General features: G+C 47.5%; 51 protein-coding genes, 3 tRNA genes, 1 other RNA gene and 4 pseudogenes (1 of these 59 only partly in view). 43 read left to right on the top strand and 16 right to left on the bottom strand.

What is annotated here, in order from left to right:
- Positions 1-1,326 carry the 5' portion of an Asp-tRNA(Asn)/Glu-tRNA(Gln) amidotransferase subunit GatA gene (gatA, locus tag QUE23_RS09075; protein WP_286348678.1) on the bottom strand. It extends 48 nt beyond the left edge of the window, so only the first 1,326 of its 1,374 coding nucleotides appear in the window; its start codon is at positions 1,324-1,326; its stop codon lies off the left edge, out of view.
- A gap of 94 nt (positions 1,327-1,420) precedes the next feature.
- Between gatA and QUE23_RS09070 the strand changes: the two genes are divergently transcribed.
- Complete coding sequence (locus QUE23_RS09070) at positions 1,421-2,179, top strand: TSUP family transporter (protein WP_286348677.1); 759 nt, start codon at positions 1,421-1,423, stop codon at positions 2,177-2,179.
- A gap of 7 nt (positions 2,180-2,186) precedes the next feature.
- On the opposite strand, the gene QUE23_RS09065 is transcribed toward QUE23_RS09070, so the two are convergent.
- Positions 2,187-2,262 (bottom strand) — tRNA-Phe (locus QUE23_RS09065).
- Positions 2,263-2,347: 85 nt separating this feature from the next.
- Here QUE23_RS09065 and QUE23_RS09060 point away from each other — a divergent pair.
- From QUE23_RS09060 to QUE23_RS09050, 3 genes are read left to right on the top strand one after another with little or no spacing between them, the layout of a single operon-like run.
- Positions 2,348-3,103 carry an exodeoxyribonuclease III gene (locus QUE23_RS09060; protein WP_286348676.1) on the top strand — a complete coding sequence of 252 codons (756 nt, stop codon included), beginning with the start codon at positions 2,348-2,350 and terminating at the stop codon, positions 3,101-3,103.
- Positions 3,096-3,569 (top strand): 4Fe-4S dicluster domain-containing protein, encoded by a 474-nt coding sequence (locus tag QUE23_RS09055; protein WP_286348675.1) that lies wholly within the window; start codon positions 3,096-3,098, stop codon positions 3,567-3,569. The genes QUE23_RS09060 and QUE23_RS09055 overlap by 8 nt, the downstream gene beginning before the upstream one ends.
- Entirely contained in the window at positions 3,566-3,904 is a 339-nt protein-coding gene (locus QUE23_RS09050) for a chaperone NapD (RefSeq protein WP_286348674.1), read from the top strand. The genes QUE23_RS09055 and QUE23_RS09050 overlap by 4 nt, the downstream gene beginning before the upstream one ends.
- On the opposite strand, the gene QUE23_RS09045 is transcribed toward QUE23_RS09050, so the two are convergent.
- Both QUE23_RS09045 and ssrA read right to left on the bottom strand, forming a co-directional pair.
- Entirely contained in the window at positions 3,905-4,459 is a 555-nt protein-coding gene (locus QUE23_RS09045; RefSeq protein WP_286348673.1) for a hypothetical protein, read from the bottom strand.
- Positions 4,426-4,785, bottom strand: a transfer-messenger RNA (tmRNA) gene (gene ssrA, locus QUE23_RS09040). Before ssrA ends, QUE23_RS09045 begins: the two co-directional genes overlap by 34 nt.
- Before the next feature lie 619 nt (positions 4,786-5,404).
- Here ssrA and QUE23_RS09035 point away from each other — a divergent pair.
- From QUE23_RS09035 to asd, 5 genes are all read left to right on the top strand, one after another.
- A complete protein-coding gene (locus tag QUE23_RS09035; protein WP_286348672.1) occupies positions 5,405-5,578 on the top strand; it encodes a hypothetical protein in 174 nt (57 codons plus the stop codon).
- 333 nt (positions 5,579-5,911) lie between these two features.
- A complete protein-coding gene (locus tag QUE23_RS09030; RefSeq protein WP_286348671.1) occupies positions 5,912-7,852 on the top strand; it encodes a type I restriction-modification system subunit M in 1,941 nt (646 codons plus the stop codon).
- Positions 7,849-8,397 (top strand): restriction endonuclease subunit S domain-containing protein, encoded by a 549-nt coding sequence (locus QUE23_RS09025; RefSeq protein WP_286348670.1) that lies wholly within the window; start codon positions 7,849-7,851, stop codon positions 8,395-8,397. Before QUE23_RS09030 ends, QUE23_RS09025 begins: the two co-directional genes overlap by 4 nt.
- A 1,419-nt stretch (positions 8,398-9,816) precedes the next feature.
- The gene (gene hisS / locus QUE23_RS09020; RefSeq protein WP_286348669.1) at positions 9,817-11,124 is read left to right on the top strand and encodes a histidine--tRNA ligase; all 1,308 of its coding nucleotides are present in this window, start codon (positions 9,817-9,819) and stop codon (positions 11,122-11,124) included.
- Positions 11,121-12,113, top strand: a complete 993-nt coding sequence (gene asd / locus QUE23_RS09015; RefSeq protein WP_286348668.1) for an aspartate-semialdehyde dehydrogenase — start codon at positions 11,121-11,123, stop codon at positions 12,111-12,113. The genes hisS and asd overlap by 4 nt, the downstream gene beginning before the upstream one ends.
- On the opposite strand, the gene QUE23_RS09010 is transcribed toward asd, so the two are convergent.
- The 5 genes from QUE23_RS09010 to rpsT form a co-directional block, all read right to left on the bottom strand.
- The gene (locus QUE23_RS09010; RefSeq protein ID WP_286348667.1) at positions 12,100-12,603 is read right to left on the bottom strand and encodes a DUF2147 domain-containing protein; all 504 of its coding nucleotides are present in this window, start codon (positions 12,601-12,603) and stop codon (positions 12,100-12,102) included. The two genes, asd and QUE23_RS09010, sit on opposite strands and share 14 nt — an antisense overlap.
- A 7-nt stretch (positions 12,604-12,610) precedes the next feature.
- Positions 12,611-13,105 carry a YhcH/YjgK/YiaL family protein gene (locus tag QUE23_RS09005; RefSeq protein WP_286348666.1) on the bottom strand — a complete coding sequence of 165 codons (495 nt, stop codon included), beginning with the start codon at positions 13,103-13,105 and terminating at the stop codon, positions 12,611-12,613.
- 62 nt (positions 13,106-13,167) lie between these two features.
- A complete protein-coding gene (locus QUE23_RS09000) occupies positions 13,168-14,076 on the bottom strand; it encodes an ACP S-malonyltransferase (protein WP_286348665.1) in 909 nt (302 codons plus the stop codon).
- Between the two features lies 1 nt (position 14,077).
- Positions 14,078-15,145: a peptide chain release factor 1 gene (prfA, locus tag QUE23_RS08995; RefSeq protein WP_286348664.1), complete on the bottom strand. Its 1,068-nt coding sequence runs from the start codon at positions 15,143-15,145 to the stop codon at positions 14,078-14,080.
- 3 nt (positions 15,146-15,148) lie between these two features.
- On the bottom strand, positions 15,149-15,424 hold the full coding sequence (rpsT, locus tag QUE23_RS08990; RefSeq protein WP_053828087.1) for a 30S ribosomal protein S20: 276 nt from the start codon (positions 15,422-15,424) through the stop codon (positions 15,149-15,151).
- A gap of 79 nt (positions 15,425-15,503) precedes the next feature.
- Here rpsT and glmM point away from each other — a divergent pair, with 79 nt between their 5' ends.
- From glmM to QUE23_RS08975, 3 genes are all read left to right on the top strand, one after another.
- Positions 15,504-16,838 (top strand): phosphoglucosamine mutase, encoded by a 1,335-nt coding sequence (gene glmM / locus QUE23_RS08985; RefSeq protein ID WP_286348663.1) that lies wholly within the window; start codon positions 15,504-15,506, stop codon positions 16,836-16,838.
- Positions 16,835-17,287: a signal peptidase II gene (gene lspA / locus QUE23_RS08980; RefSeq protein WP_286348662.1), complete on the top strand. Its 453-nt coding sequence runs from the start codon at positions 16,835-16,837 to the stop codon at positions 17,285-17,287. The genes glmM and lspA overlap by 4 nt, the downstream gene beginning before the upstream one ends.
- Before the next feature lie 48 nt (positions 17,288-17,335).
- Positions 17,336-17,411 (top strand) — tRNA-Val (locus QUE23_RS08975).
- A gap of 9 nt (positions 17,412-17,420) precedes the next feature.
- Here QUE23_RS08975 and QUE23_RS08970 read toward each other — a convergent pair.
- Complete coding sequence (locus QUE23_RS08970) at positions 17,421-17,885, bottom strand: hypothetical protein (RefSeq protein WP_286348661.1); 465 nt, start codon at positions 17,883-17,885, stop codon at positions 17,421-17,423.
- Between the two features lie 42 nt (positions 17,886-17,927).
- On the opposite strand from QUE23_RS08970, the gene QUE23_RS08965 reads away from it, so the two are divergent.
- The 8 genes from QUE23_RS08965 to radA all read left to right on the top strand — a co-directional run bounded on the left by QUE23_RS08965 (position 17,928) and on the right by radA (position 27,730).
- A complete protein-coding gene (locus tag QUE23_RS08965; protein ID WP_286348660.1) occupies positions 17,928-19,592 on the top strand; it encodes a mechanosensitive ion channel domain-containing protein in 1,665 nt (554 codons plus the stop codon).
- Positions 19,589-20,836 (top strand): tRNA (N(6)-L-threonylcarbamoyladenosine(37)-C(2))-methylthiotransferase MtaB, encoded by a 1,248-nt coding sequence (mtaB, locus tag QUE23_RS08960; RefSeq protein ID WP_286348659.1) that lies wholly within the window; start codon positions 19,589-19,591, stop codon positions 20,834-20,836. Before QUE23_RS08965 ends, mtaB begins: the two co-directional genes overlap by 4 nt.
- Entirely contained in the window at positions 20,814-22,475 is a 1,662-nt protein-coding gene (locus tag QUE23_RS08955; protein WP_286348658.1) for an AAA family ATPase, read from the top strand. Before mtaB ends, QUE23_RS08955 begins: the two co-directional genes overlap by 23 nt.
- A gap of 38 nt (positions 22,476-22,513) precedes the next feature.
- Entirely contained in the window at positions 22,514-23,008 is a 495-nt protein-coding gene (gene bioV / locus QUE23_RS08950; protein ID WP_286348657.1) for a pimelyl-ACP methyl ester esterase BioV, read from the top strand.
- Between the two features lie 83 nt (positions 23,009-23,091).
- Positions 23,092-24,984 carry a methyl-accepting chemotaxis protein gene (locus QUE23_RS08945; RefSeq protein WP_286348656.1) on the top strand — a complete coding sequence of 631 codons (1,893 nt, stop codon included), beginning with the start codon at positions 23,092-23,094 and terminating at the stop codon, positions 24,982-24,984.
- A 1-nt stretch (position 24,985) separates the two neighbouring features.
- On the top strand, positions 24,986-25,519 hold the full coding sequence (locus tag QUE23_RS08940; protein ID WP_286348655.1) for a hypothetical protein: 534 nt from the start codon (positions 24,986-24,988) through the stop codon (positions 25,517-25,519).
- Positions 25,519-26,397 carry a signal recognition particle-docking protein FtsY gene (gene ftsY, locus QUE23_RS08935; RefSeq protein ID WP_286348654.1) on the top strand — a complete coding sequence of 293 codons (879 nt, stop codon included), beginning with the start codon at positions 25,519-25,521 and terminating at the stop codon, positions 26,395-26,397. The genes QUE23_RS08940 and ftsY overlap by 1 nt, the downstream gene beginning before the upstream one ends.
- Positions 26,390-27,730 carry a DNA repair protein RadA gene (gene radA, locus QUE23_RS08930; protein ID WP_286348653.1) on the top strand — a complete coding sequence of 447 codons (1,341 nt, stop codon included), beginning with the start codon at positions 26,390-26,392 and terminating at the stop codon, positions 27,728-27,730. Before ftsY ends, radA begins: the two co-directional genes overlap by 8 nt.
- On the opposite strand, the gene QUE23_RS08925 is transcribed toward radA, so the two are convergent.
- The 4 genes and pseudogenes from QUE23_RS08925 to dcuC form a co-directional block, all read right to left on the bottom strand.
- A complete protein-coding gene (locus tag QUE23_RS08925) occupies positions 27,714-28,130 on the bottom strand; it encodes a hypothetical protein (RefSeq protein WP_286348652.1) in 417 nt (138 codons plus the stop codon). The genes radA and QUE23_RS08925 overlap by 17 nt on opposite strands.
- Positions 28,063-28,365, bottom strand: coding sequence for a hypothetical protein (locus QUE23_RS08920; protein ID WP_286348651.1), 303 nt, complete (start codon positions 28,363-28,365; stop codon positions 28,063-28,065). The genes QUE23_RS08925 and QUE23_RS08920 overlap by 68 nt, the downstream gene beginning before the upstream one ends.
- 24 nt (positions 28,366-28,389) lie before the next feature.
- Positions 28,390-28,986, bottom strand: coding sequence for a tetratricopeptide repeat protein (locus QUE23_RS08915; protein WP_286348650.1), 597 nt, complete (start codon positions 28,984-28,986; stop codon positions 28,390-28,392).
- Positions 28,987-29,262: 276 nt separating this feature from the next.
- Positions 29,263-30,637 (bottom strand): annotated as a pseudogene (gene dcuC / locus QUE23_RS08910) (C4-dicarboxylate transporter DcuC).
- Between the two features lie 154 nt (positions 30,638-30,791).
- Here dcuC and QUE23_RS08905 point away from each other — a divergent pair.
- The 12 genes and pseudogenes from QUE23_RS08905 to QUE23_RS08850 all read left to right on the top strand — a co-directional run bounded on the left by QUE23_RS08905 (position 30,792) and on the right by QUE23_RS08850 (position 45,959).
- On the top strand, positions 30,792-32,450 hold the full coding sequence (locus QUE23_RS08905; protein ID WP_286348649.1) for an McrB family protein: 1,659 nt from the start codon (positions 30,792-30,794) through the stop codon (positions 32,448-32,450).
- Positions 32,447-33,832 carry an McrC family protein gene (locus QUE23_RS08900; RefSeq protein WP_286348648.1) on the top strand — a complete coding sequence of 462 codons (1,386 nt, stop codon included), beginning with the start codon at positions 32,447-32,449 and terminating at the stop codon, positions 33,830-33,832. The genes QUE23_RS08905 and QUE23_RS08900 overlap by 4 nt, the downstream gene beginning before the upstream one ends.
- 93 nt (positions 33,833-33,925) lie before the next feature.
- Entirely contained in the window at positions 33,926-34,300 is a 375-nt protein-coding gene (locus QUE23_RS08895; protein ID WP_221280779.1) for a chemotaxis response regulator CheY, read from the top strand.
- A gap of 12 nt (positions 34,301-34,312) precedes the next feature.
- On the top strand, positions 34,313-35,191 hold the full coding sequence (prmA, locus tag QUE23_RS08890; protein ID WP_286348647.1) for a 50S ribosomal protein L11 methyltransferase: 879 nt from the start codon (positions 34,313-34,315) through the stop codon (positions 35,189-35,191).
- Positions 35,192-35,208: 17 nt separating this feature from the next.
- Complete coding sequence (gene ftsH, locus QUE23_RS08885; protein WP_286348646.1) at positions 35,209-37,122, top strand: ATP-dependent zinc metalloprotease FtsH; 1,914 nt, start codon at positions 35,209-35,211, stop codon at positions 37,120-37,122.
- A 59-nt stretch (positions 37,123-37,181) separates the two neighbouring features.
- Positions 37,182-37,821: pseudogene (gene pssA, locus QUE23_RS08880) on the top strand (CDP-diacylglycerol--serine O-phosphatidyltransferase).
- A 12-nt stretch (positions 37,822-37,833) separates the two neighbouring features.
- Positions 37,834-39,992, top strand: a pseudogene (locus QUE23_RS08875) (heavy metal translocating P-type ATPase).
- 2 nt (positions 39,993-39,994) lie between these two features.
- The gene (gene copP, locus QUE23_RS08870) at positions 39,995-40,195 is read left to right on the top strand and encodes a copper-binding metallochaperone CopP (RefSeq protein ID WP_286348645.1); all 201 of its coding nucleotides are present in this window, start codon (positions 39,995-39,997) and stop codon (positions 40,193-40,195) included.
- Positions 40,192-41,834 (top strand): annotated as a pseudogene (locus tag QUE23_RS08865) (ABC transporter ATP-binding protein). Before copP ends, QUE23_RS08865 begins: the two are co-directional and overlap by 4 nt.
- A gap of 396 nt (positions 41,835-42,230) precedes the next feature.
- Positions 42,231-44,057 (top strand): FapA family protein, encoded by a 1,827-nt coding sequence (locus QUE23_RS08860; RefSeq protein WP_286348644.1) that lies wholly within the window; start codon positions 42,231-42,233, stop codon positions 44,055-44,057.
- Positions 44,057-44,614: a Holliday junction branch migration protein RuvA gene (gene ruvA, locus QUE23_RS08855; protein WP_353622230.1), complete on the top strand. Its 558-nt coding sequence runs from the start codon at positions 44,057-44,059 to the stop codon at positions 44,612-44,614. Before QUE23_RS08860 ends, ruvA begins: the two co-directional genes overlap by 1 nt.
- A 10-nt stretch (positions 44,615-44,624) precedes the next feature.
- On the top strand, positions 44,625-45,959 hold the full coding sequence (locus QUE23_RS08850; RefSeq protein WP_286348642.1) for a class II 3-deoxy-7-phosphoheptulonate synthase: 1,335 nt from the start codon (positions 44,625-44,627) through the stop codon (positions 45,957-45,959).
- Here the strand turns inward: QUE23_RS08850 and QUE23_RS08845 are convergent.
- Positions 45,956-46,468: an acyl-CoA thioesterase gene (locus QUE23_RS08845; protein WP_053825661.1), complete on the bottom strand. Its 513-nt coding sequence runs from the start codon at positions 46,466-46,468 to the stop codon at positions 45,956-45,958. The two genes, QUE23_RS08850 and QUE23_RS08845, sit on opposite strands and share 4 nt — an antisense overlap.
- A 187-nt stretch (positions 46,469-46,655) precedes the next feature.
- Here QUE23_RS08845 and gabT point away from each other — a divergent pair, with 187 nt between their 5' ends.
- From gabT to QUE23_RS08810, 7 genes are all read left to right on the top strand, one after another.
- Entirely contained in the window at positions 46,656-47,924 is a 1,269-nt protein-coding gene (gene gabT / locus QUE23_RS08840; RefSeq protein ID WP_286348641.1) for a 4-aminobutyrate--2-oxoglutarate transaminase, read from the top strand.
- Positions 47,921-49,348 (top strand): NAD-dependent succinate-semialdehyde dehydrogenase, encoded by a 1,428-nt coding sequence (locus QUE23_RS08835; RefSeq protein ID WP_286348640.1) that lies wholly within the window; start codon positions 47,921-47,923, stop codon positions 49,346-49,348. Before gabT ends, QUE23_RS08835 begins: the two co-directional genes overlap by 4 nt.
- Before the next feature lie 101 nt (positions 49,349-49,449).
- A complete protein-coding gene (locus tag QUE23_RS08830; RefSeq protein WP_286348639.1) occupies positions 49,450-49,599 on the top strand; it encodes a hypothetical protein in 150 nt (49 codons plus the stop codon).
- Between the two features lie 190 nt (positions 49,600-49,789).
- Complete coding sequence (gene glaH, locus QUE23_RS08825) at positions 49,790-50,749, top strand: glutarate dioxygenase GlaH (RefSeq protein WP_286348638.1); 960 nt, start codon at positions 49,790-49,792, stop codon at positions 50,747-50,749.
- Entirely contained in the window at positions 50,749-51,948 is a 1,200-nt protein-coding gene (lhgO, locus tag QUE23_RS08820; RefSeq protein WP_286348637.1) for an L-2-hydroxyglutarate oxidase, read from the top strand. Before glaH ends, lhgO begins: the two co-directional genes overlap by 1 nt.
- A gap of 67 nt (positions 51,949-52,015) precedes the next feature.
- Positions 52,016-53,053, top strand: a complete 1,038-nt coding sequence (gene galE, locus QUE23_RS08815; RefSeq protein ID WP_286348636.1) for a UDP-glucose 4-epimerase GalE — start codon at positions 52,016-52,018, stop codon at positions 53,051-53,053.
- The gene (locus tag QUE23_RS08810; RefSeq protein WP_286348635.1) at positions 53,047-53,892 is read left to right on the top strand and encodes an SDR family NAD(P)-dependent oxidoreductase; all 846 of its coding nucleotides are present in this window, start codon (positions 53,047-53,049) and stop codon (positions 53,890-53,892) included. The genes galE and QUE23_RS08810 overlap by 7 nt, the downstream gene beginning before the upstream one ends.
- On the opposite strand, the gene QUE23_RS08805 is transcribed toward QUE23_RS08810, so the two are convergent.
- Positions 53,893-53,976: transfer RNA gene (locus QUE23_RS08805), tRNA-Leu, on the bottom strand.
- Between the two features lie 110 nt (positions 53,977-54,086).
- Here QUE23_RS08805 and QUE23_RS08800 point away from each other — a divergent pair.
- Genes QUE23_RS08800 through truA form a run of 4 tightly spaced genes read left to right on the top strand, consistent with a single transcriptional unit; the run spans position 54,087 to position 57,562 of the window.
- A complete protein-coding gene (locus QUE23_RS08800; RefSeq protein WP_285757868.1) occupies positions 54,087-55,115 on the top strand; it encodes a ribonucleotide-diphosphate reductase subunit beta in 1,029 nt (342 codons plus the stop codon).
- Entirely contained in the window at positions 55,116-55,745 is a 630-nt protein-coding gene (locus tag QUE23_RS08795; RefSeq protein WP_286348634.1) for a protein-L-isoaspartate(D-aspartate) O-methyltransferase, read from the top strand. It begins immediately after the preceding gene.
- A 15-nt stretch (positions 55,746-55,760) separates the two neighbouring features.
- Positions 55,761-56,801 (top strand): LptF/LptG family permease, encoded by a 1,041-nt coding sequence (locus tag QUE23_RS08790; RefSeq protein WP_286349456.1) that lies wholly within the window; start codon positions 55,761-55,763, stop codon positions 56,799-56,801.
- Positions 56,801-57,562, top strand: a complete 762-nt coding sequence (truA, locus tag QUE23_RS08785) for a tRNA pseudouridine(38-40) synthase TruA (RefSeq protein WP_286348633.1) — start codon at positions 56,801-56,803, stop codon at positions 57,560-57,562. The genes QUE23_RS08790 and truA overlap by 1 nt, the downstream gene beginning before the upstream one ends.
- Positions 57,563-57,671 lie beyond the last annotated feature (109 nt).

The following is a 57,671-nucleotide window of genomic DNA, read 5'->3' as shown; positions in this document are numbered from 1 at the left end:
TCCAAAGGCGGCATCTAAAATGCGCTGCTCTTCAAAGGCGGGGGCGACAAATTGCAAGCCCACGGGCAAGCCTTCCACACTCTTAGCTACGGGCAAAGAGATCGCCGGTAAACCGGCTAAATTCACCCCCACCGTGTAAATGTCGCTCAAATACATCTCTAGTGGGCTGGCGTGTGCATTGAACTTAGGCGCAATACAGGGGGCTACGGGGGCTAAGAGAATGTCCACTTCTTCAAAAATTTGGGCATATTGTTGGCGGATAAACGCCCGCGCCTTTTGCGCTTGTTGGTAGTAGGCCTCGTAGTAACCGCTGCTGAGCACAAAGTTGCCAAGCATGATGCGTCTTTTCACCTCAGCCCCAAAACCTTCTGTGCGGCTTTTGGTGTAAATCTCTTTTAAGTTGTTTGCGCTTGCCCTGCGTCCATAGCGCACCCCATCGAAGCGGGCTAAATTAGAGCATGCTTCAGCGGTGCTGATGATGTAGTAAGTGGCGGTGTCAAATTTGCCATTGGCCATTTGTTGGGGGACAATTTCATGCCCCATTTCTTCTAGCAATTTAGTGGTGTCGAAGTAGGCTTTTTGCACGCAAGGGTCGGCATCGTCTAAATAATCTTCAAGCACCCCGATTTTAAAGCGTTTGTTGGCGTCTAAATTTTTAAAGGTGAGTAAGGGGTCTTGCTTGGCACTGGTGGAGTCTTTAGGGTCGTGTCCGCTGATCGCATCTAAGAGCAGGGCGCAATCGGCGACATTTTGTGTGATCGGTCCGATTTGATCCAAACTAGAGCTGTAAGCCACCAACCCATAACGGCTCACCCGCCCATAAGTGGGCTTGAGCCCCACACAGCCGCAATAGCTTGCTGGCTGGCGGATAGAGCCCCCCGTATCGCTGCCTAAGGCAGCTATAGCAAGCCCTCCCGCCACTGCACTTGCACACCCCCCTGAGCTGCCCCCCGCCACGCGGCTTAAATCCCTCGGGTTTTTCACCGCCCCATAGCAGCTAGACTCGCTGGTGCTGCCCATCGCAAACTCGTCCATGTTCGCCACGCCAAAGGCGCACATGCCATTTTTGTGCAAGTTTTCCACCACGCTGGCGTGATAAGGTGCAATGTAGCCTTGTAAAATTTGGCTCGCGCAAGTGATCGCCCACCCCTTAACATTGATGTTGTCCTTAATGAGAATCGGCACGCCTCCCCCGCTTGCCCCATCTGTTTCGGGCGGGCGGATATAGGCGTTTAGCTCGCTTTGCGCCACTTCTTTAGCGATTTGCTTTTTCAACTCTTCTAACTCATTAGGGACCAACCCCATGGCTTGCGTGAGTGTCAGCATTTGATCTCCTGTTTTCATTTATCTTAGCAAATACAGAGTAAAACTTTGTTATAGAAAAATCTAGCTTAGCGAAAACTTTTAGGGGTCATTTTTAGTGTTTTTAGAGTGGTATGTTTATGTCCTTGTGGCTTTAGCGGCTTTTTGTGCGGGATTGGTAGACTCCATCGCCGGGGGTGGGGGGCTCATCACGGTGCCCACGCTCTTAGCTCTTGGCATCCCCCCTCATTTAGCTCTAGCCACGAATAAATTACAAAGCAGCTTTGGGAGTTTCAGTGCTGCGCTCAATTTCTGCTTAAAGGGCATGGTGTCTTTAAAAGAAGTGGCTTTTGGGGTGGCTTGCGTGGTGGTGGGGGCAAGCTGTGGCACAAGCCTGATTTTACACCTAAAGGCGGATTTATTGCGGTTACTCATCCCCCTATTTTTATCGCTCATCTTTATTTATACCTTGCTCTCGCCTAAAATGGGCGAGGGCGATCGCCCCGCAAAACTCAAAGCCCCCCTATTTTACGGCGTTTTTGGCGTGGGGCTGGGCTTTTATGACGGCTTTTTTGGGCCGGGCACGGGATCGTTTTGGACTTTTGCTTTAGTTTCTCTTTTGGGCTTTAATCTCAAAAAAGCCACCGCACACACAAAGGTCTTTAATTTCACAAGCAATGCCATGAGTCTTAGCGTGTTTTTAATCGGGGGGAAAGTTATTTGGGCGGTGGGGCTTTTAATGGGTGTGGGGCAAATGCTGGGGGCATGGATGGGGTCTAATTTGGTGGTGCGTAAAGAAGTCAAATTTATCCGCAAGGTGTTTTTATGCGTGGTGGGGGCGACTATTTTAAAATTGTTTTGGGATTTTCTGCATTGAAAGTGCGTGGTGGCTTGAGGCGGAATCGAACCACCGACACGGAGATTTTCAGTCTCCTGCTCTACCGACTGAGCTATCAAGCCATAAACGCTTATTGTAAACGCTCTTATCTAAAATTTTACTTAAAATGTTATAATAGAGGGATTTTGTGGGCAAAGGTTTTAGAAAATGCATTTGGTTTCGTGGAATGTCAATGGCTTAAGAGCTTGCATGCAAAAGGGCTTTAAAGACTTTTTAGAGCAGAGTGGGGCGGACATTTTTTGCGTGCAGGAAACCAAAATGCACCCCGAGCAAGCCAACTTTACATTTGGGGGCTATCATGCCTTTTGGAACAGTGCAGAGAAGAAAGGCTACAGCGGGGTGTTGACCCTTAGCAAAGAAGAGCCCTTAAGTGTGCGCTATGGGATTGGCATTGCCGAACACGACTCAGAGGGGCGGGTGGTGGTGTGCGAATACTCTAGGTTTTATTTAGTTAATGTTTATGTCCCCAACGCCCAAAGGGGGCTTGTGCGCCTGCCTTACCGCCTGGAGTGGGAGAAGGCTTTTAGGGGATTTTTAGGCGGACTTATGGCGCAAAAGGCGGTTTTGGTGTGTGGAGATTTAAATGTGGCGCACACAGAGATCGATTTAACCAACCCGCAAGCCAACCGCTACAACGCCGGCTTTAGCGACCCTGAACGCCACGCCTTTGGTGCGCTTTTACAAGAAGGTTTTATAGACACCTACCGCCACTTTTACCCCGACAAAAGGGAGGTTTATACGTGGTGGAGTTATATGAGCCAAGCGAGGGAGCGCAATATCGGTTGGCGCATTGACTATTTTTTAGCCTCTAAGAATTTGCAAGACACGCTGCAAAACGCCCACATTTACGCCCATATCCTAGGCAGCGATCACTGCCCCGTGGGGCTGGATTTGCATGGATAAAAAACCTTTAAGGGAGATTTTTAAGGGGCATAACAAGCCCTTTAAAGTACCTCTGCCCTACTTTGACCCCACAAGGGCTCGTGTATGCATGGAGTGCGTGGGGGATTGCGTTGCGAGTTGCCCTGAAAAAATCATTGTCAAAGAGCCGGGGCAAGCCCCCCATTTGGATTTTAGTTTAAGTGGTTGCACCTTTTGTGGGGCGTGTGTGCCGGCGTGTGCTGCGTGCGGGGGGGTGTTAGAAGCGGATAGGACAGGTATAGACGCTGTGGCTTTAATAGACACGGCTAAATGTTTGGGGCATCAGGGGGTGGTGTGCTTTGCATGTGGGGACGCGTGCAAAGATAAAGCAATCCATTTTTTAGGCATGTTTAAACCCCGGGTGGATTTAAAGGGCTGCACGGGGTGTGGGTTTTGTGTGGGAGTCTGCCCCACAGAGGCGATTTTATTTATTAAGAGGTCGGTATGAATATTTCAAGTGTGGTTGTGCGGGTGGAGCTGGAGGCGTTTGAGGGGGTTTTAGAGAGCCTTAAAAACATAGAAAATGTTGAGGTAGGGGCGTTTGACAAGGATAAGGGGGTCATCATCGCCTTGATTGAAGCAGAAAGTGTCAACGAGGAAGTCAAGGCAAATCGGGCAATTGAGCAAACTAGGGGGGTCATCAGCGCACACATGCACTATAGTTATAGCGATGAGAGCCCCCTACCCCCAGACATACAGGCGAGCCTGGAAAAGATCGAAAACACAGACGCTAAGAGTGTGCGTTATGGGGGAGATGTGAACAATTGGCTCTTTGATAAATAGCTAGTTTGCCTTTCTTGTGTCGAGCCACTGGGATTTTAAATCTAGGGCCGTCTGTAAAGAGTTTTCAAGTTGGTTTAACACGCTCAGCATTTGGCTGTAGTCTAGCCCATCTTGGTTGGCGTTTTTGACTTCTTTTTGTAGGGCGTTGGTGAGACTCAAGGCTTTGTCTAAGTCCACGGGGGGTTCAATGGCTTTTTTAAAGACCGCCCCCAGTCCTGTGGGTTTGGATGCACCCTTGTTGGGGTTTAACACCGCCCTTAAGCTCTTGCTCTCTTGGTAGAACTTGTCAAGCTGTTTGACTTGTTGGTAATCCCTACCCGCATCGATTGCCCCCTCAAGCATTTTATTGCTCACGCTAACCAGCTGATTTGCTAGATCCGCACTTTTGCCCTGTTCTTCTACAAGAGCTTGTATGTCTATGCCCCAAAGGGGGAGAAAACTAAAGAAAAACAATAGGGGGGCTAAAAACGCACGCAATCGTAAATCCATTTTTTCTAATCCTTCTAAATGCCAAATGTGCATGGTGGAGCTGTGGGGAGTCGAACCCCAGTCCAAAAATCACATCCTACCATGGGCGTCTACATGCTTAGAGAAGTTAAAAAAGTCTTAAGGCTTCACGGGCTAACTTCTCAAAGCCCAAAAGAAACCCCTAGCTCTAGGCTTACTCTAAGAGGCGAGCGACTCTTAAAGGCAATCGGCTAAGATGATGGAATGCCTAGCAAACACCGATCGATTCGCCAAGTTCCAGCTCGCTACGCCGCTTTAGCGTAGTTGGGAGCGTAATTAGGATTGTTTACGGTTATTGTTTGTGTCGTTTTACAAGAGACACTTGGCATGCGACCCACGCAACGCAATTCCTGTCGAAATCCTGTTTCAGCCCCTTACAAAAACAAGCCCGGGAAGTATAGCATAATAATCTGTCTACAGCTTTAAATGCTGATGTGATCTCAAGGTTGCCATTTGTACCAGCTACGGCGAGGTAGTGCTCACTACAGAGCACTTAATCCACATGCTCATGTTTATCGCCTTTGGCGACCACGTAGATAAATGTACCAAACAGCTACGCAAGCAATTCTTAAAACGCATCCATAATCTACGGTAGGAAAAACAACATGTCTAAAAATAAAAAATATACTTGGCTAGACGAGATGGAGCAGATGAGCAGTGCCCCCATCCAGCATTTCCAAACGCTCCAGGCACAAAAACACTTGTTTTGTGAGAATCGCTAGAAGAATGCCGTGCCACGCGGCGCAAGCTACAGGAGAGTCTAAAAGGCATTTACATGGGATGAAACCCTACGGGGATTTTTGAAAAACCAAAAGAGAGGAGTTACCGTGATTAATTGTCTATCGGTGGCCAACATCGACTACACAACATCTTGCACATTGTGAGCTTGTTACAGTGCTTGCCCGAGACTTGGGTTGCCATGGACCTGATCAAGCGTTTGGGCATGTGTTGCAAGACATGCAACAATCACACTAACGACCTGAACGATCGGGCTTGATTTTCATTAAACTTAGGCAAGAGGGCGGACAATATGGCAAGGAAAACACTATTTGCTCAAGCTGCCTGAAGACCCTGCTTGTTTGCAAAGAGCTCAAAATCCTCAGTATCAGTAAACGCCTCGAGTGGAAAAACCGTGTGCGCTTTTGCAGACACTACAAAGAAAACTAACTCCCGACTAAATGGACAAAAATTCCACTGTGTGGCAAGGCTGCACACAGCGCAACAGAAAAGGTCAAACCACGACAATAAGGACACTTGCACAGAGTGAAATTTTTTACCGTAAATAAACAGTTTGTGAGCTTCTATTGCTATTTTAAATAAAATTGTTTCACTAATGGATGGCGATTGGGGGCATTTGAAAGCCTTTTTTGAGATTCCACAAGACATTAAAGATTCGACGAGTCGACATCCAAAAATCGTTAAAAGGCAACTTTGTGGCTTATTTGTGTAGAAGTTGGCTATCATGACAGAAATTTAACATATCCCCAAAAGAGAGGGCTGATGGACACACAAACCACAAATACATTGGTGGATTTTGTTTCGGGCAAAGAGGTGAGGGCAAGCTGTGAGGAAAAAGAGGCGGTGCAACCCTTTTTAAAAATCTTGCACGAGGACTATGGCTACCCTAAAAGTTTGTTGCAAGCACATCCGCCATACAGGGTCAAGGCAAGTCCGGCAGATAAAAAAGGCTACCCCCTAGACATCGTTGTGTTCGAAACTATAGAGCATACCAAAAAGTTAAAAATGGTCGTGGAGTGTAAAAAGAAAGATAAAAAAGAGGGCATAGAACAGCTAAAAGACTATTTGAAATTTTGCGAAGCGCGCATAGGGGTTTGGTTTAATGGCATAGAGAGCGTCTATCTCCAAAAGATAGAGGGGGCTAACAGCATCACTTTTGAGGAAATCGCCGCCATCCCTAGACACAACGAGAGTTTGAGTGAGATTGGCAAGCACCTAAGAAAAGATTTAAAACCCACACATAATTTAAAAGAGATTTTTAAAGAGATTAGAGGGCGCATTGTGGCTAATAGCATTGGCGTGAATCGAGACGAGCAAATCGCCAAAGAGATGATTTTGCTCATCCTTTGTAAAATCTACGACGAGCGTTTTACGCCAAGCCTTGCCATGGTGCGCTTTAGGGCAGGTGTTGAGGAGAGTCCCGCAGAAGTCGTAGAGAGGATTGGTGGACTTTTTAAAGACATCCAGCAAAAATACGATGATGTGCTGAGCGCGCAAGATGCCCTCACCTTTGATGCCAAAACCCTTAAACTCATTGTAGGAAAACTTCAAAATATCTGTATCACAGAGACGGACAGGGACAGCGCACAAGATGCGTTTGAGGTGTTTATTGGCAACTCTCTCAAAGGCTCTCAAGGGCAGTTTTTCACGCCCAAGAATATCGTTACACTCATGGTTAAAATTGTAGCCCCAACCCCTAAGCACAGCATCATTGACCCCGCTTGCGGGAGTTGCGGGTTTTTAGTGGAGGCACTAAAATACCTGTGGCACACCCTAGACGCAACCATTGAAAATGAAATCTCTCGGGCTGAGGAAAAAATGGCTGTAGCGATTAAAAACATAAGGGGGATAGAGAAGGACAGCTTTTTAACCAAAGTAGGCAAAGCCTACATGGCCATTTTAGGCGATGGCAAGGGGGGCATCTTTTGCGAGGACAGCCTAGAGTTGCCTAAAAATTGGGGCGTGCTCACACAAAGCCAAATCAAATTAGACAGCTTTGACATTGCCTTTTCAAACCCACCCTTTGGTAAGGACATCAAAGTAACAGGCAAGAACAAGTTAGCGCAGTACGTTTTAAGTGGCAACAAAAAAGAGAACAACATTTCCACGCTATTTTTAGAAAGAAATTTGCAGTTTTTAAAGAAGGGGGGCAAGTTGGCCATCATTTTACCCGAAACTTACTTCCATGCGCCTAGCACGGGATATGTGAGAGAATTTTTAACCCAACACAACATCGAGTGGCTCATCGACATCCCCCACAACACCTTTAGGCCGCACAACAATGCCAAATGCATCATCTTGATTCTCCAAAAGGACACCCCGCAACAAGAATGCATCCACATGGCTGTCGCTGAGTTTATCGGGCACGACCACAATGGCAAGGCGATTTACAAGCCGGATGGCAGCCTCAAGGACGACACCCTGAGTATCCTCAATGAACTTAGAGGGGCAAGCCCCAAAAAATACACCTTTGAAGTGGAGGCTAGGCGGGTGCTGGCAAGTGGGGTTTTTATCCCTAGATACTTTTGGAACAATAAAGAGGAGGAAATCGAGGCGATGGCGCGGCAGAAAAACCTGCGTTTGATCTCTTTACAAGAATTGATCGCGCACAAATGCCTTAGCTTTTTTGATGGGCATGGCTCACCTAAAGGGGAGCTAAAGGGGAGGGGCAAATCCCCTATATTTGAGTTAAAGACATCGTGAACTGGCAAATTTATAAAGATCCCACCGCGATGATCCCCCCAAGCGAATACGACAGATTATTTTCTCAAGAGAAGGCACTCAAACCTAGAGACATCTTGTTTGTCAAACGGGGGAGTTACCGCATCGGCAGTGTGGCGATGGTCTCCCCTAACGACATAAATGTGGTTTTGACAAGAGAGATTCTAGTGTTGAGGCTAAGCACCCAAATGGCCTTAGAGCGCTACGGATTAACACCCGAATACTTGCTATACGCCATGTCCCACTTGCTCACCTATAAGCAACTGGAGAACAAGATTTTTATCGACACGACCCTACCCAACATTGCCCATCGATGGAAAGAACTTAAAATCCCCATCCCCAACGATGCCCATGTGCTAAAAAATATCACCCAAAAGGTCCAAAACACCATTGCCAAACAATGGGGATTTCTAGAAAGCATCGATGCGCTTAAAACCATGATGGGGTGTTTTACACTTGATCAAAACAAGGGGTTTAGCCACTTGGACAGACTTTGTCTCCACTTAAGAAGGGAAGCGAGAGGATGACAAAGCCCCCGGAGAGGTTTTTGCTAGTGTTTGGCCATCCATCCCGATGTGGGATTGGGATTCATCACAAACTTGAAATGTCAATTTTTGGAGTATGGGGTATACTACACAAGGTAGTCCCACTAATAAAATGGTTAAGTTGTTAGGCTCAAACGTTTCAACAAAAGAGATGCAACAACTCTTGATAGCTGATGTAGAAAAATTGTGAATCCAGTTCTTAAAAAATAAAGGGTAGTCACTTTAACATTAAACCCGCCACCATGGCGCAGTTCTTCTCCTCAAAGACAGCAAAGACATCATTGTGCAGTTTGGAGCTCCATTATTTGAAGGGCAATTAGGTTATTTGATTTTACATTGCCTTTTCTAAACCGTAGAATTGAAAACGTGACATTAGCGGTTTTGCTCTTGTTGCTCAGACTCATTGACACACCGATACCCTCCCCATGTGCAAACCATTTTTTCTCAAACATGCATTTTGCTTTTTTTGGAAATATTTGGAGTTTAGACTTCGACAAATGGCGTAAGATTTGAAAGCTATTTTATTCTTTCCATAAGACAATTTGACATTAATCTTTTATAATTCTGACAACTTTTTGGCAACATTAACGTAAAAGAGTATCTCTACTCCAGCCACACCCATGCATTAGAAACGACAACGATCCTAGAGAAAACACAGACGATGTGGTGCAAGTTTAGGATCAAGTTTAGGATCAAGCACGCATATCGCACTGAATTATTCATCTCTAGCAACCTTGCGCAATCTTGGATGAGATCTCTTGAAGGACTCTTGCTTTCCTCTCAATTTGTTACGTTAAATAGTTTATTTTTGAGAGCGGTGTAGGACTTTGATGAGCTTAAAGCTGAGGGCGTGTATGTGGGTGGGACAAAGCTTGTTTTGCACTCTAATTTCGACTTGTAATTTTTCTTTGATCTTTGTTTTGGCTTTTTCTTGTTCTTTTACGCGCTTGTGACTCTATACAAGGGTTTTCATCATCTCTAAATCCGCTTCCACCCCAACTACCCCACACAACGCGCTTGAAATGCCTGCGTCTGTTGTGGTGTTAATGGCTTCTACCCTTGTAATTTACTTGCATAGCCCCTTGATTTGCACTAATGGCTTAGAGTGCTGCTTTGATCATGCTCCAAAATATCCAAAAGGTTAAAATGCTTTTCGAGCTTTCTAGGCTCGTGATTCTCTTCCCATTGTAAACTAGGGTAATTTTGGCTAATTTTATGGGCTACTCTCTAAAAAAATAAGACCCATTATAAGATTTTTTGGTGATGGTATAAGAGTCTAGGAGTGGACTTTAGGAGGCGTTAAAAAATTTCACAAAATTTTAAGCCAGCAAGCCCCCTTTTTAACAGGGTTAAAAGGTTTTTTGCAACATAATAGCCCTTCTATTTGATATAAGGACAGCGATGATCACCCCCAAGACCTTGAGCGGTTTCAAGGACAGACTCCCCAAAGAGGCGATGGCAAAACAGGCCGTGCTTGAAAAGCTCGCCCGTGTGTTTAAAAGCTTTGGATTTGTGCCGATTGAAACCCCCCATTTAGAATACGCCCACATCCTTACCCAAGAGCAGGGCGGTATCCAAAAAGAAATCTACCTTTTTAAAGACCATGGCAAAAGAGAAGTGGGGCTAAGGTTCGATCAAACCATCCCCCTAGCCCGCTTCATCGCCCAGCACCACAACGCCCTAGGCTTGCCTTTCAAACGCTACGCCATTGGCAATGTCTTTAGGGGAGAGAGGGCGCAAAGGGGGCGCTATCGCGAGTTCACACAATGCGATTTTGACTTCATCGGCAGTTATAGTTTATTGTGCGATAGCGAAGTGATCCAAGTCATCATCTCTAGTTTAAAGGCCCTAGATTTAGAAGAGTTTTGCGTGTGGATCAACCACCGCAAAATTCTAAACGGGCTGTGTGCCCACTTTGGCCTGCATTCAAGCGAAGAGGTGATCACTTTCTTACGCATTGTAGATAAACTTGGCAAGATCGGCGAGCAGGGCGTGCTTTTAGAGCTTGGTGAGCACTTTAGCCAAGACTTCAAACCTCTTTTGCAGATTTTAAACACCAAACAAGAAGAGGACTGCGCCGAGTTCTTTAAAAGCGTGGCATATCTAAAAGAACTGCACCCCCTAATCAAAGAAGGCCTAGAGGAGTTAGAGGAGTTATTTAACCTGCTTTTAAGCCTAGAGATCGACCCCGAGCATTTTAGGGTGGATTTTTCTATTGCTAGGGGGCTTGGCTACTACACGGGCATCATTTATGAAACCACGCTAAACCAGCTCACCAGTTTAGGCAGTGTATGCTCAGGGGGGCGTTACGACAATTTAACCCGCAGTTTTAGCACCCAAAACTTGCCCGGCGTGGGGGCTTCTATTGGGCTAGATCGCTTGCTGGTGGCTTTGGAGGAATTAGAATTGGTGGAGAATAAATCCACGAGCGCTAGGGTTTTGGTGGTGTGCATGCAGCCTGAGCACTTTGTGTATGCGAGCCAAATCGCCCAAAAGTTCCGTCAAAGTGAGATCAACACCGAACTATACCCCGAGATTGAGAAGTTAAAAAAACCCTTCAGCTACGCCAACCACAAGGGGCATGAGTTCGTGGTGGTTTTAGGAGAAGAAGAAGTCAAAAAGGAGAGTTTAACCTTGAAAAACATGACAACGGGCATGCAATTCAACCATTTGAGCTTTTTAAGAGCTCTTAGTATGGTGAGCGAATGAAAACCTACAACATTGCTCTAGTGGGCGCAAGTGGGGCTGTGGGCGCAGAGCTCATCAGTATTTTAGAGGAGATCAATTTCCCCATAGGGCATTTTTTGCCCCTAGTGAGCGCAAGAAGTGCGGGGCAGAAAATCCACGCTTTCAGTCAAGAATACACCCTAGAACAAGCCACGTCTAAAAGCTTTCAAGGGGTGGATATTGCCTTTTTTAGCGCAGGCTCTAAGGTGAGCGAGCAGTTAGCCCCTGTGGCGGCACAAGCGGGGGCGGTGGTGATCGACAACACGAGTTTTTTCCGCCTTGAGCCTGAAGTGCCTTTAGTGGTGCCTGAGGTCAACCCCAGCGATTTAGCCCATTGCCCTAAAAACATCGTCGCTAACCCGAATTGCTCCACCATCCAAATGGTGCAGGTCTTAAACCCCTTGCATAGGACCTTTGGCGTTGAGCGCGTGGAGGTGAGCACCTATCAAGCTGCAAGTGGGGCAGGTAAAAGGGGGCTAGAGGAGTTGCAGGCGCAAATGGCGGGCAGCACCCACGCACAGGTCTTCCCCCACCCCCTAGCGTTAAATGTGATCCCCCAAATTGATATTTTTATGCCCAATGGCTACACGAAAGAAGAGCTTAAAATGGTGTATGAAACCCATAAAATCATGCACGCTAGCTTTCCCATCAGCGCAACCTGTGTACGGGTGCCCGTGTTAAGAAGCCACAGCGAGAGCATCAGTGTCCGCTTTAAAACCCCCGTGGGTGCCAAAGAGGCGCAAGAAGTGCTCAAAAATGCGCCTAATGTTGTCTTGGTGGACGATCCCGAGCAGAAACTCTACCCCATGCCCATCACCGCCACAAGCACAGACCAAACCTTCGTGGGGCGGGTGAGAAACGATCTCTTTGACCCCCACACCTTGCATTTATGGTGTGTCGCCGATCAGTTGCGCGTGGGGGCAGCCACCAATGCAGCAAGAATTGCTTTAGAGTGGATCAAGACCCACTAGGGAGTTGTTTGAGGGTCTGCAGCACCCCTGAAAAGTCGGGCTTTTTAATGCCCTTCTCTTTTAAGTAGCCCTCGCTCACTTTTTTCCAAATAAAAGTCTTGCCAAAGAAACCCCGACGATCAAGGCTGGGTAAAAACTTTAAATCCCCGTTTTTATCTTGGTGAATCTGCACATAGTAAGTGCGCCCATCGTAAAAGTTATAGGCCTTGCCATTTTTGTAGGTGTTGCCACACACACGGGTGAGCCCATACAAAAACACCACGCCCTTGTCGCTACGATCCCTTAGTGCCGGGTCTTTGTTGTAAATGTCCTTGCCAGCGGGCGAGCCATCCACATTGGCGATCCCATAGGCGTAGTAGCGATCCCCATATTTAAAAAACTCCACATAGGAGCTTTTCATGTATAAAAAAGCTTGGGTTTTGTAAATGCCATCTAAAGTTTCTGCCAACAAAGGCAAGCCTAAGCCAACAATAAAAAACAAATACTTCATAAAAACTCTACAGCTTAAATTTAACGAGACTGGCAGGGACTTTCACCACGACCTTGTAGACAAGACCGGGTCTTTTGGCTTCTGTGGTGTGGGCATCGTGGTTAAATAAAACCGCAAGCATGCCCGCATGCAAGGGCACTTGGTAACATAAGCTGTTGTGTTGGTAGGTTTCTTGGTCTTTTTCAGGGTTGTAGGGGGCAAGCACACTTAAATCGGTCTTGTCAGCTAGGTGCAAAATTTCGCCCCCCATCACCACTAATAAAAAGTCTATGTATTCTCTATGTGTTTCAAGCGTGCCTAGCTCAGGGTTATAGACAATCTCGATAGCGCGCATGCCCGCCGTTAATTCTTTTGTCATGGAGCTTACCTGCCTTTGCAATAAGGCTTGGCAAGCGGGGTGCTTAGAGTCGCAAATTTGCTTTAAGTAGGTGTAAAGACTCTCCAACTCCTGGGTTTTAGAAAACAAACCCGCCAACGAGTCCAATTTACCGATGACCGCCATTTTCTCTCCAAAATCTCAATTAGCCCGCTATTCTAGCAAAAAAGCCTAAATAAAGGGCAAACTTAAGCCAACAAGGCTTCCTTGAGTGTGGCGGTGTCTACCACGCTGTAAGTGGGTTTAGAGCTTAGGCGTTTGTTAAGGTTTTTCAACACACTTGTGCCAAACTCCACATAAACAGAGTCTTTATTTTCGCACACACCCACGCAATCGCTGTAACGCACGGGCTGTGTGAGCTGCACGCCCAAGCACTCCAGTGCCCCCTCTTTGTCTTTATAGACTTGGGTCGTGGCGTTAGACACCACGCCAAAGTTGTAGCTGTCTTTTAAATGTTGCTCTAGTAGGGCTTTAAAAGGTTGCACCATCGGCTCTAAAAGGGGGCAGTGGCTCACGACATTCATGGGCAGTAGAACTAATTTTTTTGCCCCAAAGCTTTTAGGCTCTAGGCTTTGTAAATACGCCTTAGCCCCCGCAAGCACGACCTGAGTGCCGTTAAAATTGGCCGCATAGAGCACCTGCCCGGCTTCTCTTGCCTGCAAGCAAAAGGACTCCAAGAGGGCAATGTCCGCTCCAAGCACCGCTAGCATGCCCATCTCTTGCCCCATTTTAGCGCACACCTCTTCCATCAAACGCCCCCGCTCAAAGACAAGCTTCAGTCCACTTTCTAAATCTAGGGCCCCACTCGCTCCATTGGCACTAATTTCTCCTAGTGAATGCCCTAGGGCTAGTTGTGGCAGCTTGCCCCCCTCTTGCTGATAGATGGCGTAGGCCATCATAGACACCAAAAAAATCGCGCTTTGGGTGTAGGCACTTTGGTTGATTAGGGGGTTTTCGCTCCAAAGGAGTTTAGCCATGTCGGTGTGTAGTTGGTCGCTTGCCCTCTCACACATTTGTTTAGCTAAGCTGAAGTTGGCGCATAAGTCCTGCCCCATGCCGATTGTCTGCGAGCCTTGCCCGCCAAAAAGTGCCACCATGTTACTCTCCTTGCTGCTCTAAACCCTGTGCCTGTGCGTGGGCGATTAGAGGTTCGATCACGGGGTCTAAATTGCCCGAGAGCATCAACTCCTCAAGGCTGTATAAAGTCAAATTAATGCGGTGATCGCTTAAGCGGTTTTGTGGATAGTTGTAAGTGCGGATGCGCTCACTGCGATCCCCGCTACCCACCTGCATTTTGCGGCTGGCGGAGTTGGCCTCTTGTTGCTCTTCGATCTGCTTTTCATACAAGCGGGCCTTTAAAATTTTTAACGCCTTGTCGCGGTTCTTGTGTTGCGATTTCTCATCTTGCATGGACACGCTGATCCCAGTGGGGACATGGGTGATCCTCACTGCCGAGTCCGTCGTATTCACGCACTGCCCGCCATGCCCGCCGGCTCTAAAAACCTCAATGCGTAGATCGCTGGGGTTGATATTCACCTCCACATCGTCCACTTCGGGCATGATCGCCACGGTGACGGCAGATGTGTGGATGCGCCCTTGCGACTCGGTTTCAGGCACTCTTTGCACGCGGTGCGTGCCCGCTTCAAATTTGAGCCTTGAATACACCCCCTGCCCCTTGATCAAAGCGATCATCTCCTTATACCCACCCACGCTGTTTTCACTGGAGCTCACGATCTCCACTTTCCAACGCTTCAAGTCGGCGTAGCGGCAATAGGCCTTAAACAAGTCGCCCACAAAAATCCCCGCCTCATCGCCCCCCGTGCCGGCCCTTAGCTCCAAATAAATATTTTTATTGTCGTTGGGATCTTTGGGGATCAACAATACCTTTATGCGCTCCTCTAGGGTGTTCTTCTCCTCCTCTAGAGATTTGAGCTCTTCTTTGGCAAGCTCGCCTAGCTCCTTATCCTCTAATAGGGCTTTGTTCTCTTGGATGCCCTCTAAGAGTCGTAGGTAGGTTTTAGCGGCTTGGGCTAATTCTTCGATCCCGGCTTGCTCTTTGCTTAGGGCGGTGAGCTGCTTGATGTCGGCTAAAACTTCGGGCTGGGTGAGAGCGTGGGCGAGCGCCTCGTAGCGGTCTACGATCGCTTGAAGTTTATTAGACAGCACAGCTTAGGCGGTGGCTAGGGCGATCTTTTTCACGCTGGCGTTTAGGCGGGACACTTTCCTAGAAGCGGTGTTTTTCTTTAAGACCCCTTTGCTGACGAATCTATGTAGTTCCTTATTCGCCACTTTTAACGCATCTTGGGCTTTAGGCACATCGTGGCTGGCAACGGCTTCTCTCACGGCCTTAATGATGTTTTTAATACGGGTTTTATAAAAGCGGTTGCGCTCGGTGCGCTTGATGGTTTGGCGAATCCTTTTCTCAGCGGACTTATGGTTAGCCACTACTTAATCCTTTTATCAAAAATAATATGGCAGGATTCTATCTAAAAAAGCATTAAAGACTGATTAAATAGGACAAGGCATGGTTTTTGGCACAGATGGGGTGCGGGGCAAGGCGGGCGTGGAGATCACACCCATGTTTGTGATGCGCTTAGGGCTAGCCGCCGGGCTTTACTTCAAAGAGCAGGCCACGAGCAATAAAATTTTAGTGGGTAAGGACACACGCAGGAGTGGGTATATGATTGAAAATGCCCTTGTGAGTGCCTTGACCTCTGTGGGTTACGATGTGATGCAAATCGGGCCCATGCCCACCCCTGCCATTGCGTTTTTGACAGAGAACATGCGTTGCGATGCGGGGGTGATGATCAGCGCAAGCCACAACCCCTTTGAAGACAATGGCATTAAGTTTTTTGACCGCTTTGGGGATAAACTCCAGCGGCAGAGCGAAGAAGAGATTGAAAAAATCTTTGACGACACGAAGCGGCTTGAGAGCAGTTGTCAGTGTGGGGTGGCGATCGGCAGTTCTAAGCGCATTGACGATGTGATCGGGCGTTACATCGTGCATTTAAAAAACTCTTTTCCTAAACACCTAAGTCTGCAGGGCATGCGCATTGTCATAGACACGGCAAATGGCGCGGGGTATAAGGTCGCTCCCATTGTCTTTAGTGAACTAGGGGCAGATGTGATTGTCATCAACGATGAGCCCAATGGGAGCAATATCAACGCGCAATGTGGCGCACTCTATCCCCTAGAACTCAGCCAAGAGGTCAAACGTTACCGGGCGGATTTAGGCATTGCTTTAGATGGGGATGCGGATCGGCTCGTGGTGGTGGATAATTTGGGCGAAGTGGTGCACGGGGATAAACTCATTGGGGTCTTAGCCACCTACCAACAACAAAAGGCAAAGCTGGTGCACAACCAAATCGTGGTAACCACCATGAGCAATCTAGCCCTGCAAGCCTACTTAGAAAAGCAGGGCATCGCTCTTGTGCGCTGTGGGGTGGGTGATAAACTCGTGCGCCAAAGCATGCAAGAACACCAAATCAACTTCGGGGGAGAGCAAAGCGGGCATGTCATCTTTGGCGATTACGCCAAAACGGGCGATGGGATCATGAGCGCATTGCAAGTGGCTGCCTGCGTGCTGGAGAACAACAAGCCCAGCAGCGTGGTGCTAAACCCCTTTGAGCTGCACCCCCAAATTTTAGAAAATGTGCGCGTCAAGCACAAAAAGCCCCTAGAGCAAATCCCCGGTTTTGAAGAGTTGCTTAAAAGCTTAGAGCAAGAAGGCTTGCGCCATTTGATCCGCTACTCAGGCACCGAAAACATTTTACGCATTTTGCTAGAAGGGGAGCAGCAAACCCTCTTAGACAAGCGGGTTCAAGAGCTGCAGGCGTTTTTTAAAGAGCATTTGAATTGACTTGCACCTTCAAATTTTGGCTCACCTTTGGGCTTGCCCTTGTTACCGACCAAATTGTCAAGCAGTTTATTTTGCATGGCGTGCGCTATGAAGGCCCTGTGATTTCTATCGTGCTTGCCTACAATAAAGGTGTGGCGTTTTCCATGCTACACTTCTTGGGGGTGTGGCTGAAGTATTTGCAAGTGGTGCTGCTGGCAGGGCTTGGGATGTTTTTGTGGCGGCAAAAGGCGTTGTTTCAAGAAAACGCCTTGCCCTTTGGGCTCGTCTTGGGGGCGGGGGCTTCGAATGTGCTCGATCGCTTTGTGCACGGGCATGTGGTTGACTATGTCTATTGGCACTATAAATTTGACTTTGCGATTTTTAACCTTGCTGATGTGTTGATCGATGTGGGTGTGGGGTTGCTCATTTTAAAGAGCTTTAAGGCAAGAGACAAACAAAGTAAGGTATAATGTCCGTTTTTATTAGAAAGCCCTTTTAAATAATTCCTACGGAATTACGGTCGCGTAGCTCAGTTGGTAGAGCACTACCTTGACATGGTAGTGGTCGTTGGTTCGAGTCCAATCGTGGCCACCATTTTTAACTTCATCTTTTAAACAAACGCATTTGGTAGTTTAACGCCCTTTGGCTCTCAGCATCTAGGTTGTAGCGTTTGTCGTAAGCGTTTTGCACAGCGATTTTAAGGATGTCCCGTTGGTCTTGGTAGATTTCATCATCCCACATGTCTAGGACAATGTGGTAAAGCTGGATATTTTGCACCAAGAGCTCAAACACACGCATGCGATCTTTCAGGTATAAATGCTCGTCTAGGGCGTAGTCCGCCACATTAACACAAATACGCTCAAACACCCAAAAAGCCAGACGCGCATTTAAAATACTCCCAAGATAGCTCTTTGCCTTCTCCAGTTGGGCTTGCAAATTGCACCGATCTGAGAAGAGCAATACGGATAAAATCAAGATATAAACATTAAGGCGCTTGCTAAGAGAGCGTGTTTTCCATTTGATGAGCCACTTTTTCACTTTAGACATTTGGTTTAAGTGGGTTTGCATGTCCTGCCTTTCTCTCTATCTTAGCATTTTATTGTGGGGTTTATGTGGCTAAAGTGTGGGTTTCTTGTGTTAGACTATGTCTTTAGTTCATTTGATGGGGATCGTGTGTTTAGGGTTTTTTGGACGTTGTGGGCTTGTGTTGGTTTAATTTTAGCGCAAGAGAGCACACAAATCCAACGCTTACAAGAACAAGCCACGCATTTAGAGCACAAGATCCAAACGAGCGACAATATTTGGTTAAAGAAGTTCAGTAATTTTGAGAGTTACGAGCAGATTTATGAAGAGATTCAAGCCATCCAACGCCAAATCAAATCCCTTAAAAATAAAAAGAACAGCGACACCTTAAAAATCAGCACTCTAAACCACACCTTAAAAGCCCTCAGATATCAAGAGGAATTGCTTGAAGAGTATAAAATGAACCCCTTTAAAGAGTTGGTGGAAAAGCCCAACATCGCCAATATCCCAAGCATCACAAACCCGATTGCGATTGTTACGGGGATTTCCTTTATCAAGCAAATCAAAGCCAAATACACCACAATGAAGCACCACAAAAAGAGCTTGCGCGAAGTGCTGGACTTGATTAATCAAGAGTTAGAGGTGCTGATACAGCTAGAGAAGTTACAAAGGGAAAGCGGACAAGAAGTGCCCGAGAACTTAGCCAAGAAAATTTATCAAGAACAGGTGAAAAAAATTGAATTGCAAGGGGCACAAAACCTTTTAAAAACGAGCATGGATGTCTATGCTAAGGACATTGAAGAGGCAGAATCCAACATTAAATCCCAAATCAAGGACCAAATTTTTAAACTGATTTATGTGGTTCTAATCGCCCTTGTCAGCATCGTTTTAGCGTGGGTACTTAAAGTGATCAGCCACAAATACATCCACAGCAACGAGCGTGCCTACACGATCAACAAGGCGATCAACTTTGTCAACGCCAATGTGGTGGTGTTGATCTTTCTTTTTGCTTACTTAGAAAATGTGTCCTACCTTGTAACGGTGCTAGGCTTTGCCAGTGCCGGGATCGCCATTGCCATGCGCGATTTATTCATGAGTGTGCTGGGATGGTTTATGATTTTGATTGAGGGCAATATCCATGTGGGCGATCGCATCAAGGTGGTGAAAGACGGGCACGCCTATGTGGGCGATGTGCTCGACATCTCCGCCCTTTACACCACGATTTTAGAGGATGTCACGCTCACCAGCTACAAAAACAACGAGTGCCGGGCGGGGCGCATCATTTTTGTCCCCAATAACTACATTTTTAGCAATTTGCTTTGCAATTACAGCCACTTTGGCATGAAGACCGTTTGGGATGGGATCGTCTTTTGCGTTACTTTTGATTCCAACTACAAAAAAGCCATGCAAATCGCCCTAGACATCGCCAACACCCAAGCCAAGCAATACACCGAAATGACCTACAAGCAAATGAACAACATGCGCACCAAATACTCCCTACGCAACACGAGTGCCAACCCACGGGTGTTTATGGTCCTAGAGCAAGAGGGCATCCACATCAGCGTGTGGTACCAAACCAACTCTTACGCCACGCTTGCGCTGAAATCTAAGATTTCTGGTGATATTATCGAGGCACTTTTAAAAGAACCCGACATTTTCATCGCCTACAGCACGACCAAGTTCGTGCAAAGCGAGGGTGATGGGTTTGGGAACAAAAACAGCGTGTTTGAGAACAAGGAATTACGCCTATGAAACAAAAAGTTTATTTTAAAACCTTCGGTTGCCGCACCAATTTATTTGACACACAGGTTATGTTGGCGCACTTAAAGGACTTTGAAAACACCGCTTGCGAGGAGGAGGCGGATATTGTGGTTTTAAACTCTTGCACCGTTACCAACGATGCTGACTACAGCGCAAGGGCTTATGCGAAAAAAATGCACACTTTGGATAAAAAGGTCTATTTCACCGGCTGCGGGGCGAACAAAGAGGGGCGCAAACTCTTAGAGACCAAACAAGTGAGCGGGGTGTTCGGGCACGACCACAAGGCGCAAATCAACCGCCTTTTACGCCAAGAGGGGTTTTTTTACGAGGACAAACAGCAAGAGCTAGAGAGCACGCTTTTAACAAGCTTTGTGGGTAAAACTAGAGCCTTTGTCAAAATCCAAGAGGGTTGCGATTTTAGGTGCAGTTATTGCATCATCCCCCAAGTTAGGGGCAAATCGCGCAGCTTAGAGCGCACACACATTTTAAAGCAAATCCATTTGCTCGCAGAGAGTGGGGTTTTAGAGGTGGTTTTAACGGGCACGAATGTCGGCAGTTTTGGGCTCGATCGAGGCGATAGCCTAGCTAAGCTCATCAAAGAGATTGCCAAAACCCCCATAAAGCGGGTGAGAATCGGTAGTCTAGAACCCGCTCAAATGGACGCGGAGTTTTTAGAGCTCTTAGATCACCCCATTTTAGAGCGGCATTTACACATCGCGCTGCAACACAGCCACGACACGATGCTGCGCTGGATGCGCCGGCGCAACCGCACCCACAGCGATTTAGCCCTTTTACAAAAGGTGGCGCGCAAGGGCTTTGCCATCGGCACGGATTTTATCGTGGGACACCCCCACGAAGACGAAAACATTTGGCAAGAGGCGCTAGAAAACTTCAAACAACTCCCCCTAACCCACATCCACCCCTTCATCTACAGCGTGCGCGATGGCACGCCTTCAAGCAAAATGCCAAACAGAGTAAGGGGCAACATTGCCAAAGCCCGCCTAAAGCAAATCAAAGAGCGCGTACAAGCAAACAACCTCGCCTTTAGGCAAAATTTAAAGACACAGGGTGTGGCGTTAGAGGTACTGGTGGAGGGGCTTAAGGAGGGGGTGTATGTGGGGCACGATCAATTCTTTAACCCTGTGCGCTTAAATTCACAAGAGGATTTGCGCGGGCAGTGGGTGGTTTTAAACGATTACGAGGTGGAGCGTGATGCCAACATTGCGGCGCTATAACAAGGCGATCATTGGCGGCCTTGCGCTCTTGGTGGGGGTGGTCTTTGTGGTGTTTCTCTTTTTTAGAGAACCCACAAGGCTTGTGAGTATCCAAGATTTTAACGCCCTGCTACGTAGTGAAAAAATCCAAAGCATTAAAATTGACAGCCGCTACATTTACCTAAAAACCCGTTTTAAAATCTACAAAACCGCCCGTTTGGGCTGGACCGACTCGATGCAATTTCCCACGAATATCCCCATTGAGGTGTTGGCTGAGGACAACACCACCCAACAACTCTTAAATGTCGTGATCATCTTTTTCTTTTTGGTGCTGCTGGCGGTGATCTTGCGTCTTGCGTGGAGTAAAAAGGCGTTGCTGCAACCCTCCATGGATGCCGCCCAAGCGCGCCCAAGCGCGCCCATGCCCACCCTACATGCCACGCTTCCCAGCGTGCGTTTCAAAGATGTGGCCGGCACGAAAGAGGTGAAAGAGGAATTGTATGAAATTGTAGATTACTTGAAAAACCCCAAAAAATATCAAGATTTAAAAATCAAGTTGCCTAAGGGGGTATTGCTGGTAGGTCCCCCGGGGGTGGGTAAGACGATGATCGCCAAGGCCCTAGCTGCGGAGGCAAAGGTGCCTTTTTTCTACCACAGCGGAAGCGCATTCGTGCAGATTTATGTAGGCGTGGGGGCTAAAAGGGTGCGTGAACTCTTTGCTAAGGCGAAAGCCTTTAGCCCGTCCATTGTGTTTATTGACGAGATCGATGCGGTGGGAAAGGCCAGAGGACACCAGCGCAACGATGAAAGAGAAGCCACGCTCAACCAGCTTTTAACCGAGATGGACGGCTTTGAGGAAAGCTCTCAGGTGATCGTGATCGGGGCTACGAATAAAATTGATGTGATGGACGAGGCACTTTTAAGAAGCGGGCGCTTTGATCGGCGCATTTTTATCTCTCTGCCCGACTTAGAGGAGCGTATACAGATTTTAGAGTCTTATTTGCAGGACAAGCAGCACAATTTAGATTGTTTGGAGGTGGCAAAAATTTGCGTGGGCTTTAGCGGGGCGATGCTCTCTTCTTTAGTCAATGAGAGCGCACTCAATGCCCTAAGGCGCAACGCGGCGCAAATTAGCATGAAAGACATTTTAGAGGTGAAAGACAAAATCGCCTTTGGCAAAAAGAAAAATGTAACTTTGAGCGAACAGGAAAAGAATTTATACGCCCTTTATCAAAGCGCGAAGGCCCTTAGCGCATATTGGTTGGAGGTGGAGTTTGATAAGGTGCTCTTGGTGGGGGAGTTTTTGATGGCAAGCGATCGGCGCATTTTAAGCAAGAGTGAGATGAATAACAGCATTAAGGTGCATTTAAGTGGGATGATTGTGTTGGATTTGTTCTTTAAAGAAAGCTACACTTTGGCTAAAGACGATTTAAAGCAGGCCCTAGAAACTGCAAAAAAGATGTGCGAAGAGTATGGCATGGGGCATAAGTTCATCGGGGATCGGGCAGATGTAGAGGCACTTCTTGGCACACTTTACGCGGAGCAACGAGAGTTTTTAGGCAACTTCAAGGCACAGGTGCAGGCGATGGCACAAGCCCTGCTAGACAAAGAGAAGTTAAGCAAAGCCCAAATCCAAGAGATTTTGCGCTCGTTTGTGTGATGTTGTATTTTAGCGGCTTTGGCTTTAGGGGGGAGAGTGTGTTATTTGCGTGGATTTTAAAGGATGGCGGGGTTTATGACATTGCGGGCTTTAGCTATGGCGCGCTTAAAGCTTTAGAGCACGCTTACAAGCAAGTGCAGGCAGGGCGTAGAGTGCAAAGGTTAATGCTGATCTCGCCTTGCATGCTGGCACTCAAACCCGCCGCCTTTAAGCGCTTACAAGTCTTAAGTTACAAAAAAGACCCCCAAAACTATATGCAAACCTTTTTTAAAAATATTGGATGGGTGGATTTGTTACAACAAGACTCAAGCCTAGAGGGCTACACGCATTCAGGCAGTGCTGAAGATTTAGAGGATTTGCTCTACACCCCCCTAGACCCCCAAAAATTGGCGTTTTTGCAAAGTAAGGGCGTGGTGGTAGAGGTGTTTTTGGGTTTAGCCGATCCGCTCTTAGAGCCCAAAGAGGCGTTAGAGTTTTTTAAGCCCTATGCTTGCGTGTGGCAGTTTAAACACATGGGGCATTTGTTGGCCTAGACGCTCTGCTCCAAAGAAAGGCTAATTTGCGTGATTTGCGTTATAATGAAGTTTTGGCTTTTGTAGCAAGATGTGGAGTGTTTATGAATTTGCATGTGAAGCTAGGGTTTAAGACAAAGATTGTTTTGGCGTTGGCGGTGTTGCTTATTTTGGTGTTTGGCACCACCATCGTGATCATCGGGGTGAAGATCCGCAATAACTTAACCCAACAAGCACAAGCCTCACTCAAAACTGCGGTCAATGTTTTATCTTCCACGATTAAAGAGTGGGATCACAACACCCGCTCCGTTTTAAGGCGGACAGCTCTCTCCTTTGAAAAGATTCCCTTAAATGACATGGAACGCGTGAAACAAATTTTAGAATTTGTAAGTGACAATATAAATTCAGCCGACATTTATATGGCTTTTGAGGATGGGCGCATCTTTAAATTACAAGGCAAGGAACCCGCTGGGTACGACCCAAGGGTGCGCAGTTGGTACCAAAATGCCAAAACCACTCCGGGTATCTCCATTTCTCAACCCTATATAGACGCTTATACAAAAAAGACCATTGTTACTTATTCTTTAGCCTTGAAACAAAAGGGGGTGTTTAAGGGAGTGTTGGCTCTAGATATTGATTTGGATAGCCTTTTAGAATCCGTCATCGCGACTTATTTTAAAAAACAAAGGGTGCATCTCTTGGATGCCAATGGGGTTGTGTTGGGATCGTCAGTTTACCAAGAGGGCAGTAAGTATCACGCCAACGACCAGGAATTGCGCCGGCAAATTTTAACCACTTCCTCTGGTTTCATTAAAAGGAACAGCAAGGAAGGGGTGAAATTCTATGTTTACAGCACGATTGACAGCTTAGGTTGGAAAGTGGTTTCTGTTGTCTTCAAAAAGGATGTCCTTAAGAACCTACATGGTGTCCAAACCATGATGTTCACCATTTCTGTGATCGCGCTCATTGGAGTGCCTTTTATTCTCTTTGGGGTGATTGAGGTTTTGTGCCGCCCCCTCATCCAACTACGCGATTTAATCGTGCAGTTAGTGTCTGACAATGGAGACTTAACCAAGCGTTTACAGGTTAGGGGTACAGATGAAATCGCCACTATCTCTTCTAACATTAACCTTTTGCTTGAAAAGATACAGGGCATGGTGTCTAAAATAAAAGAGTTGGGTGCGCAGAATCACCAAATTGCCAACGCCCTTTACACAAGCGTGAACGATGTCGAGCAACACACCCAAGAAGGTAAAAACCTCATCCACACCGCCTTAGAAAATGGGGATAACATCATTAGCAATATTTTAAGGGGAGTGGAGGATGCAGATAAAAATAACCAAAACATCTTACAAACCGACAGCACTTTAAAGGAAATCCGCACGCAGATCCAGTCCTTCAACGAGAATTTAGCCAACAAAGCCAAGTTGGGCATGGAATTTTCTAACCGCTTAGATGAAGCCTCCAAGAACACCGAGAACATTAAATCTGTTTTAACTTTGATTTCAGACATTGCCGGACAAACAAATTTATTAGCCCTCAATGCGGCGATCGAAGCGGCGCGGGCGGGCGAGCATGGACGGGGCTTTGCGGTGGTGGCCGATGAAGTGCGTAAGCTTGCCGAAAAAACCCAAAGCAGCCTAGCTGAGATCGCCAGTGCCATTAATGAAGTGGTGCAAAGCGTGGGCACCATCAGCCACGATTTACACACCAATGCTCAAGACATTCTCAAGACCTCTGAGCTCACACACTCTTTGCAAAAGATGGTCGACTCCAATGTGGAGAACATCCAAGGCGTGATCGGAGCTACCAGCCAAGCGGTGCACGAGTTTAAAGGTGTGGCCGATACCACAAAAATGATTGTACAAAGCATCCAAGAGATCAACCGCCTAGCCGTGCTCAACCACCAAAGCGTGCAGGATGTAGGCAAAGCCAGTCAGTCCTTAAACGAGGTCGCCCAGGTGCTCGATCAAGAATTGGCAAAGTTCAAGGTCTAGCATGCGTTTTTTAGTGTGTGTGGTGGTGCTGTTGTTGGCCTTTGCGGGGTGTTCTGACTCCAAAAGTCAAGAAAAACCTAAGGAGAGCACCCCCTCCGTTTGGCACTTTTTGGATCAAAACCATCAAGAATTGCAATTAAAAAGCGTGAATGAGGTTTTAGAGGTTTTAAACAAAACCCCCATGCCCACCTTGATCATGGTCTTGGATTTAAACCCCAAAAACACCGCCTATATTGCACTTTTTAACCACTTGCAAGCGGAGTTTAAAGACGTGCGCTTTTTGGCCCTGCTGGGCAAGGCTTACTCTCAAGAACAATTAGACGCTTACACCAAAGCCCATAAGCCCCATTTTGCACTCTTTAACCCCATGGATAAAGCCCGCTTTGCTGTGGCGTTGAAAAGCACTTCATGGCCTTTGCCTTATTTTTTGCTTTACAACCAACAAGGGCAGTTGGTCCAAAATTACAGAGGTGTGATTTTGGAGGAAATGCTCGCCAAAGATTTACAAGATTTAATAGATACAGAGAAAAAATAATGTTTAACTTCTTCAAAAAAACAATCCAAAATGTCGCTTCATTGCTTAAAAACAAAGATGCGACCTTTAGCAAAGAAGAGATGGAGGAAATCTTAATCGGCTTTGATGTGCAATTTGATCTAGTCGAAAAGCTCTTAGAACACCTGCCCGATCAAATCAAGCGCAATCACCTAGAAGTCGCCTTAATGCGCTTTTTACGCAAGGAAAGTTACTACGACCAAGTGCGCTTAAAGCCCTTAGACACCAAGCCCTTAGTTTCTTTAATCTTGGGGGTCAATGGGGCGGGCAAGACCACCACCATCGCTAAACTCGCCAAACAGCACCTATTAAACAAACAAAAAGTCTTGCTAGGCGCGGGGGACACCTTTAGAGCCGCAGCCGTGAAACAACTCCAACTTTGGGGGGAGAAGTTGCAATTAGAGGTGATTAGCGCGGGACAAAATAGCGATCCTAGCGCGCTCGCTTTCAACACCATTGAGGCGGGGATTGCTAGAGGGATGGATCAAATCATCATCGACACCGCCGGCAGATTACACAACCAAACCAATCTCAAAAACGAACTTTTAAAAATCTCTCGGGTGTGTAGCAAGGCACTAAACAACGCCCCCTACTATAAAATCTTAATTTTAGACGGCACGCAGGGCAGCTCCGCCCTAGAGCAGGCTAAGATTTTTCACGAGAGTTTAGAGTTAGATGGGGTGATTGTGACGAAGCTAGATGGCACCAGCAAGGGGGGGTGTATTTTGAGTATTTTATACGAATTACAACTGCCTATTTTATATCTAGGCGTGGGAGAGAAAGAAAACGATTTGATCGCTTTTGAGGAAATGGAGTATGTCAAAAACCTACTAGACGCTATTTTTAAAGCCGATGGCTAAAAAATCTAGGGTCTTTGAGTGCCAACATTGCGGCTTTATCAGCCCTAAGTGGTTGGGTAAGTGCAATAATTGCAACCAGTGGGAAAGTTTTGTTGAACTGAGTAGCCCACAAAAAGAGAGTCTCAAACCCTTTAAAAACACGCCCACACTTTCAGCGGTTTCGATCACTAAAGTAGAACAGGAGAGCATTAGCACCTTTAGCTCCACGCAAAAGGAATTAGACATTGTGCTAGGCGGAGGGATTGTGCCCGGGGGGTTGTATCTCATCGGGGGAGCTCCTGGCGTGGGTAAAAGCACGCTGTTATTAAAAGTGGCAGGCGGGCTAGCGGGCACGGGTTTAAGCGTGCTGTATGTGAGCGGGGAGGAGAGCGCAGGGCAGATTCGCCTAAGAGCCGATCGCCTACAATGCGTGCAAGAAAAGCTGTATCTACTCAATGAAATTGATTTAGACACGATCAAGGCGCATTTACTCGGGCAAGATTACGCCGTGTGTGTGATCGACTCGATACAAACCCTTTATTCCAGTGCCATTAGCTCGGCTCCCGGCTCGATCTCTCAAGTGCGCGAGATCACCTTTGATTTGATGCGTCTAGCCAAGCAAGAGCAAATCGCCATTTTTATCATCGGGCACATCACTAAAGAGGGCTCGATCGCCGGCCCTAGGGTTTTAGAGCACATGGTCGATTCTGTGCTTTACTTTGAGGGCGATCCGAGTCGAGAATTACGCATTTTACGCAGTTTTAAAAACCGCTTTGGGGCGACCAGCGAAGTGGGGATTTTTGAAATGCACCAAGAGGGCTTGATGAGCGCTAAGGAGGCTTCTAAACTCTTTTTCTCTCAAAAGCAAAGCCTAGCGGGCAGTGCCTTAAGTGTGGTGCTTGAGGGCTCAAGGGCGTTGATTTTAGAAATCCAAGCCCTAGTGTGTGAAAGCTCTTTAGCCAACCCTAAACGCCTCGCCACGAGCTTTGACACCAACCGCCTGCACATGCTCTTAGCCCTGCTAGAGAAAAAGCTAGAAATCCCCTTAAACCGCTACGATGTGTTTATCAATGTCTCTGGGGGGATTAAAATCAGCGAAACGAGCGCGGATTTAGCTGTGATCGCCAGCATTCTCTCTAGCTTTCGAAACCGCCCGATCAGCAATAAAACCGCCTTCATCGGGGAGGTGGGCTTAACCGGCTCGGTGCAAGAAGTGCCGAATTTAAATGTGCGCTTAAAAGAAATGGAGAATTACGGCTTTTTAAAGGCGATTGTGCCTAAAAAACCTAGTTTAAACACGCCCATCGCCTGCTACGAAGCCAAAGATGTCGCCCAAATCATTGAGTGGATGTAGGGAGGTTTGGTTTTTTGTTGCGCCAATAAGTGCTTGTAATGTGCGTAATTTTTTCATCTTTAAGAGCTTTATAGGAATTGGCAAGGTTTTCTAATAAAATCGTGGTGTAGCTGGCCTGCTCTTTGAGCGCACGGCTTTGTTGGTAAAAATGGATCGCCGTTTTATAGTGTTTTTCTTTATAGGCGCACTGACCTCCCATATACGAGCTAAAGGCGAGGCGGTATTTGATTTGCGCTGGCCACTCAAAGCATTCTAAAGCCTGTTTGTATTTTTGTTCTGTGAAGAGTCCCATCACATCGTGGAAAATTTCGGCGCGTTTGCTGTATTCTTGGCTAAAAGAATGTGTTTGGGTGGCGCGGTGGCTGTTGCTCGAATGCCCAAAGTGTTTCCAGCCCCCCAACCCAACAACCCCACCACCACAAGACCCACCAAAGTACCACCACCCCCTCATCCTTGACATCTGGATCCACCACATAGCCGTAAGCATCCATCTTACATATCTTGTTCCCTCGCCTCACAAAGACAGCTTTGCTCGTGTAACGCACCAACTCCCCCGTTTTTTTAAAAAGTTTCTCGCCATTTTCATCGTAGGCATAGACTTTAGTGCCCCTTTGCTCTACGCGTTCAATTTCCATAGATATTCGCTTCCCTTGTTTGGTTTAGTTGCTTAGAACTGTACAAGCCTCTTCATCTCCCATGTCACAGGCTTTTTGCATATACTCTATGGCTTTCTTCAAGTCTTTAACAACGCCCTGTCCATGGCAGTGCATCATCCCCAAATTTTTATAAGCCTCGACAAGCCCTATATCTGCAGCTTTTTTGAAATATTGTACAGCTTTTGTTATATCCCCCTCATTAGCTGCCTTTTGGTAATACGCCAAGGCTTTGGTGTAGTCTTTAGGGGCCCCCTGTCCATTTTCGTACAGTACACCCAAATTCGTAGAAGCCTCGGCATATCCTCCATTGCTAGCTTTTTGATAATACTCCCTAGCTTGTACCAAATCTTTAGGTACCCCTTGCCCAATATAATACATCGACCCTAAAGCGTTAAGGGCTAGACTGCTCCCCCTATCGATCGCCTTTTGGAAGTATTCTTTAGCTGCTTGATAGTCTGTTTGTGCATCCTCTCCATTGAGATATATCTGTGCTGTGTAGCAGTAAGACTCTGGATTGTCTAATGTCGCTATTTTAAACTTCTGCATGGCTACACGGTAGTTTTTGTTTTTGTAGTCTTTAAGGGCCTCTTTAAATGTCACATCTGTTTTAACTGTCTTCTTGTATCTACTTTTGCTTGCCAACAAGGTGTCTAACATGTCCAAACACCCACTCAGTACAATAGAATATGATTTAAAGAGTTTTATAAGAGCACTCCTAAGATAGAAAGGAGACAAGAAGCCAAGAGAGAATTAGAGAGAGTTACCCCCTGCACAGGGCGCACAAGGTTGAACATATTTAAATTCTATGGCATCTTGTATGCTCCATACAACTCGCTTAAAAAGGCAAATAGATAGACTAAAGTCCTTTTACTAGACCTAAGCCACCAACCCCACCCCCACCGCTAAATTCACCCCCATGCCCACGAGCAATAAGGGGTAGGTGCGTTTGATGATCTCTAGGGGGGCGACTTTAGCAAAGCCGGCTAAAGCTAAAATCCCCCCGGCAATGGGCGAGCTGGCCCGCCCTAAACAAGAGGCGATCTCTAAGGGCAGGACTAAGTTAATGGGCTCAATGCCCATTTTAGTGGCAATGTCTGGGGCTAAACGCCCAAAGGCGTTAAAGGCGGCGATCCCACTGCCCATCACCACAGAAAAACCATAGACCATGAACGCCAAGCTTGCCATCACCAAACCGACCACCCACAAGCCCCCACCGCCTTTGCAAGCCCCCTAAACTTTGGGTCAAAAGTGCGATCCTGCCTAGGCTCTTAAGCCCTGTGGCAAAGACACTTGCGGCGATGATGATGCTCACCACACTCACAAAAATTTCTCCCATTGCCTGCAAAATCGCCGCCATGCCCGCCCCCAGCCTTTTAGCGTCCCTATGGCGGATAAACTCCACACAAAAGACCATGGCAATGCTGATAAAATTTGCGCTCACCACATCTAATTTCACTCCTAGAAAATACCCCCCAAAGAGCAAGCACACAGGAAACCAAGGGAAGAGAATATAAAAACTTGGGCAGGGGGGGTTGTTGATCTCTAGTTGTTCGGCTTGCGCACAAAGGCGGTTTTTGGCCTTGTCGTTTTGATCCACCCACGCAAAATAAACGGGGATCAACAAGGCGAGCACAGCGGTGTAGGCGAGCACCACCCACACTTGATGGTGCAAGAAAAGCCCCACGATATTGTCCTTTTGCCCCACCATGTCCGACATGTTGATGGTGTTGCCATCTTTAGGGCCATAATCTAGGGCGATCAGTGAGAGCACACACCGCCGTGATGGGGCGGATTTTTAAAGCGAGCAGTACGGGATAAATGCAGGCTCAAAGCAAGAGCAAGGGCTCCGTGTAGCTAGAGATCACAATCTTTAAGCCCATCCCCACGACAAAGGTCTCGCTCAAGACTAGATATTTGTTGCTAATTTTGCTAAGGGGGCGGTTGTTCAGGTAGGCGAGTTTAGCCGAGGCGTGGATGTGTTTCATGTAAGCGGCAAAACCCGCCACACTCATGATGATCAGCCCCATCCCGCTTAGGCTATGCTTAAAAGTAAGAGCAATGAAAGCAAAGGCATTTAAGAGGACTTGGGCGAAGTTGTGCGCTGGGGGGTCTTTAGGATGGGCGTGCCTGTGAGATAATGCCCCACCACCAAGAGCACCAATCCCGCACACAAGAACACAAAAATCGGATGGTATTTTTTCAAAATGTAGTAAAAAGTTACCCCCACCGCTAACATTGTCGCCCCAACCATCGCTAGTATGTTGTGCCTTTTTGCTTAAGTCTAGCGCATTTGGGGATATTGAGGGTAAATTTGGAGATTCGAGAGGATTTTTAGTGTAGAATTTTGGTTTATTCTTGACAAGTTTGAAGCTGTAAGGGAAATGGATTGGATGGCATGGATACAAATGGAAAAGCTAGAGTGGAGCGCAGAACAAAGGGGGCAATTTACAGATCTGTTTGGGGAATTTGTGGATTTGGTAGATGTTACTGTGGCAAACAGCACCATGCAAACTCCAAAAGCTCCAAGAAGGGCATGCCATGCCTTGCAAGACAGATTAAATGCCTTTTTAAAAGCATGGGGGTATGTGTGTGTGATGAGCCCGGGGTTTGGTAACCTTGCCAATGAGCCTGCGATCGCCTTTTTTAGACAGGACACCTTACAAGAGTGGTTTAGTAGCCCTAAGAGTGCAACCCCCAAAAAGGGTTTTTACATTTGGTTCACCTATGCGCGCAAGGCACAGCCCAAAGTCTTTACCATTTATATTGCCCATGCTTTCGAAACAGAGCAAGAGTGCCAAAAGTGCCCCGCTTATCAAAAATTATTTGCCAAAGGAGGCACAGCCCTTTATGCGCATGTCAAGCAGGATTTAAACACCTTTAGAGAAAAAATTGCTGATCACTTTTTAGAATTAGCTACACGGTTTAACACCATCGTGCCCACAGATTTTAGGCCAACAGACCCTTTATCCACGGGTATTGCACAAGACCTCAAACATCTAACCCCCTTTAAAATTCCCCTCAACCAAATTCTCTACGGACCTCCGGGCACGGGCAAAACCTACAACACGATCAATCAGGCTTTAGAAATTTTAGAGCATGACATCAGCACAATGGAGCGCACTGAGGCTAAAGCTCTTTTTGACTCTTATAAACAAGAGGGGCGCATTGGGTTTGTCACCTTCCACCAAAGTTTTTCTTATGAAGAATTTGTCGAGGGCATTAGACCCGAAATGGATAGCGATCAAGTGGCTTACCAAATTGAGGATGGGATTTTTAAGCAAATGTGCAAGAGGGCTAGCAAGGATTCTCATCGGCCCTACATTCTCATCATTGACGAGATTAACCGGGGCAATATCTCTAAGATTTTTGGCGAGCTCATCACTTTGATTGAGGCGAGCAAACGCATCGGGCGGGAGGAAGAATTAAAAGTTACCTTACCCTACAGCCAAAAACCCTTTGGTGTGCCCGACAATCTTTATATTTTAGGTACCATGAATACCGCCGATCGTAGCATTGCCCTATTAGACACCGCTTTGCGCCGTAGGTTTAGCTTTGTGGAGATGTTGCCCGATTCGAGTTTACTTAATGCAGATTGCGCTGGGGTCAATTTGCGACAACTCTTAGAGGCGATGAATGCCCGTATTGAGTTTTTGCTCGATCAAAACCACACCATCGGACATAGTTACTTTTTGGGGTTAAAAGACCTAGAGAGTTTGCAAGATTGTTTTAAAAACAAAATCATCCCGCTTTTGCAAGAGTATTTTTATGACGACCACGCCAAAGTCAATGCGGTGTTGAATGATAATACAATGTTATTGTCTAAAACAATGCACGGATTTAAGAAAGAGAATGAAGCCCTAGTCAATACGGATATAGCGCGATCCCTTAAGGATTTTGTGGATTCCGATAAAAAAGTCTATCAAATCAAACCGGGTCCATGGCAAGTTGCTATGTTTGAAAAAATATACAACGATCAGGTGGAGCTAAAAAATGAAGAGGATAAGGAATCGATAGAGGATAACAATATGTCCACTGAATCTAGCGCACCAACCCCTAACCCATGAAAACCACGCCCACGCTGTATTTAGCCGAATATCAAGAGTTCAACCGAGCGGACATCGAGGAGCGTCTAGGGGAGAAAAAGGAGAAAGCCCCCAAAATATGGGGGGCCATTTTAGACTTCGCCCACCAAGAGGACAACCACGCCTTTTTGAGGTTTAAAAATAAGCACACCCTCAAAACCCAAAATTATGTGGGCTTGATCCAAATTCAGGGCTTTTGCATTGAGATACTGCCTAAGATTTGCGGGCGGGATTTAAAAAAGGAGGATTTAAAGAAACATTGCGCCTGCAAAATGAAAATCCCTAGACTCGATCGCGCAAAGTTTCAAGATCAAGTAAAAGAGTTTATCAAGCCACAGACCAACTTAGAACCCCTACAAAAATCTAATTGCCCCCTCTGCCATGCTAAACAGGTTTTGTATAATTGCCTAGTTACTCTCAAAGACGCGCCCTTTAAACAGAGCCAATTTTCTCAGCTCAGTAGCGCGCATTTGCCCTTGCTAGATGTTTTTATTCAGATGTTTTTAGAGGAATGCGCCCAGCTTATCAAACGGGGATTGAAGCGGGATTACTTAAGCGTGTCGCAAAATCGCCCTTTTCTTAAGGGCAAGTTAGAGTTTGCTAACCATCTCAAAACCAACATGATTCACAAAGAACGCTTTTACACGACCAGCGATGAATATAGCCTAGATAACCCGCCCAATCGACTCATCAAATCCACGCTTGGAATGTTTAAAACCTTGAGCCTGAGTCCTAAGAGCCAAGAAAAGTTAAATGCTGTGCGCTTTGTCTTTGATGAGGTGAATCCTAGCAAAAACATCGAGGCAGATTTTGCCAAGAGCGCGCATGCCAGCCGTTTTAAAGAGTATGAAAATCTTTTGGCATGGTGTGATCTGTTCTTGCGTAAAAAATCTCTGACTCCTTACAGTGGGACAAACCATGCCTATGCGTTGCTCTTCCCTATGGAAAGACTTTTTGAGTCCTTTGTGGGGTTTTGGCTTAAAAAGAGTTGTCAAGGTGAAAATGCGAGCGTGCGCTTACAAGAGCAAAGGAAATTTTTAGCAAAAAATGAGAACTCCCAAAGTTGTTTCCCTATGCGCCCGGATATTGTGCTAAGGCAAGAGGAAGCAATCACCATTTTAGACACAAAATGGAAAACCATAAACACACAACAAGACATCACACATGCCGACCTTTACCAAATGTGGGCGTATACGAGCAAATACGCCACTTGCACCCCCACTAAAAAAGTGAGCGTGTGGCTAGTGTATCCCCACCAAGAAACCCAAGAAATCCAAGCTTTAACCTTTAAGCCCAAAGTTTTTGCGGACAAAGAGATTAGACTTTGGGTGAAATTTTTCCCCTTGTCAGTTTTTATGTCTTAGGTCTTTAGCTGTGAGGTCTTAAAGCTAGAGGTTAAATAAATATGCTAAAATGGTGCGTTGACTTTTAGCGGTGCACTAAAATAAGGAGCGAGATTGAAAATTTTAATTGTGGATGACAGTTCGACCATGAGAAGAATCATTAGAAACACCTTGCAACGCTTAGGGTATGAGGACATTATGGAGGCCGAGCATGGCGTGGAAGCGTGGGGCAAGTTAGACGCCAACGACACCACAGGGGTTTTGATCACCGACTGGAACATGCCTGAGATGAACGGGCTAGACCTAGTGAAGAAGGTGCGGTCGGACGGGCGTTTTAAAGATTTACCCATCATCATGATCACCACAGAGGGGGGTAAGGCGGAGGTCATCACCGCTCTAAAAGCGGGGGTGAACAATTACATCGTCAAGCCTTTCACGCCGCAGGTACTCAAAGAAAAATTAGAAGTCGTGTTGGGGACAAATGACTAAATAGGTCGTTTCTTGCAAGAAGTCTATTTTAAAACGATCATCCTGCCTACACGCCACCCCGATCTTTTTAGTGCTTTTCTGCTCGACTTCACTGAAGAGGCGATTGAAGAGGCACAAGCCCCCAACTTGCCCTACCAACACTTTGGCGCAAATGCGCCCATCCCCAAAGAGGGTTTTATTGTCTATTCACAACACAGTCCCAAGCCCCTTTTAAAGGCACTGGAGGGCTTTTGCGCCGAGCTGTCTAGTCGCGTAGGCGAGACGGTCGGCTTTTACCACCACAGCACACAGCACGAAAGCAAGGATTGGATTGAGGCTTACAAGGCGGGGGTGAAACCCATTGTGTGTGGGGATTTTGCCATTAATCCTAGCTGGGCCAAAGAGCCCTTAAAGGCTCCCATTTGTTTAAGCCTTGATCCCAGCTTAGCCTTCGGCACAGGGCACCACGAGAGCACAAAGCTGCTTTTGGAGGCCTTTAGTTCTCTTGATGTAAACAGGAAACGAGCCCTAGATGTGGGCTGTGGGAGCGGGATTTTAGGCTTAGCTTTAGCCAAAAAGGGCGCAAAAGTGCATTTATGTGACATAGACCCCCTAGCCCTTGAAGAAACCCAAAAGAATTTTTCTAAAAACAACGCCACCTATGAAAAACTTTGGCTAGGCTCTGTGGCTGGAGAGGGCTATGATTTGATCGTGGTGAATATCGTGGCGAGCGTGATTATCGGGCTTTACCCGGCTTTGCTAAAGGCAAGCCACGCCCAAACAGAGATTTTTTTATCAGGGATTTTGACTGGATACGCACAGCAAGTTTTAGAAGTTTTTACCCCCGTTTTTCACCTAGTTAAGCGCACCCAAGAAAACGAGTGGATGTGTTTGCATTTATCTAAAAGTTAAACATTGTAAGGAATTGTATGGAAAACAATAAAGGACCGGGCGATCCTAGCCCCAAAAAGCCCATTTTACAAAACCCCCTAGTTTTGATCGTGGTGTTCATCCTTGTGGCGATCGTGGCGATGCGCGTGATGAACAGCGACGATGGCTTTGGGGAGCGCTTTTTATCCACAAGCACAAAAAACATCAGCTACCACGAGATGAAAGAGTTGATTGAGAAAAAAGAAGTGGATAGCGTGAGTATCGGGCAGACTTTGATTAAAGCCACGAGCAAAGAGGGGGGGACTAAGATCATCTATGTGGCTAAAAGAGTGCCGGATCTCTCTTTAGTCCCGCTTTTGGACGCGCAAAAAATCAATTATTCGGGCTTTAGCGAGTCTAATTTTTTCACCGAGATTTTAGGCTGGCTCTTGCCCGTGTTGGTGATTTTGGGCTTGTGGATGTTCATGGCAAGCCGCATGCAAAAGAACATGGGTGGGGGGATTTTTGGCATGGGCAGTTCTAAAAAGCTCATCAACGCTGAAAAGCCCAAAGTGCGTTTTAACGACATGGCAGGCAATGAAGAGGCCAAAGAGGAAGTGGTCGAGATCGTGGATTTTTTGAAATACCCCGATCGCTACGCTTCTTTGGGGGCGAAAATCCCTAAAGGCGTGCTCTTAGTAGGACCCCCCGGCACAGGCAAAACTTTATTAGCTAAGGCGGTGGCAGGGGAGGCGAGCGTGCCCTTTTTCTCCATGGGGGGCAGTAGCTTTATTGAGATGTTTGTGGGGCTTGGGGCAAGCCGCGTGCGTGATCTCTTTGACATTGCTAAAAAAGAAGCCCCGAGCATTATCTTCATCGATGAGATCGATGCGATCGGCAAGAGCCGGGCAGCTGGTGGGATGATCAGCGGCAATGATGAAAGGGAGCAAACTTTAAACCAGCTTTTAGCCGAGATGGATGGCTTTGGCTCAGAGAACGCCCCCGTGATCGTGCTTGCCGCCACAAATCGCCCCGAGATTTTAGACCCCGCCCTCTTACGCCCCGGGCGCTTTGACCGCCAAGTCTTGGTGGATAAACCGGATTTTAACGGACGGGTGGAGATTTTAAAGGTGCATATCAAGCCCGTTAAACTCGCTAACGATGTGGATTTGCAAGAGATCGCAAAGCTCACCGCTGGATTAGCTGGGGCGGATTTAGCCAATATCATTAATGAAGCCGCGTTGTTGGCAGGACGCAATAACCAAAAAGAAGTCAAGCAACAGCATTTAAAAGAAGCGGTGGAGCGGGGCATTGCCGGCTTAGAGAAAAAGAGTCGGCGCATTTCGCCCAAAGAGAAAAAGATTGTCGCCTACCATGAGAGCGGACACGCCGTGATCTCCGAGATGACAAAGGGCTCGGCACGGGTGAATAAGGTGTCTATTATCCCTAGGGGCATGGCAGCTTTAGGCTACACGCTCAACACCCCTGAAGAGAATAAATACTTGATGCAAAAACACGAGCTGATCGCCGAGATCGATGTGCTCTTAGGGGGGCGCGCGGCTGAAGATGTGTTTTTACAAGAGATTTCAACAGGGGCAAGCAACGATTTAGAAAGAGCGACCGACATCATCAAGGGCATGGTGAGCTACTATGGCATGAGCGATGTGAGCGGGCTGATGGTGCTTGAGAAACAGCGCAACTCGTTTTTAGGGGGGGGCTTTGGCAGCCCACGAGAGTTTAGCGAGAAAACCGCCGAGCAAATGGATCACTTCATTAAGACCTTGTTAGAAGAGCGCTACACGCATGTCAAGCAGACTTTGAGCGACTATAAGGAGGCGATCGAGGTGATGGTGGGCGAGTTGTTTGAAAAAGAGGTGATCACGGGCGAGAGGGTGCGTGAGATCATTAGCGAGTTTGAAACAAGCCATAATTTAGAGAGTCGCCTAGTCCCACTAGAGGAACACGCCAGCTAGTGAAACCGCTCTATCTCTTCCCCAATCTCTTTACAGCCAGTAGCATTTTTTTAGGCGTGATGGCGATGCTTCACGCTTCACATGGGGAGTTTGTGGTGGCGTGCTGGCTGGTGGTGGGGAGTTTAGTTTTAGACGGGCTGGATGGGCGCATCGCACGCCTGACGAACACCACGAGCAAGTTTGGCTTAGAGTTTGACTCGCTCGCCGATGTGGTTGCCTTCGGGGTGGCGCCAAGTCTCATCGCTTATTTTTATGTGGGGCATTTTTGATGGGAGGTGGGGCATGGCGGCTTGTGCGCTTTTTGTGATTTTTGGGGCAATCCGCCTAGCCCGTTTTAATGTTACGACCCAAACCACAGACCCTTATTCGTTCATCGGTATCCCCATCCCTAGTGCGGCGGTGCTGGTGGTGTTGGGGGTGTTGATCGACAATAAATACGGCGTTTTAAGGGAGGGTTGGGGTAAGTTCTTTTTGGTCTACATTGTGTTTTTAGGGGTGCTGATGGTGAGCAATATCCGCTACCCCAATTTTAAAAAAGTGCAGTGGAATTTAAAACTCTTTGTCTTACTCTTGCTCTTCTTACTCTTGCTCTTTGTGCGTCCTTTGGAGGTGCTGGGCTCGTTTATGTTCTGTTATCTCTTTTACGGGCTGCTTCGTTGGGTTTTTCTCATGGCTAGGATTGTCTTTAAACACAAATGATAGGAGGACATAATGACAAAGGCACAATTTTACATTGAGGGCATGACTTGCAGCGCATGCTCGAGTGGGATTGAGCGCTCTTTAGGGCGTAAGGCGTATGTCAAAGAAGTGGGGGTGGATTTACTCAGCAAAAAAGCCTTTGTGGTCTATGATGAGAGCCAAGCCAGCCTAGAGGACATTTTTAAGCAAATCTCTAAGCTGGGCTACACCGCCCAAAAAAAGCCCCTTAAGGACTTACTAGAGCCGTCTTTTTTAACGCCCAATCTTAAATTACTCTTTGCACTTTTAGGCACTTTGGGGGTGCTGTGTTTATCGATGTTTGCCCCCCTATTGCCCCTGCCACTCTTTTTAAAAGCCCCCTTTAACAATGGTTTAGCACAGCTCATTTTAACTTTAATTGTCATGCACATGGGGCGTAATTTCTACATACACGGCTTTAAGGCGTTGTGGGCACGGCAGCCGAATATGGATAGCCTAGTGGCTCTAGGCACCAGTGCGGCATTTTGTTATAGCCTTGTCTTGCTCTTTAGAGCTTATAGCCACGCTAACATAGAGGGTTATTACTTTGAGAGTGTGTGCGTGATTTTACTCTTTGTGATGGGGGGCAAGCGGGTCGAGCAAAGCTCTAAAGATAAAGCCGTGCAAGCCATGCAAGAGCTCATGCAAGAGCACAACACCAAAGCCCTCAAGGTGCAAGAGGGACAAGATATGGAGGTGGAGATTGACAGCCTTCAAAAAGGCGATATTTTAAGGGTTTTGCCCGGGGCGTATGTCCCTGTGGATGGGGTTTTAATTGAGGGAGCGAGCGAGATAGACGAGTCGATGCTCAGTGGCGAAAGCGTGCCCGTGCTCAAAAAAGAGGGCTCTCAGGTGTTTGCAGGCACACTCAACACCAACACCCCCTTTTTAATGCAAGCCACCCACAACAAGGCGCAAAGCACGCTGGCACAAATCCTAGATTTAATCGCCAAAGCACAAGGCTCTAAAGCCCCCATTGCAAGGCTTGCCGACCAAGTGGCAGGGGTGTTTGTCCCCATTGTGATCGCCATAGCGAGCCTTGCCTTTATCGTGTGGGTGTTTAAGGGGGCTTTAAAGAGGCTTTGGAGGTGTTTATCGCCGTGCTGGTGATCTCTTGTCCTTGTGCTTTGGGGTTAGCCACGCCGATGGCTTTGTTAGTGGCACAAAAAGAGGCAGGCTTATTAGGGCTCTTTTTCAAGGACGCTAAGAGTTTAGAGAAGGCTAAGGACGTTAGCCATGTTTTGCTAGACAAAACGGGCACCATCACGCTAGGCAAACCCGTAGTGAAAGAAGTCCGCACGGCTGAAGGTGTGGAGGTTTTAGACTTGCTTAGTTTGTGTGCGAGCCTAGAGGTGCAAAGCGAGCATGTGATCGCCAAAAGCCTAGTGAAATACGCCAAAGAGCAGGGCGCACCTTTGCAAGAGGTGCAGGGAGTGAAGGCGAGCGCAGGGTTGGGCGTGGTTGGATTCATTGCCGGGCAAGAGTACCGGGCGGGCAATTTGGAGTTTTTTAAGGAGGGCAATCACTTAGGCGATTTTGAGGGGATCGGGGTGTTCTTTGGCACACCTTCTAAAATCTTGGGACTTGTTGTGCTTGAGGACAAGCTCAAAGAGGGGGCAAAAGAGGCGATTGCTGGCATGCACGCTTGTGGGCTAAAAACCCTGCTTTTGAGCGGAGATCGAGAGGCGAGCGTAGCGCAAATGGCACATACCTTAAATTTGGACTACAAAGCGGAGGCTAAACCGGCGGACAAATTATCCACCCTAGAGGACTTGCAAAAAAGCGGGGCGGTGGTGATGATGGTGGGCGATGGCTTAAACGATGCCCCGGCTCTAGCTAAAAGCGATGTGGGGGTGGTGATGGGACTAGGCAGTGGGGCAAGCTTAGAAGTCGCCGATGTGCTAAGCCTACACAACCACCCAAGCGCCGCCTTGCACGCGATCAAACTAAGCCAATACACGATTAGAAACATTAAACAAAACCTATTTTGGGCTTTTTGTTATAATGCGCTGGCAATCCCCCTAGCCTGTGGCGTGGCAGCCCCCTTTATGCTAAATCCTATGCTAGCCAGCCTAGCGATGAGCCTTAGCAGTTTAAGCGTGGTGTTTAACGCCCAACGCTTAAGGGGCGTGCATAAAAAAATCAAAGGATAAAAATGCAAGAAGTGCTGAAAGTGAGCGGCATGACATGCCAGCATTGCGTGGATAAAGTGGAAAAGTTTGTGGGTGAAGTTGAGGGCGTGGAACACATTGAGGTGGATTTAAACAAACAAGAAGTGGCGATAACTTTCAACCCCCCAGCCACGATGGCGGACATTAAAGAGGCGATTTTAGACGCGGGCTACACCCTCGCGTGAAGCTCTTTTTCAAGCGTTTTGCTCCCTTTTTAAAGGGGCATGTGAGTTCATTTGTGTGGATTGTTTTGGCCTCCCTTGTGGTCGCCTTAAGCACCGCTTGGGGGACTTACCTTGTCAAACCCACTCTAGATGACATTTTCATTAAAAGAGACACCCACATGCTGAGCGTGTTGCCTTTTTTAGTGATTGTGGCTTACCTAGGCAAAAGCGGGGGATTTACATACAGACTTATTTTACGAATTTTATCGGCTTAGACATCATCAAAAACCTACGCCATAAAATGCTAGAAACCATGTTGCGCATGGAAATGGGCTTTTTCAACAGCACCCACAAGGGCGAGCTGATCTCCCGCATCACCAACGACATTGCCCTAGTGCGGGCGAGTTTGTCTAACTACCTTGCCGAGAGTGTCCGAGAGGCTTTAAGCGTGATTGGACTCATTTGCGTGGTGATTTACCAAAGCCCTAAACTCTCCATTGTGGGGCTGATCATCATGCCCCTAGCAGCCATCCCTTTAAGCAAAATCATTAAAAAAGTCAAAAAACTCTCTAAGGCAAACCAAGAGACCAATGCGCGCATGACCGCTAGATTGTCCGAGATTTTCCACAACGTCGAAGTCATTAAAACTTCTAATGGGGAGAGCTTAGAATTACAAGCCTTTCAAAAAGAAAACCAAGCCTTTTTTAACTTGAGCCTAAAGAGCATTAAATACGCCGAAATCTCCAGCCCCTTAATGGAGTTTTTAGGCTCTATTGCCATCGCTTTAGTGATTTATCTAGGCGGGTTAGAGGTGATTAAGGGGCATATCAGTGTGGGGGCGTTTTTCTCTTTCATCACCGCCCTTTTCATGCTCTACACCCCCCTAAAACGCCTAGTGAGGATTGCGTCTAACTTCCAAGAGGCCTTAGTCGCGGGTGAGCGCATTTACGAGATTTTAGAGCGCACGCCCGCCATTATGGACGGAGCACAGACTTTAGAGCAACCCATTACAGAAATCAACTTTAAACATGTCAGCCTTGCTTATAAAGACAACTCTGCTCTAGCCTTGCAAGACATTAACCTACATTTGCAAGCCAACCAAATCGTGGCGTTTGAGGGCAAGAGCGGGAGCGGGAAAAGCTCGTTAGTCAATCTCATTTTGCGCCTATATGAGCCTTCAAGCGGACAAATTCTTATCAACAACACCCCCCTGCAAGACCTGCAACAAAAGAGTCTGCGGGCGCAAATTGGCATTGTTACACAAAAGGTTTTTATCTTTAGCGGTTCAATTGCCGAAAATGTCGCCTATGGTTTAGACATTGACGAGGGCAGGGTGATTAAATGCCTAGAGCAGGCGCAGGCGTGGGAGTTTGTGGCGCATTTGGGTGGGGTGGAGGCGACTTTGGAGGAATTTGGGGCAAATTTGAGTGGGGGGCAACGCCAAAGGATCGCCATTGCAAGAGCACTCTACAAAGAGGCGAGTGTGTTGATCTTTGATGAAGCCACTTCAGCCCTAGATCGTGGCACAGAAGAGGGCATCAAACAAACCATCTACGATCTACGAGAAAACCGCCTCATCATCATCATCTCCCACAATCCAAGTAGCCTAGAAATGGCGGATTGTGTTTACCATTTGGAGGGGGGACAGCTCATTAGCTAGGTTCACCCCCACCCCTTCTTTAAGTTATGTATAATGGGTGTTTAATCCAAGAGTAAAGGTTGCTATGGGATTGCTCGATAGTGTTCTCTTGATTTTTCTCATCGGGGTGTTGGTGGGCGGTGTGGGCTATTATATTTATATGGTGCTAAAAAAGTAGAGCCCACAAGGGAGGGTTAAAGCATGTAAGAGAGGATTGCCCATGCTAAAGCTTGCCCCCTTAACACAGCCTCTCAAATCAAGGAGTCAAACTTAAAGCGGTGTTGTGCGATCGCAGTCTAATATTTCTAAAAGAGAATTACACTATAATGGCAGCGTCATGCACACAAGATCTTTGAAAGATCGTTTTTTGCTTGTCGCCTTTGGATTTTACTGCGATGGTTAAGAAAGGGGTTATTGGTGGCTGAGTTTTATTCAAAAATTGTGGAGAATTGTGGGGACATCCGCACCGAGCTAGAAAAGATTGCCCAAAATTATGGACTCGAGACACACGAGTTGTGGTTCGATCTCATCAAGGTACACACCCTCACAAGGTCCGAGCCACGCGGGGAATTTAAGGTTTTAGAGGGCGAGAATCTAAAGCAACTAGACAACGATGCTTTCTATGAAAACCCCGCCCTGGAAGTGATCCAACGCTACGACATTTGCATCAAAAAACGGCTGTTTAAATACTTCATTGACATAGAGGTGTCGCCCGATGATGACGAACTCTATTTGGTGTGCGAAACCCCCTTCATGATTGTCAACGACGAATGGCTCTTTGGAGAGTTGTGCGACTATGTAGAGGCGTGCATGGCCTACAAAAAGATCATTTTACGCCAAATGCAAGCCCAGCACACCTTGTTTAAACAAGAGCTGGTGCGCTACTCCACGGAGGAAAAACTGCCTGAACACATTTGCATTAAGAAATCCCGCTACGCCCCTAACCAACCCGGAACGTTCACTTTTTCTTTAAAAAAGTCTTGGGAGCTCAAAAATAACGAGGAAGCTCCCGTCAACGCCATTTATGGGGCGGGTAAAGGCGACATTGTTTTAGAGTATGCCAAGCCTGCTAAAGGCACACCCGGGCGGGATTTAAAGGGGCTGGCACGTGAAGTGAAGGATTTAGAAGATGTGCCTTTTGAGCTGGAGTTCAGTGCAGAGGCGTTTGATGTCAAAGAAGATGCGGCTAAAATTGTCTATTTGTCTAAATCCGCCCAGTATGTCGCTTTTATGAATAACAAGGTCTTAAAGAGCTTCACCAAAAACAAATATGTGGAGATGAAAAACACCAACATGCCCATGTTTTTAGGGGGGATAGAAAACGGCCTAAGCCTAGAAATCAGCTCTAAAAATGAGATCGACAACGCCATTGAAACAAATTTGCGCATTGAGGCCAAAGAAATTTATGTCAAGGGCAATGTGGGTAAAAATGTCAAATTGGTGGCAAAAAAGATCATCATTGAGGGGCAATTACACACGGATAGCAGTGTAGAAGCCGATGAGGTGTTCATCACCAATAACAAGGGGTTATGTAAGGGCAAAAAAGTCCAATGTAAATATGTAGATCGGGGGATCATCTTTGCCGAGAGTTGCGAAGTGGAGGCGAGCAGCGGGAGTCAAATTTATGCCAAAGACATCAAGCTCAAACAGATTAAATCCAACAACACCTTTTATTTTTCCTCTCAGTGCGACTTTGATGCCATCGATGGAAATGAAAACAAGTTTTGTTTCTCTGCCTTTGCCGCCCCTGAGAACAAGGAAACCCTAGAGCAAACCAAACAGGCGATGAATGTTTACAAAGACAAAGCCCAAAGGGTGATGGCGCAATACCAAAAGCTCAACATTTTTGTGCAGAAAAACCAACCCACCATCGACAAAATCCGCAACGCCGACATCGCCACCCGCAAAGCACTCATTGAGCAAGAGGCGATCAAGCGGATCTACTACGACTTCATGGACTGCTTGAAACGGGTAAAAATCTTGCACATGTATATTTCGCGCATCCAAGACTTAAACCGCCAATTTTTAGAGCGTTTGATCAGCATTGAATCGAGTATGAAACAAGTAAAGGTACACACCAATGGACCCTGGACGGCTTTTAACACCGTGGTTTACGCCCGTACTTACAGCAAGGGCTCTAAGAGTCTCATCACCGAAAAAGGCGAAACGGCGGATTATATCCTAGATGAACAAAGCGGCGAAGTGCGTAAGGTCAGCCGCTACCAACACATCACCAGCTTTTAATGCTAGTGGGTTTAAGGGGCGTGGTGGCGCACACCAGCCCCACTTTTGTAGAAATAGAAGTGCAGGGTGTGGTTTATGGCGTGCATGTGGGCGTACAGACCAGCCAGCACCTACAGGTGGGGACGCACACATACCTACACACCACGCTCATCGTCAAAGAAGACAGCCACACGCTCTATGGCTTTTTAAAGCGGGCAGAAAAAGAGCTCTTTGAGCGGCTTTTAAAGGTCAATGGCGTGGGGCCTAAAGCCGCTTTAGCCATTTTGTCCGTCTATGACGCACCTGCCTTTAGCATGTGTATCCAAAATAAGGACCTCAAAGCCCTGCAAAGGGTGCCGGGCGTGGGGGCAAAAATGGCGGGCAAAATCATGCTAGACTTGGCGGGTTTTGTGGCAAGTGAAACTGAGGCGAGCAAGTCTAGTGAGGTGCAGCAAGCCATTTTAGGCTTGCAGAGTTTGGGCTTTAAGGCCGCAGAGGCGATCAAAATTTGTAACAGCCTACCTAAGGACCTAGACGCAGCTAGTTTAATCAAACTTGCCCTACAAAAACTAAAATAAGGCTTTTGATATGCAAACTTGGTCTTCTCACTCTTGGCGCACCTACCCCATCAGCCAACAACCCACATACCCCGATTTAAAGGCCTTACAAGAGGCAGAAGCCACGCTTAAAAGCTACCCGCCCCTAGTCTTTGCCAAAGAAATGCGTAGCCTCAAAAGCGCACTTAAAGAGGCAGCCTTTGGGCGGGCGTTTTTGTTGCAGGGGGGCGATTGCGCCGAGAGTTTCAGCAGTTTTAGCGCCGATGGCATTAGGGACTTATTCAAAGTGCTCTTGCAAATGAGTGTGGTTTTGGCCTTTGCGGGGGGTTGTCCGGTGATTAAAGTCGGGCGGGTGGCCGGTCAATTTGCTAAACCTAGAAGTGCAGAACATGAAGAGATCGATGGCAAGCAAGTGCCCATTTATCGGGGAGATATGATCAATGGGTTAGAGCTAGAAGATCGCAGTGCTGACCCACAAAGATTGCTGCAAGCCTACCACCAAAGCGCGGCGACTTTAAATTTATTACGCGCCTTTGCTAAGGGCGGACTAGCCGACCTAACCGAAGTGCAGCGCTGGAATTTAGACTTTGTGAAAAACAATCCCCTAGGGCAGCAATACAGCGCCCTAGCCATGCAAATCACCCATGCCCTTAAATTCATGCAAGCTTGTGGCGTGGCACACATGCCCGCCTTGCAAGAAACCGACTTTTACACCAGTCATGAAGCCCTCCTTTTAAATTATGAAGAACCCCTAGTGCGCCAGGATAGCCTTAGTGGGGAGTGGTTTGCCTGCTCGGCGCACATGCTGTGGATTGGTGAGCGCACTAGGGGCTTAGAGCAAGCGCATGTGGAGTTTTTAAGAGGGGTGCACAACCCCATAGGTGTGAAGATCGGCCCTAAAACCACCCTAGAACAAATGCTCGGGCTATGCGAGGTGCTAAATCCGCAAAACGAACCGGGGCGTTTGAGCTTCATCGTGCGCATGGGGGCTAGTGTGCTCAAAAACAACTTTCCTCCGCTTTTAGAGGGGGTCTTGAAGGCACAAAAAAAAGTCGTATGGGTGTGCGATCCGATGCACGGCAACACCACCAAGACCGCTCATGGCATCAAAACCCGCTCTTTCACGCACATTTTACAAGAGGTGCTGGACTTCTTTGAAATCCATAAGGACTTGAATAGCTGTGTGGGAGGGATTCACCTAGAAATGACAGGGCAGAATGTTACTGAGTGCGTGGGCGGAGCGGTGCGTGAAGACAATTTGAGTCAGCACTACTACACGCAATGCGACCCTCGCTTGAATGCCACCCAAGCCCTAGAACTCGCCTTTTTACTTGCTGAGCAACTTAAGGAGCGGGTGGTGCACTAGTTGCCGCCTTTAAGCGCGCTTTTTTGGGTGTGCTTTAGGGCTTCTCTACGCCGAATGGCTCTTTCATAGCGTTCTTTTTCTTTATCGGTGGTGGGGACAAAGGGGGGTATGGGCACGGTTTTGCCGTCCTTGACCGCCACCATGGTGAAGTAGCAACTGTTGGTGTGCACGGCGGTTTGGTTTTGAAAGTCTTCACAAATGACCTTGATCCCCACTTCACAGCTCTTGGTCCCCACATAGTTCACACTGGCGTAACAAGTCACTAGCGTACCGATGTGGATGGGGTGTTTAAACAGCACCCGATCCACGCTCAAAGTTACAGTGCCGCACCCACAATAGCGCGAGGAGCACACATAGGCAACCTTATCTAATAAATTCAACAACTCCCCCCCGTGCATGACATTGTTGAAGTTCACCATTGTGGGGGTTACCAAAAAAGACATGCTAAGTTCTCTCACCCGCCCAATGCTTGAGGTGGTGTCTGCGGCTAATTCTTCCGTATTGCCCATAAAAACTCCTTAAAATTAAAATCAATCTCATAAGGCACAAAACCATAGAAAAGCCCATTCTACTACACCTCATCTTAAAAACACACCGTGTAAAAGGCGTGAAAGGCAAGAGATTCACGCCCTCCTTACCCCTTTATTTAGTGAGTTTTTATACAATAACGCTCTTGTCGTTCAACAAAGGAGCAAGATGCAAAATTTAACACAAAGAAAAGAGGCGGCCACCCCTAGGGGGATTGGTATTGTGTGCGATTGGTTTGTGAGCGAGGCGCAAAATGCCACCCTCAAAAGCACGGATGGACGAGAGTTCATTGACTTTGCGGGGGGCATTGCGGTGCTCAATGTAGGACATAGACACCCTAGGGTGCTTGAAGCCGTCAAAAAGCAATTAGAGCACTTCACCCACACGGCTTACCAAGTTACGCCCTATGAAAGTTACATTGAGCTAGCCGAGAAAATCAATGTCCTAGCCCCGATCAATGGGGTTAAAAAAACTTGTTTTTTCACCACGGGGGGAGAGGCGACGGAAAACGCCATTAAAATCGCCAAGGGGCACACCAAACGCTACGGGGTGATCGCCTTTGGGGGGGCGTTTCACGGGCGCACCTCTATGGCGGTGAGCATGACAGGCAAGGTTGCGCCCTATAAAGCTGAGATCGGCGTGGGCATGCCCGGGGTCTATCACGCCTACTACCCTAACGAACTCCACGGGGTCAGCACTAAGGACGCGCTGCATAGCCTAGAGTTCATCTGCAAATGCTCGATTGCGCCTAAAGATGTCGCCGCGCTGATCTTTGAGCCCGTGCAGGGTGAGGGGGGGTTTAACCCCGCCCCCGCTGACTTTGTAGCAGGGCTTAGGGCGTTTTGCGACACGCATCAAATTGTGCTGATCGCCGATGAAGTGCAAACGGGTTTTTGTAGGACAGGCAAGACTTTTGCGATGGAGCATTTTAAAACCCAAGCGGACATCATTTGCATGGCTAAGAGTTTGGGCGGGGGGTTTCCCCTTTCAGGCGTGGTGGGCAAGGCGGATATTATGGATTCTTTAAGTGCCGGCGGGTTAGGCGGGACTTATGCCGGCAACCCAATAGCTGTGGCCGCCGCTTTGGAGGTGTTAAAAATCATTGAAGAAGAGAGTTTAAATGAGAAAGCAAACAAGCTAGGTAAGCAGCTTAAAGATAGCCTACACACCCTAAAAGAAAAAGAAAACTTCACCCAAATGGCGCAAATTAGGGGGTTAGGCTCAATGGTGGCGCTAGAGCTCTTTGATCAGGGCAAACCCAGCAGTGATTTGGCCAAAGCCATCCAAAAAGAAGCGATGGATCAAGGGCTTTTGCTCTTAACCTGCGGCTCTTACGCCAATGTGATTCGCTTCCTCTACCCCTTAACCATCCCTAAGGAGCAATTCAACCAAGCTCTAGACATCCTTAACAAATCCATTAAAAAGGTCTTAGCATGAACTTTTCTTTACTCAACCACCCCTTTGTAAGCCTTGCCCCCCAAGAGGGCTTTATCCCTGTTACAAACCCTGCAACCTTACAAGAGATCGCCTATGTCAAAAGTGTAAGCCAAGCAGAGCTAGAGCAAATCATCGCCCACGCCCACAAGGCACAAAAAGAATGGGCGAGCAAGCTCACCCTAGAGAGGGCGGACCTTCTCTTAAAGTTGCGCGCCTTGCTCTTAGAAAATTTGGAGGACTTAGCGCGCATCCTCACGCAAGAAATGGGTAAGCCCTTAAAAGAGGCAAGGTCGGAGATCACCTATGGGGCGAGTTATTTGCGTTGGTTTGCCGAGCAGGCGCGGCGTATTGACGGGGACATTTTGCCCAGTGTCGTGGCTAACCAAAAAATCCTCGTCTTAAAACAGCCCATCGGCGTCTGTGCCGCCATCACCCCGTGGAACTTCCCCTCTGGCATGATTGCGCGCAAACTCGCCCCCGCCCTAGCCTGTGGCTGCGCAATAGTGATCAAACCTGCCACCCAAACCCCTCTTAGTGCCTATGCTTTAATGGTGTTGGCACAAAAAGCGGGCATCCCTGAAGGGGTCTTAAGCGTGGTTACGGGGGAGACAAAAATGCTCGCTAAGTGCCTTTGTGAAAGCGATGTGGTGCGTAAAATCAGCTTCACCGGCTCGACTGAAGTGGGTAAAATCTTGGCAGCACAAAGTGCCGCCACCCTTAAAAAACTCTCTTTGGAGCTTGGGGGCAATGCGCCCTTTATTGTCTTTGAGGATGCCAACTTAGAAAAGGCGGCCGAGGGGATCATGCTCTCTAAGTTTAGAAACAGCGGGCAAACCTGCGTGTGTGCGAATCGTATCTATGTGCAAAAAAGCGTTTATGAGGAATTAAGCTGCATTTTAAAAAGCAAAGTGGAAAGCTTGAATTTAGGCAATGGGCTAGAAGAAAACACCACACAGGGGCCCTTGATCGACTCTAGGGCGGTGGCTAAAGTGCAGGAGCACATCGCGGACGCTACAAGCAAAGGGGCCCAAATTTTAAGCGGTGGCAAGCCCAGCGCGCTTGGGGCAAGCTTTTTTGAGCCCACGATTTTAACGGGGGTGAATCAAGGCATGGCGGTCGCCAAAGAGGAAACCTTTGGGCCGCTTGCCCCACTCTTTAGGTTTGACACTGAAGAAGAGGTGCTAGAGTGGGCGAACGCCACGCAGTATGGGCTAGCGGCTTATTTTTATACCCAAAATTTAGCCAGAGTCTTTAGAGTGGGCGAGGCGTTAGAGTATGGCATGGTGGGGGTCAATGCCGGGCACATCTCCACAGAAACCGCCCCCTTTGGCGGGATCAAACAAAGCGGCATTGGGCGTGAAGGCTCAAAATATGGCATTGAGGACTATTTAGAGATCAAATATTTAAATGTGCGTTTAGATTAAAGATTTTTCTGTGCCTGCGGGGCAGATCAAGACGTAGTTTTTAGCTAAACTCAAGAGCATGCCCCTTTAAGCAGCGTTTAGGCTTTGTGGAGGGGGTGGCGATGTTGGCGCGCACGGATACTGGGATCGGGGTTTTATCCATCGCCCACACTGATGCTGTGGCTAGGCTTAAAGGGCGATCGGGCGGAGGAGAAACTCGTTGCCTTAATGTTTGCGATCTTGTATGTGCTGGTTGTAGCAACCTTGTTTAAGGGCGCAAACTGCTCTAGCCACTCACTAGGAGTTAAGCAGACATTATGCGGTCTCTGGCGTGCCTATTTTAGTATTGTGCCCAAGATGGCGTGGGGCTTTTTGCCCCACTTTTGGGCTTTAGTGTTAGAACATTATGGATTGTTGGGTAAAATTCCATCCACGCCTTGATCTTAAGTTAAAGGAGAGAACATGGCAAATAAATCCACGAGTAAAGCGTTTAGTGTAGAGGTTACCCCCTACTCCAAGCGGCTTTTGCAAGTAACCTTTAGCCAAGACACGATCGCAAGCTTGCTTAAAGAGCTGGCACCTTGCCCCTTGCAAGCGTTGGAGTATAAATCTTTCTTGCGCTTTAGGGCTGCCCAAATTTTAGACAAACTCTGCGAGCACAAGCTTAAACCCTTTTTAGAAAAGTCTTTAAGCGATCGCAAAACCGGCGCATTGCTAATAAACCCACAGGGCATCAATTCAGCCGAGCAGGGCGATGACATGGTCAAAATCGCCACAGCCATCGTGCATTTGATCGGGCGCTCCAACTTTGATCAGATGAGCGGGCAGTTTTACGCGCGCTGGGCGGTGGTGAACACCGACAACTCGGATAGCTACCTACGCCAACCCCAAAAGCCCCTGGAGCTCCACAATGACGGGACCTATGTCAATGAAGTTACCGACTATGTGCTGATGTATAAGATTGACGAACAGCACATGCAAGGGGGCGACTCGCAACTCTTGCACCTAGATGACTGGGAGGACTTGGCAAAGTTTTACAACCACCCGCTGGCTAAAAGGGTGATGCGCTGGTCAGCACCTCCTAGCAAAAATGTGGCTTACGATGTCTACCACCCCGTGTTTGAAGCCGACAACCACGCCCACCCTGTCATGCTCTACATTGACCAATTCGCCCAACCCAAAGACTACGAAGAAGGTGTTTACTTAGCCAATCTTAGCGACTCTTTAGAGAGCTCTAAGGCAAAACTCTCTTTCCCTGTGCCTGTAGGGCAATGCCTCCTCATCAATAACTTATTTTGGCTGCACGGGCGGGATAAATTCCAGCCCCACCCTAAACTACGCCGCGAACTGATGCGCCAAAGGGGGTATTTTTCTTTTGCCACCAACCCCTTTAGCCGCTACAAAGACTTTAAAAACTTCTAATGCCGCCCATTTACGATTGCGTGGTGATCGGAGGAGGGATTTTAGGGCATTCGGTGGCGATGCAGCTTTTAGACAAACACCCCGATTTAAAAGTCTTGCTCTTAGAAAAAGAAGCCCAAAGTGCCTTGCACCAAACGGGGCGCAATAGTGGGGTGATCCACGCGGGGGTCTATTACACCCCGGGCAGTTTAAAGGCGCGCTTTTGCTATGAAGGCAACAAAGCCACCAAAGCGTTTTGCCAAGAAAATGGGATTAAATATGAAGAATGTGGCAAGCTTTTGGTGGCAAGCAACGACTTAGAAATGCAGCGCATGCAAGCCCTCTTAGAGCGCACCCAAGAAAACGGGCTAGAGCGCACCTGTTTAGATGCCAAAGAGCTTAAAGAGTTAGAGCCAAACATCACAGGTCTAGGCGGAATCTTCTTTCCCACAAGCGCCATTGTGAGCTATCAAGAAGTTACGCTAGCGATGGCGAGGCGTTTTAAAGAAAAGGGCGGAGAGGTCATTTACAATGCTGAGGTGGTGGCGATCACAGAACACGCCCGGGGGGTACAACTTTGCACCAAAAACGCCACTTACGAGGCAAACTATCTCATCTCTTGTGCCGGGCTACACAGCGATCGCATCGTGCAAATGCTAGGCTTAAAACCCAACTTCACCATTTGTCCCTTTAGAGGGGAGTATTTTAAGTTGTCCCCCAAACACAACCAAATCGTTAAACATTTAATTTATCCCATTCCCGATCCGAGCATGCCCTTTTTAGGGGTGCATTTGACACGCATGATCGATGGGAGTGTGACGGTGGGGCCTAATGCCGTGCTTGCACTCAAAAGGGAGGGGTATCACAAAAGCGACATCAGCCTACACGACCTAAAAGAAATGTTAGCACACAGAGGGGTGAGAAAGGTCATTGCTAAATACCTAAAACCTGGGCTTTTGGAGTTTAAAAACTCTTTATGCAAAAAAAGCTATTTGGGTTTGGTGCAAAAGTATTGCCCGCGCTTAAAGCTGGAGGATTTAGATTCCCACCCTGCCGGCGTGCGCGCCCAGGCGGTGAGCGATTTTGGAGAACTCATTGAGGACTTTTTATTTTGCAATACACAGCGCAGTGTCAATGTCTGCAACGCCCCAAGCCCTGCCGCCACTTCGGCTATCCCCATAGGCCGGCACATTTTAGAGCAGTTGGAGGGGATTTTATAAAACCAGTTGGCCGAGTCAAAAGCCAAATTTGGATAACATAGAGCCTAAATTTTCTAAAGGTTTTGGCATGTTGCTTTTCACAGGGGCTTGTGGGTATATCGGGGCGAGTGTCGCGCGTTTGTTTTTGGAGCAGACAGATTATAAAATTTGGATCGTGGATAATTTAAGCACGGGCTTTGAAATCCACGCACAAACCTTAAAGCACCTTTACCCTGAGCGGGTGTTTTTTGATCTTTTGGATTTAAGCGACATGGACAAACTAGAGAGCCACCTTACCGCCAAACAAGCGCAAGGGCATCGTCTGCAGGGCGTGTTGCACTTTGCGGCAAAACTCTTGGTCGAAGAATCCACACGCCTACCTCTGGATTACTACACCAACAACACCTTAAACACCTTGCAATTAGCCAAATTGTGCGTGAAACACAAGATCAAGCATCTTGTCTTTTCCTCCACCGCTGCCGTTTATGGGCAGACCACGCAAGTTGTCGACGAAAACGCCCCCCTAGAGCCCATTAACCCCTATGGCGCGTCCAAAATGATGAGCGAGCGTATTTTGCTAGACACTGCCAAGGTTGCGCCCTTTGCCTGCGCGCTTTTACGCTATTTTAATGTCGCCGGGGCCACCCACTTTAATGACTATTCAAGCCCCTTTGCTTTAGGGCATCGGGCCAAAAACGCCACGCATTTAATTAAAGTGGCTTGTGAGTGCGCCACACATAAACGCCCATCCATGGCGATCTTTGGCGACGACTACCCCACGCCCGATGGCACTTGTGTGCGCGATTACATCCACATAGACGATCTCGCTTTAGCGCATTTGGAAGCCTTTAAAACCTTGCAAGTTGAAAACAAAAGCCAAATTTACAATGTGGGCTATGGGCGGGGTTATAGCGTGGCTGAAGTGGTGGCTAAGGTCAAAGAGATTTCGGGCGTGGATTTTAAGGTACAAATGCAGGGCAGGCGCCCGGGCGATCCGGCGAGTTTGATCGCCGACAATCACAAGATTTTAACCCACACCGCCTTTAAACCGCAATATGCCAATTTAGAAACCATCATTAAAAGCGCGTATGTGTGGGAGCAATATTTGGGAGCGCAACCATGTTAGCGGTGGTTTTAACGGGGGCAAGCAGTGGAATCGGGCTTGAGTGCGCTAAGGCACTCTTACAAAAGGGCTATAAAGTCTATGCCCTCTCAAGGCAGGCCACAAAGATAGACAGCCTAGAACACCCCCATTGTGTGCGTCTTGATTGCGATTTGCAAGATGAAAACCAGATTGCAAGAGCCACAGACATGATTTTAGCGCAAGAAAAAGAGCTTTTTGCGCTCATCAACAACGCCGGTTATGGGATGTTCGGCGCGCTAGAAGAGCAACCCATCAGTGAAGCGAAGGCATTGTTTGAAACAAATTTATTCAGCGTGGGGGAGCTGTGCTCTAGATTGTTGCCCTTGTTGCGGGCAAGTGCAGCACTTCAAGCAAGCACAGGCCTTCAGGCAAGCCAAAGGCTTGCTCCCAAAATCATCAATGTTGCCTCAAGTGCGGGGCGTTCCACCACTTTGTTTTTAGGCTGGTACCATGCGAGCAAATACGCCCTAGAAGCTTACAGCGATTGCTTGCGCGCCGAGTTGTTGGGCTTAGGGGTGCAAGTGGTGTTGATCGAGCCCGGGGCGATCAAGACTAAATGGGATGCGGGGCTAGAAAACACTTTAAAGCCAAATAGCCCCTACGCCCTAGAATTGCAAAAAACCCACGCTTACTTTAAAAAAGTTTATGAAAACGCCAGCCCGGCTAGTTTGGTGGCCACCACAATCTTAAAGGCGTTAGAGAGCCAAAATCCTAAAACCCGGTATTTGGTCGGCAAAAAGGCGCATTTATTGGTGTGGACGAAAGCACTTTTACCAGATAAAATCTACGATTTTTTGCTAAGAAAAGAGATTTTAAAGTAGTGGTGCGGAAGAGAGGACTTGAACCTCCACGCCTTGCGGCGCCAGATCCTAAGTCTGGTGCGTCTGCCATTTCGCCACTTCCGCATAAAAGCTAGAATCTTAACCTTTAGAAGTTTAAATTAGGCTTAAATTTAGCCAAAGTCCATTTTATAAGCTAGTTTAGATTATACTAAGCCCCTTTTGAAGGAGTGAAAATGAAAGCGTTGGGCCGTAAAAAAATCTACAACCCCGAATCGAAGGAACATGCGGGGGAGCGCCAAATCTTTGGGGGCAACCCCACGAGCATGTTTGATTTAAACCAAATCAAATACCCATGGGCGAGCAAACTTTGGAAAACTATGCTGACAAACACATGGTTTCCTGAAGAAGTGGGCATGCAAGGGGACAAGACTCACTATTTGAAGTTAAGCCCACAAGAAAAGGTCGGCTACGATCGCGCCCTAGCCCAACTCATTTTCATGGATAGTTTGCAAACAAACAATCTCATCGACAACATCAACCCCTTCATCACCAGCCCTGAGATCAATCTATGTTTGGTGCGCCAAGCCTTTGAAGAGGCATTGCATAGCCACAGCTACGCCGTGATGGTGGAGAGCATTAGCGCAAACAGCGATGAGATTTACGAAATGTGGCGCACCGACTCCGCTCTCAAAGACAAGAACGATTGCATCGCCCAAATTTATATGGACTTATCTCAAGAGCCCACCGAGCGCAATCTGTTAAAGGCGTTGTTCGCCAATCAAATTTTAGAGGGGATTTATTTTTACAGCGGATTTAGCTACTTTTACGCTTTGGCACGCAGTGGGCGTATGCTAGGCACAGCGCAAATGATCCGCTTCATCCAAAGAGATGAAGTAACACACCTAAGCTTATTCCAAAACATGATCAATTCTTTGCGTAAAGAGCGCCCCGATCTTTTCACCCCAGATTTGCTTGAAGAGGTTGTGGACATGTTTAAGCAAGCCGTGGATTTGGAGAGCGCATGGGGGGCATACATCACGCAGGGGCAGATTTTGGACTTAAGCCCTAAAATTTTGCGCGCCTATACAGAGTATTTAGCCGACACCCGCTTAGCCGTGGTGGGGCTGCCTAAGCTGTACCACACCAAAAACCCCATCCGTTGGGTCGAGCAATTTGCCAACTTCAACAGCCACCGCTCTAACTTCTTTGAGGCACGGGTCAGTAATTACTCTAAGGGCAGCATTAGCTTTGAGGGGTTTTAGTTGTTTAGCCTAAAAAACGCCCATATGTGTGCCGAGATTGCCCGCCACTTCCCCCTAGAAAAGCCCGTTGAAGAGGCCATTTGTGCGATCAATCGAGAAGAGTTTGTGTCGCCTAAACACCTGGCTTACAGCCTAAACGCCCTGCCCCTAGATGGCGAGCAGTTTATCAGCTCTCCGCTCACGGTGGCAAAAATGACGCAGTATTTACAGCTAAAGGGGGTCGATAGCGTGCTAGAGATCGGCTGTGGGAGCGGGTATCAGGCAATGGTGCTCTCTAAATTGGTGCGCCGTGTCTTTAGCATTGAGCGTATTGAAAAGCTGTTGGTGCAGGCCAAAGAGCGCTTTAGGCGTTTAAAGGTAACGAATATCCACACAAAATTAGCAGACGGGCAAGAGGGCTGGCGTGAATTTGCCCCCTTTGAGCGCATTTTATTTTCAGCGTGCGCCACGCACATCCCTAGTGCCCTTGTGGAGCAACTAAGCGAGGGGGGGATTTTACTAGCTCCCATGCTAGAAAACCGCACGCAAACCATCACCCGTTTTGCCAAACAAAATGGGCGTTTGCTAGCCGAGCGCTTGGAGAAGTGTCAGTTTGTGCCGGTGTTAAATGGCGTAGAGCGGGGGGTTTAGGGGGCGAGCGTGGATTTGGCTAAAACCTGTATGTTTAACGCCATTTCGCAAATTTTCTTTTCGTTCTTTTTGGTGCTCTTTTTCATCGCGTCCATGATCATGCTCATAGGCATCGCCAGCGTTACCTTAGTGGTGAAACTGAGTTTCTTAGACTTGGTGCAGCTTTACACCTACTCATTGCCCGGCACGATATTTTTCATCATCCCCATCACCTTTTTTGCTGCTTGCGCCATTGGGCTAGCACGGCTCTCCTACGACCACGAGCTGTTGGTGTTCTTTTCGCTAGGGATCGCGCCTAAAAAAATCGTGCAAGCCTTTTTACCCCTTTGTGTCTTCGTTAGCGGTGTGCTTTTAGTCTTTTCTTTAATCTTAATCCCCGCTTCTAAGAGTGCCTACTACTCGTTTATTAGAGATAAAAAAGACCACATTGATGTCAATATCCAAGCGGGGGAGTTTGGACAAAAGCTGGGCGATTGGCTGGTGTATGTAGGCAAGAAAGAGGGGGGGGTTTTTAGCGATTTGGTGCTCTTCTCGCATAAGGGGCTAGCCCTCGAGAGTTTTATGATCGCCCAAAAGGGGGAGGTGAAAAACACCGATGGAGTCTTTGGCTTACAATTAGATCATGGCAACGCCTACTTTGCCGACAAAGGGCAGTTACGCAAAGTCACCTTTCAACAATTAAATTTACGCAATAAACTCAGCATATCCGCGCGCACAAACGCCGCTTATGTGCATGGACACGACTATATAGGCTATTGGAAGAAGGCTTTTGGCACGCACCCAGACAAAAACCAACAACGCCGTTTTACACAAGCTATTTTAGTCGCCCTGTTCCCCCTAGCTAGTTTGTTTTTAATCCCCGTCTTTGGCATTTCTAACCCCCGCTTTTCTAAGAATTTATCCTATGTCTATGTGCTTTTGGCAGTGGGGCTTTACTTCTTAGGCATGCATGTCATCAGCCAAGACGCGCCCATCATCGGCACCATCACCTTGCCAATTGTGTGGTTTTTAGGCTCTTATGCGCTGTATCGCCGCATCATTGTGCGCTTTTATTGATGCACCGCTTTAAACTCACCCTTGCCTACGATGGCAGTGCTTTCATGGGCTTTGCCAAGCAAGAGGGCTATCCTACCATAGAGGGCACACTAGAAAATGCGCTAAAAAGACTAAATATCTCTAGCCAAATTAGCGCCGCAGGACGCACAGACAAGGGCGTGCATGCCACCTGCCAAGTCGTGGCGTTCAATGCCCCTAAATTTTGGAGCACACCTAAACTACGCGCCCATTTGCAGCCCAAACTTACCCCCCACATTGTTTGCCAAAGTTTAGAGCAAGTGGATTTAGACTTTCACCCCCGTTTTCACGCCTACAAAAGGCGTTACCGCTACATTTTCACCCAAAACCCCCTAAGCCCCTTTCTAGCCCGTTACGTGGCCTTTTGCCCGCATGGCAGCCTTAAAAGCTTGCAAGAAGCCTTAAATTGCTTTGTCGGCACACATGACTTTAAATATTTTTGCAAAACGGGCAGCGATCCTAAGCACACAAGCCGTGTGCTCTATCAAGCCTTTTGTTACCCCTTTCATGTGAGGGGCTTAGATTTTGTAGTGGTGGTCTTGGAAGCTAATGGGTTTTTACGCGCACAGGTGCGCTTGATGCTTAAGGCGGCGTTGCAACACTCTTTAGGGTGCTTGAGCCTTGCAGATTTAAGGGCACAACTTGCGCTCAAAAGGCGGGTGTGCATGGACTTAGCCCCCTCTAGTGGGCTGTATTTGAGTCGGGTATTTTATCCACAGCCCTTAAGCAAAAATGGGGTATAATGGGCTCTTAGCCTGAACGATGCGTGTTTCATAATAGGGCAAGTTCGTTTATCTTTTTTATGAGGCTGTTGTAGTGGTTTTGGTGTGATGGGCATTTCTTGTATCTGCC

It is taken from the genome of Helicobacter felistomachi, from assembly GCF_030296895.1.
Classification (GTDB): domain Bacteria; phylum Campylobacterota; class Campylobacteria; order Campylobacterales; family Helicobacteraceae; genus Helicobacter; species Helicobacter felistomachi.
The sequence above is the reverse complement of the archived record's forward strand: the minus strand, read 5'-3'. Positions and strand labels throughout refer to the sequence as shown.

Bases quoted from the DNA above. Each gene is read 5' to 3' on its own strand.
- QUE23_RS09060 (WP_286348676.1), top strand. From the start codon at position 2,348: ATGCATTTGGTTTCGTGGAATGTCAATGGCTTAAGAGCTTGCATGCAA.
- QUE23_RS09055 (WP_286348675.1), top strand. From the start codon at position 3,096: ATGGATAAAAAACCTTTAAGGGAGATTTTTAAGGGGCATAACAAGCCC.
- QUE23_RS09050 (WP_286348674.1), top strand. From the start codon at position 3,566: ATGAATATTTCAAGTGTGGTTGTGCGGGTGGAGCTGGAGGCGTTTGAG.
- QUE23_RS09030 (WP_286348671.1), top strand. From the start codon at position 5,912: ATGGACACACAAACCACAAATACATTGGTGGATTTTGTTTCGGGCAAA.
- hisS (WP_286348669.1), top strand. From the start codon at position 9,817: ATGATCACCCCCAAGACCTTGAGCGGTTTCAAGGACAGACTCCCCAAA.
- asd (WP_286348668.1), top strand. From the start codon at position 11,121: ATGAAAACCTACAACATTGCTCTAGTGGGCGCAAGTGGGGCTGTGGGC.
- QUE23_RS09010 (WP_286348667.1), bottom strand. From the start codon at position 12,603: ATGAAGTATTTGTTTTTTATTGTTGGCTTAGGCTTGCCTTTGTTGGCA.
- QUE23_RS09005 (WP_286348666.1), bottom strand. From the start codon at position 13,105: ATGGCGGTCATCGGTAAATTGGACTCGTTGGCGGGTTTGTTTTCTAAA.
- QUE23_RS09000 (WP_286348665.1), bottom strand. From the start codon at position 14,076: ATGGTGGCACTTTTTGGCGGGCAAGGCTCGCAGACAATCGGCATGGGG.
- glmM (WP_286348663.1), top strand. From the start codon at position 15,504: ATGGTTTTTGGCACAGATGGGGTGCGGGGCAAGGCGGGCGTGGAGATC.
- QUE23_RS08970 (WP_286348661.1), bottom strand. From the start codon at position 17,885: ATGCAAACCCACTTAAACCAAATGTCTAAAGTGAAAAAGTGGCTCATC.
- QUE23_RS08965 (WP_286348660.1), top strand. From the start codon at position 17,928: ATGTGGCTAAAGTGTGGGTTTCTTGTGTTAGACTATGTCTTTAGTTCA.
- mtaB (WP_286348659.1), top strand. From the start codon at position 19,589: ATGAAACAAAAAGTTTATTTTAAAACCTTCGGTTGCCGCACCAATTTA.
- QUE23_RS08955 (WP_286348658.1), top strand. From the start codon at position 20,814: ATGCCAACATTGCGGCGCTATAACAAGGCGATCATTGGCGGCCTTGCG.
- QUE23_RS08945 (WP_286348656.1), top strand. From the start codon at position 23,092: ATGAATTTGCATGTGAAGCTAGGGTTTAAGACAAAGATTGTTTTGGCG.
- QUE23_RS08940 (WP_286348655.1), top strand. From the start codon at position 24,986: ATGCGTTTTTTAGTGTGTGTGGTGGTGCTGTTGTTGGCCTTTGCGGGG.
- ftsY (WP_286348654.1), top strand. From the start codon at position 25,519: ATGTTTAACTTCTTCAAAAAAACAATCCAAAATGTCGCTTCATTGCTT.
- radA (WP_286348653.1), top strand. From the start codon at position 26,390: ATGGCTAAAAAATCTAGGGTCTTTGAGTGCCAACATTGCGGCTTTATC.
- QUE23_RS08920 (WP_286348651.1), bottom strand. From the start codon at position 28,365: ATGGAAATTGAACGCGTAGAGCAAAGGGGCACTAAAGTCTATGCCTAC.
- QUE23_RS08905 (WP_286348649.1), top strand. From the start codon at position 30,792: ATGGAAAAGCTAGAGTGGAGCGCAGAACAAAGGGGGCAATTTACAGAT.
- QUE23_RS08900 (WP_286348648.1), top strand. From the start codon at position 32,447: ATGAAAACCACGCCCACGCTGTATTTAGCCGAATATCAAGAGTTCAAC.
- ftsH (WP_286348646.1), top strand. From the start codon at position 35,209: ATGGAAAACAATAAAGGACCGGGCGATCCTAGCCCCAAAAAGCCCATT.
- copP (WP_286348645.1), top strand. From the start codon at position 39,995: ATGCAAGAAGTGCTGAAAGTGAGCGGCATGACATGCCAGCATTGCGTG.
- ruvA (WP_353622230.1), top strand. From the start codon at position 44,057: ATGCTAGTGGGTTTAAGGGGCGTGGTGGCGCACACCAGCCCCACTTTT.
- QUE23_RS08850 (WP_286348642.1), top strand. From the start codon at position 44,625: ATGCAAACTTGGTCTTCTCACTCTTGGCGCACCTACCCCATCAGCCAA.
- QUE23_RS08845 (WP_053825661.1), bottom strand. From the start codon at position 46,468: ATGGGCAATACGGAAGAATTAGCCGCAGACACCACCTCAAGCATTGGG.
- gabT (WP_286348641.1), top strand. From the start codon at position 46,656: ATGCAAAATTTAACACAAAGAAAAGAGGCGGCCACCCCTAGGGGGATT.
- QUE23_RS08835 (WP_286348640.1), top strand. From the start codon at position 47,921: ATGAACTTTTCTTTACTCAACCACCCCTTTGTAAGCCTTGCCCCCCAA.
- QUE23_RS08830 (WP_286348639.1), top strand. From the start codon at position 49,450: ATGTTGGCGCGCACGGATACTGGGATCGGGGTTTTATCCATCGCCCAC.
- glaH (WP_286348638.1), top strand. From the start codon at position 49,790: ATGGCAAATAAATCCACGAGTAAAGCGTTTAGTGTAGAGGTTACCCCC.
- lhgO (WP_286348637.1), top strand. From the start codon at position 50,749: ATGCCGCCCATTTACGATTGCGTGGTGATCGGAGGAGGGATTTTAGGG.
- galE (WP_286348636.1), top strand. From the start codon at position 52,016: ATGTTGCTTTTCACAGGGGCTTGTGGGTATATCGGGGCGAGTGTCGCG.
- QUE23_RS08810 (WP_286348635.1), top strand. From the start codon at position 53,047: ATGTTAGCGGTGGTTTTAACGGGGGCAAGCAGTGGAATCGGGCTTGAG.
- QUE23_RS08800 (WP_285757868.1), top strand. From the start codon at position 54,087: ATGAAAGCGTTGGGCCGTAAAAAAATCTACAACCCCGAATCGAAGGAA.
- truA (WP_286348633.1), top strand. From the start codon at position 56,801: ATGCACCGCTTTAAACTCACCCTTGCCTACGATGGCAGTGCTTTCATG.